The sequence below is a fragment of the Faecalibacterium sp. BIOML-A1 genome (assembly GCF_009679715.1).
Lineage (GTDB): Bacteria > Bacillota > Clostridia > Oscillospirales > Ruminococcaceae > Faecalibacterium > Faecalibacterium taiwanense.
In genome coordinates, this window is record NZ_WKZJ01000012.1 from 56,478 (window position 1) to 106,004 (window position 49,527).

Genomic DNA, 49,527 nt, shown 5'->3' on the forward strand with positions numbered 1-49,527 from the left:
CCATCAGCCAGTTCCAGAGCATGTGCACGGCGCTGGCGGGCACCATCGGCACCGGCAACATCGTGGGTGTGGCAACGGCCATCGTTTCCGGTGGGCCGGGAGCCATCTTCTGGATGTGGGTCATGGCATTGCTTGGCATGATGACCAGCTTTTCGGAGAATGTGCTGGGCGTGTACTACCGCCGCAAAAACGAAAAAGGCGAGTGGTCGGGCGGTGCCATGTACTACCTCACCGATGGTCTTGGCGCAAAGAAGGGCTGCAAACAGCTGGGCAAGGTGCTGGCAGTGCTGTTTGCCTGTTTCTGCATTCTGGCTTCCTTCGGCATTGGCAACATGAGCCAGATCAATTCCATCGCGGGCAACATGAACGCTGCTTTTGGCGTACCGACCCTCGTCACCGGCCTGTGCCTGATGGTGGTCACGGCCCTTATCGTCATTGGCGGTTTGAAGCGCGTTGCCGCTGTTACCGAAAAGCTGGTGCCGCTCATGGCCCTGTTCTACATTGCAGGCGCGCTCATCATCGTAGTGCTGCACGCGGGCAACATCCCAGCGGCATTTGCGGCTATTTTCAAGGGTGCGTTCAACCTGAACGCGGCAGGCGGCGGTGCGCTGGGCTACGGCATCAGCCAGACCATCACCTGGGGCTTCAAGCGCGGTGCCTTCTCCAACGAAGCCGGTCTCGGCTCTGCCGTCATGGTCAACTCCGCTTCCAACGTCAAGGAGCCGGTGCATCAGGGCATGTGGGGCGTGTTTGAGGTGTTTGCCGATACCATCGTGGTCTGCACGCTCACTGCTCTGGTCATCCTGACCACCGGCGTGGTGGACCTGCAGAGCGGCGCTGTACTGGCCGGTGTGCAGGACAACGCATTGGTGGGTCAGGCCTTCACCGCCGCATTTGGCAGCTTTGGCCCCAAGTTCATTGCTGTTTCCATTCTGCTGTTTGCCTACTCCACCACGCTGGGCTGGAGCCACTACGGAACCAAGGCCGTGGAGTATCTCTTCGGCACCACCGGCAGCCGCATCTACAAGGTGGTCTTTGTGTGCATGACCGTGGTGGGTGCCACCATGAAGCTGGGCCTTGCGTGGGATCTTTCCGACACTTTCAACGGTCTGATGATGATCCCGAACCTGATCGGCGTGCTGGTGCTGTCCGGCACTGTGGTGGACATCACCCGCAACTACTTCGACCGCCGGGTGAAGGGCAAGGACATCGAACCCATGTGGTCGGCTTTCCTGGAGTACCAGAAGCAGGAGGAGGCCGAAGCCGCCGCAGAGGAAGCGGAGCTGGAAAAGGCCGCAAACGAATAAAATACCCAAAAGCAAGGGCTGTCTGTGAATGAGGACAGCCCTTGCTTTTGTCTGCTGCCCTGCCTTATAATAAATTAAAAAACAGGGGAGGGAACAACCATGAGCGAATTTTCCCATCTGAAAAACAAACTCCTTGCCGAACAGGTGGAGGACGAAATTTACCACTATATTCTGGATACCCCGCTGGAGCCGGGAGCCAAGCTGCCCAATGAATTTGAACTGGGCGAAAAATTCGGTGTGGGCCGCAGCACGGTGCGCGAAGCCGTGAAGCTGCTTTCCAGCAAGGGCATCGTGGAGGTGCGGCGGGGCTCCGGCACCTATGTGGTCACGACTGCCAAGGGCCTTTCGGACCCGCTGAACCTGCGCAGCGTGCAGGACAAGAACGCGCTGGCACTGGATCTTGTCAATGTGCGCCTGCTGCTGGAACCGGGCATGGCCGAGATGGCAGCGCTGAACGCTTCCGACGAGGACATCGAGCGCATCCAGCGCCTGTGCGACCGGGTGGAGAGCAAGATCCACAGCGGTGATCTGTACATTGAGGACGACATCGCATTCCATACCTGCATCGCAGAGAGCAGCAAGAACATGGTGGTGGAGCAGCTCATCCCTATTATTGATACGGCGGTCATGATGTTCGTGAATGTCACCCACAAAAAGCTGACGGAGGAGACCATCCTGACCCACCGCATGATCACCGAAGCCATTGCCCGGCATGACCCCATTGGCGCCCGGTCTGCCATGGTGATGCACCTGAACTTCAACCGCAACTGCATCCGAAAGCTTTACGACGGCGAATGGGAAACCTGACGCCGCTGCATTTTACGTCCCCGCACAGTGCAAGGTCTGTGCGGGGACTTTTTATGCCTGAAGTTGTCTGATGACTTTTTAAGACGAATGACACAGAAAAGTCGGAAAACTGGTTAGATTATATGATGTATCCAAGATTTCAGAGCAATGTGCACGAAAAACTGGGCTGGTTATTGTTATAAAGTGGGTTCTGACTGCGACAACTTGCAAACAAGGCGGGATTCGATTAAAATGAATATGTAAGATGTCCGACAGTCAAAAAGGACGATTTGCAAAGCAGAAAAAAGAGTATTTTGGAGGTACGATCATGGAACTGCGTTCTCAGGCAGTGCGTAAACTGGCACCGGAAAACGATCCGCTGAAGATCGGCATGGGCTGGAAGGTGGACGACCTTGCAAAGCCCCAGATCATGGTGGAGAGCACCTTTGGCGACAGCCACCCCGGCAGCGCCCATCTGGATCAGTTCGTGAAGGAGGCTGTACAGGCAGTCAACACCCACGGCGGCAAGGCTGCACGCTATTTTGCAACCGATATGTGCGACGGTATCGCACAGGGCCACGACGGCATCAACTACTCGCTGCCCCACCGTGACGCCATCGTGAATCTGGTGGAAGCTCAGGCCAACGCCACCGTGTACGACGGCGGCGTGTTCATCGCCAGCTGCGACAAGTCCATGCCCGCCATGCTGATGAGCATTGGCCGCCTGAAGGATATGAGCGCCATCGTGGTCACCGGCGGCGTGATGGAAGCCCACACCCTGCCCAAGAAGTACGTGGTCAACGACCCCGCCTGCGCCATCAACGACCTGCTGACGCTGGAACAGATTGGCAAGTTCGACGCATGGGAAAAGACGGGCGTCATCCCCAACGAGCAGCTGGACTACTACAAGCACAACGCCTGCCCCAGCTGCGGTGCCTGCTCCTTTATGGGCACCGCTTCTACCATGCAGATTATGGCCGAGGCATTGGGCCTGATGCTGCCGGGCACCGCCCTGATGCCGGCCACCGCCCCGGAGCTGAAGCAGGCTGCCTATGATGCCGGCGTTCAGGTGATGAAGCTGGTGGCCGAGGGCATCAAGGCCAAGGACATCGTTACCATGAAGAGCTTTGAAAACGCCATCATGGTGCACGCCGCCATCTCCGGCTCCACCAATGCCACCATGCATCTGCCCGCCATTGCACACGAGTTCGGCTTTGAGATCGATGCCGACACCTTTGACCGGATGCACCGCGGCGCACACTATCTGCTGAACATCCGTCCCTCCGGCGACTGGCCCGCACAGTACTTCTACTATGCAGGCGGCGTGCCCCGCGTGATGGAAGAGATCAAGTCCATGCTGCATCTGGACGTGATGACTGTCACCGGCAAGACGCTGGGCGAAAACCTGGAAGACCTGAAGAAGAACGGCTTCTACGAGCACTGCGACGAGATCCTGCAGGAAAAGACCAAGGGTCTGGGCATCAAAGTCACCCGCGAGGACATCATCCACAGCTTTGACAACGCCAAGGGCACCGACGGCAGCATCGCTATCCTGAAGGGCAATCTGGCCCCGGAGGGCAGTGTCATCAAGCACACCGCCTGCCCCAAGAACATGTTCCACGCCACCCTGCGCGCAAAGCCCTTTGACAGCGAGGAAGAGTGCATCAGCGCCGTTCTGAACAAGCAGGTCCAGCCCGGAGATGCCATCTTCATCCGTTACGAAGGCCCCCGCGGCAGCGGCATGCCCGAGATGTTCTACACCGGCGAGGCCATCTGCGCCGACCCGAAGCTGGCTTCCAGCGTGGCGCTCATCACCGACGGCCGCTTCTCCGGCGCAAGCCGCGGCCCGGTCATCGGCCATGTCAGCCCGGAGGCCGCTGTGGGCGGCCCCATCGCTCTGGTGGAAGAGGGCGATCTCATCCGCATCGATGTGCCGAACCGCCAGCTTGCCATCGTGGGCGTGAACGGTGAGGAAAAGACCCCCGAAGAGATGGAGGCCATCCTTGCCCAGCGCCGTGCCAACTGGAAGCCCAAGGCTCCCAAGTACACCAAGGGCCTGCTGAAGCTCTACTCTCAGCACGCCGTCAGCCCCATGAAGGGTGCATATATGGAGTAAAAACGCTTCGTTTACGATAAAAACCAAAAACAAAAATCAACTGTTCAGCGTTGTTTTGCTGAACGGTCTGGATAAAGCTACGCCAAAAACAAAAAAGCGGATATTGCTTCGTCTATAAAAACCATCGAAATCCGGTGTCCGTCTGCGGGGACGGCGCTGAAATAAGACCCAAAGCACACAAAACATCAAAAAATGGAGGAAACGTTTATGACAGCTGTTGCAACCCCGGACGCCGCACGGCTCGTGTTCGCCGCGGTGGCGGGCCTGATCCTTTTGCTCATCCTTATCATCAAGTTCAAAGTCCACGCCATGATCTCCATCCTGATCGGTGCGGTGGGCATCGGCCTGATGGCCGGTATGCCCCTGTCTGACATCATCGGCTCGGTCAACGAAGGTATCGGCAACACCTTAAAGGGCATCGCTCTTCTGGTGGGCCTTGGCTCCATGTTCGGTGCCATTCTGGAAGAATCCGGCGGCGCACAGACGCTGGCCGTGACCATGGTGCGCAGGTTCGGCGACGAAAAAGCCGCATGGGCGCTGGGTATCACAGGTCTGGTGGTGGCCATGCCGGTGTTCTTTGATGCCGGTCTGATCATCCTGATCCCGCTGGCCTTCTCTCTGGCAAAGCGCACCAAGCGCTCGGTCCTGTACTATGTCATCCCTCTGCTGGCCGGTCTGGCTGTCGGCCACGCCTTCATCCCTCCCACGCCGGGCCCCGTTCTGGTGGCCAGCATGCTGGGCGTTGATCTGGGCTGGGTCATCCTCATCGGCATCTTCTGCGGCATCTTCGCCATGATCGCTGCCGGTCCCATCTGGGGCTCCATCTGCGGCAAGAAGTATATGATCGAGGTGCCCGAGCACGTTGCACAGCAGGCAGACATCGACGAGAGCAAGCTGCCCAAGTTCGGCACCATTGTGGGCATCATCCTGATCCCGCTGGTCCTCATCATTGCAAACTCTGTGGCAAAAGTGGTGCCCGCTCTGGCTGGCATCCAGCCCGTTCTGGCCTTCCTCGGTGAGCCCTTCATGGCTCTGCTGCTGGCTACCATCGCTGCTATGTATCTGCTGGGCACCCGTCACGGCTATAACAATGCCCAGCTGGAAAAGATCATGACCAAGTCCCTTGAGCCCACCGGCATGATCCTGCTGGTCACTGCCTGCGGCGGCGTGCTGCGCTACATGCTGCAGAACTCCGGTCTGGGCGACGTCATCGGCAACGCCGTGGCAAACGCCAGCCTGCCGCTGGTTCTGGTGGCCTTCATCGTGGCTGCTCTGGTGCGCATCTCCGTTGGTTCCTCTACCGTGGCTATGACCATGGCAGCAGGCATCATCTCCGCCATGCCCGGCATCAGCGAACTCAGCCCGCTGTATCTGGCCTGCGTCACCGCTGCCATCGCCGGCGGCTCCACCGTGTGCTCCCACTTTAACGACTCCGGCTTCTGGCTGGTGAAGAGCCTTGTGGGCATGGACGAAAAGACCACCCTCAAGACCTGGACCATCATGGAAACTCTGGTTGGCGGTGTGGGCTTCCTGGTAGCACTCATCATCTCCTTCTTTGCTTAATCATCCTCATCTGCGGGGCTGTGCCTGTACACAGTCTGCGCAATGCTTTGCAAATTCCTGCAATCTCCTCAGCACAGCAGACCCCCGGGCGGTTTACCGTCCGGGGGTCTGCTGCTTTCTGCTGCACCTTACAAAAGAGGTAGGTCCGGCCCGGAGGCCAGCTGGATGAAGGCGTCCATTTCCCGGGTGCAGCATTTATCCTTGTGGTAGAACATCTGGCGGTACATGGTCAGCCGGAAGTCTGACACCTCCAGAATGCGCAGATCTCCTCTGGACGCAGGCTCGGCCACAGCGAAGCGCGGCAGCAGGGAAATGCCGGAGGAGCGCTCCAGCATCTTGATGATAAAGGAGGTATCGCTGATCTCAAGGCTGGGGATCAGCTCGATCTGGCGGGAAGCCAGAAACCGGTCAAAGGTGCGGCGGTAGTTGGCGTTGCGTTCGGTGAGGAAGAAGGGCTTGTCCAGAAGCTCTGCTACCCGGTACGGGCCGGGGTGGCCGAGGTCGATGTCCGGGGAAGCCACGAACACCACCTCCTCCGGGATCTCGTTGCATTTGTGCCAGCTGTTGGAGTAGCGGGGCTCGTCCAGAATGCAGATGAGGTCCACCTCGCCGCGCTCCATCTTTTCGATCAGCTCTTCCGGGGAGCCGGTAGTGACCCGAAGGCTGACTTTGGGGTGTTCCACCCGGAACTGATGCATCAGGCCGGGCAGACGGAAAAAGCAGAGGGATTCCAGCGTGCCGATGTGCAGGCAGCCCTCCAGCTCGGCATCCTCGCTCAGGGCGCGGCGGGCGTTGTGGATGGTATCCAGAATGCTGTTGGCGTATTCCAGAAAGCACTGACCCTGTGCGGTCAGGATCACCCGCTTGCCCATGCGGTCGAACAGGCGCACACCCAGCTCTTCTTCCAGCGCTTTGATCTGCACGGTAACGGCAGACTGGGAATAGCCCAGACTTTCCGCTGCCTTGGAAAAGCTCTGGAACTGGGCGGCACGGATCAGGGTGTTCAGCTGGCGCACTTCCATGGCGAAGCTCCTTTGCTATTAAGATTTTTAAACCATAACTTTAGTTTTATGAATTTGAATCATGCATATGTCTATGTTAAACTAAATGTGTCAACACGTCAAGTGAAAATTTGACGTTTCGTGAAAGGCTGGCCGTGCGGGCTGCGGCGGAGAGAGCGCTGTCAGGTGCCGCACAAAGGTCAGAATAGGAAAAGGAGGATTTTATTCTTATGGAAAAGAAAAAATTCAAGCTCGGACTGCTGCCGAAGCTGCTCATCGCCATCGTGCTGGGCATCATCATCGGCCAGTTCTTCCCGGTGTGGTTCTGCCGGGTCGTCGTCACGGCATCCAGCATCTTCAGCTCGTTCCTGAAGTTCATCATCCCGCTGATGATCGTGGCCTACGTCACCATGGGCATTGCCGACCTGAAGAGCGGCGCAGGCAAGCTGCTGCTCATCACGGTGGCTCTGGCCTACGGCTCCACCCTGATCGCAGGCTCGGCATCCTATCTGGTGTCTGCAAGCCTGTTCCCCAGCTTCATGAGCGAAGGCGCTCTGGAACAGATCGCCGCCACGGCTGACAACTCTCTGGCCAGCTACATCTCCATCTCCATCCCTCCGCTGCTGGACACCCTGTCTGCCGTGGTGCTGGCCTTCGTGCTGGGCCTGTGCCTGTCCACCTTGCGCGGCAAGACCATCGGTGATACACTTTATAATGGCATGAAGGACTTCTCCGGCATCATCGATCAGGTGCTGCACAGCGTCATCATCCCGCTGCTGCCCCTGTACGTCTGCGGTACCTTCATCGACATGACCAAGTCCGGCAAGACCTACGCCATTCTGGGCATCCTGTGGAAGGTGTTCCTGGTGGTCATCATCATGCATCTGGTCTGCATCTTCCTGCAGTTCTGCGTTGCAGGCGCTGTGAGCCACAAGAGCCCCTTCAAGATGATCCGCAACCAGATCCCCGGCTACACCACCGCTCTGGGCACTCAGTCCTCTGCAGCCACCATCCCGGTCAACCTGCAGTGCGCTGCGGCTGATGGCGTGAGCGAGCAGATCCGCAACTTCGTGGTGCCTCTGTGCGCCAACATCCACATGGCAGGCTCCATGATCACCATTACCGCCTGCGCAACTGCCGTCTGCCTGATGAACCAGCTGCCCATCAGCCTTGCTACCGTGGTGCCCTTCATCATGACGCTGGGCGTTGCCATGGTGGCTTCTCCCGGTGCTCCCGGCGGCTCCATCATGACCGCTCTGCCCTTCCTGTACATGATCTTTGGCGCTGAGGCCGGTGACCCCAATGGCCCCATCTGCGCCATCATGGTGGCTCTGTACATCACTCAGGATTCCTTCGGCACTGCCTGCAACGTCTCCGGCGACAACGCCATCGGCGTGATCGTGGAGACCATCTACCAGAAGTTCATCAACAAGAGCAGCGCAAGCGTCTGATGCGCGGCGCGGTTCTTGACCTGACAGGAGTGACACCCCATGGCATTTATCAGTGTTTTTGATGTTCTGGGCCCGAACATGATCGGCCCCTCCAGCTCCCACACCGCAGGCGCGGAGATCATCGCCTTTCTGGCACAGAAGATGATCGCCCCGCCGCTGAAGCGGGCGGACTTTACCCTCTACGGCTCCTTTGCCAAGACCTACCACGGCCACGGTACCGACCGTGCCCTGCTGGGCGGCATCATGGGCTTTTCGGCCGATGATACCCGCATCCGGGATTCCTTTGCCATTGCCACCGACCGCGGCCTTGGCTACAGCTTCACCCCCAATGAGGTGGAGACCGACATCCACCCCAACACGGTGGATATCCGCATGGAGAATGCGGCCGGTCAGGTGATGACCGTGCGCGGTGAATCGCTTGGCGGCGGCAAGGTGCGCATTGTGCGGATCAACGGCGTGGAGGTGGACTTTACCGGCGAGTACAATGCTCTCATCGTGGTGCAGAAGGACAAGCCCGGCGTGGTGGCCCACATCACCAAGATCCTCAGCGACCGCAGCGTGAACATCGCGTTCATGCGTCTGTTCCGCGAGGAAAAGGGGCACACGGCTTACACCATCGTGGAGTCGGATGAGCGCCTGCCCGAGGGTGTGGATCAGCTGCTGCTGGCAAACCCGAACATCAACGATGTAATGGTCGTGCAGCCGTAAGGAGGGACGAGCGATGAACATGGATTTCAAGTCCGCCAAGGATCTGCTGGACCTGTGTGAGGAAAACCAACTGCCCATTTCGGAAGTGATGCGCCAGCGGGAATGCCTGCTGGGCGAAACGCCCCGGGATGCTGTGGATCACCGCATGGCAAAGGCATGGGAGATCATGCACGCTTCTGCCACCCAGCCGCTGAAAAAGCCCATCAAATCCATGGGCGGCCTGATCGGCGGCGAGGCCAAAAAGCTGGAGACACATTATAATAAGAAGAAAAACATCTGCGGCGATGTGCTGCAGAAGGCCATGACCTACGCCATGGCCGTGCTGGAAGTGAACGCTTCCATGGGCCTGATCGTGGCTGCACCCACTGCAGGCTCTGCAGGCGTGGTGCCGGGCATGATGCTGGCCCTGCAGGAGTGCTACCGCATCTCCGACCAGCGCATCGTGGATGCCCTGTTCAACGCCGGTGCCGTGGGCTATCTTGCCATGCGCAACGCCACCGTGGCCGGTGCCGTGGGCGGCTGTCAGGCCGAGGTGGGCATTGCGTCTGCCATGGCTGCTTCTGCCGCCGTGGAGCTGATGGGCGGCAACCCGCAGCAGTGTCTGGATGCAGCTTCCACCGTGCTGATGAACATGCTGGGCCTTGTGTGCGACCCCGTAGGCGGGCTGGTGGAGTACCCCTGCCAGAACCGCAACGCTGCCGGTGTGGCCAACGCCCTCATTGCAGCAGAACTGTCCCTGAGCGGCATCCGCCAGCTGATCCCCTTCGACCAGATGCTGGACGCCATGTACGCCGTGGGCAAGCGCCTGCCCGCCGAGCTGCGCGAGACCGCCCTTGGCGGCTGTGCCGCCACCCCCGCCGCCTGTGCCGCCTGCGGCCTGTGCAGCGGGAACTGATCTTTCAACATGCAGCGCCGCCGGTGTGGAAACGCTCGGCGGCGTTTTTGCGCGTTCGTGACCGGAAATGCCGGCCCAAACGGCGGGGCTTTGCATCTTTTTGTGCAAACACACCGAAAAGATGGCCGGGATGACTGGCGCTTGTCTGCGAAATGTGATAAACTAAACGCAGAAGTACTCTGCGCAGCCCGTGCAGAGCGGCAAAAAAGATGATAAGTGAGGTCGTTTGTAATGAAGATCATTCGTGCAAAAGATTATGCGGATATGTCCCGCAAGGCAGCCAATATCATTTCGGCACAGGTCATTATGAAGCCCAACTGCGTGCTGGGTCTGGCGACCGGCGGCACCCCCGTGGGCGCGTATGCACAGCTGGTGGACTGGTACAACAAGGGCGACATCGATTTTTCTGAGGTGACCACCGTCAATCTGGACGAGTACCGCGGCCTGCCCAAGGAGCACCCGGAAAGCTACTGGAGCTTCATGCACCGCAACCTGTTCGACAAGGTGAACATCGACCCTGCAAAGATCAACCTGCCGGACGGCACCAACCCCGATGCAGAGGATGCCTGCGCAAAGTACAACCAGATCATCCACGCTGTGGGTGGTATCGACCTGCAGCTGCTGGGCATCGGCCACGACGGCCACATCGGCTTCAATGAGCCGGGCGAAGCCTTTGAGCTGGAGACCCACTGTGTGAACCTGACCGCCGAGACCATTGAGGCAAACAAGCGCTTCTTTGACGGCAATGTGGATCTGGTGCCCAAGCAGGCTTATACCATGGGCATCAAGACTATCATGCAGGCACGCAAGGTGCTCATGGTGGCAAACGGCGCAGGCAAGGCCGAGATCGTCAAGAAGGCATTCTTCGGTCCCGTCACTCCGGAGGTGCCCGCAAGCATCCTGCAGATGCATCCGGACTTCACGCTGGTGGGCGACGAGGAAGCTCTGAGCCTGATCTGATCGTTCCACGCTCTGACTGCCGCACGGTGCAATGCCGTGCGGCAGTTTTTTGCTGCCAACGGCTTTACAATCGCGTAAAAAGGCGGTATTCTTTATACGATACTTTTCTCAGGGAGGAAACCATGGATATCCGCCAGCTGCACTACTTTCTGGTATTGTGCGATGAAATGAATTACAGCCGCGCGGCACAGCGGCTGTTTTTGTCACGGCAGGCACTGCGGCAGAGCATCTCTGCACTGGAAGCCGAGCTGTGCGGGCCGCTGTTCCTCAGCGCCCACCACAAGCTCACCCTTACCGACCGCGGCATGAGCCTGCAGCGCCATGCCGCGCCGGTAGTGGAGCAGTTCCAGCAGATGCAGGCATCCCTGCGGGCCGAGATCCAGTCGGCGCAGCCGGTGCGCATCGGCATCAGCGTGTCGCTGGTGCCGGACTACCTGCCCGGATTGGAGACCCAGCTAGACAAGTTCCGCCAGCAGTATCCCCATGTGGAGATGCGCTTCCGCATGATGGACAACGATGCGGTGGCGGACGATGTGGAGCAGGGGGAGCTGGACGCGGGTCTGGTCATCGATCTGGGCTGCGCTGCGCCGGTACTGGCCCGCACCACCCTGCGGGCAGACCCTGCCTGCCTGCTGGTGCCTCGGGGGCACGCGTTCTGGGATAAGGAGAGCATCCCGCTGGCAGAGCTGCGCGGTCAGCGGGTGCTGCTGCCCAGCTTGCGGCAGGATCTGTTCAGCCCGCTGTGGTCGGCCTGCGCCCGGTTGGGCTTTGCGCCGAATGCGGAGATCGGCCCCAGCTTTTATCAGGCCTATTATCTTGTGCAGGAGCAGCTTTGCACCTGTCTGACCCGCTATGAACCGGGAGCCAGACGGGAACTGGACCGTGTGCGGGATGTGCTGCTGGAAGATCTGCCCCCGCTGTGCGTCTCACTGGTGCAGCGGCGGGATCATTCCTCTGCCTACATCGACCTGCTGCGCAGCTACCTGATGGAGGTGCTGGGCGGTTCGGCCAGCCTGCCGCCCCGCCGCGGACGGCCCGCAAAGCCGTTCTACAATTTCCCGGTGCTGTCCAGCGCTGCGGCAAAGGCTGCACCGGCCCACCCGGTGCCCGGCACCCAGCTGGATTTTGCCGGCGGCACCAACTTCCGGGAGCTGGGCGGTTACGAAGCCGACGAGGGCAAGCATATCAAGTGGGGCCAGATCTGGCGCGGCATCCCTACCTGCAAGCTCACCGGTGAAGCCGACCGCGCGAAGCTGGACGCGCTGGGCCTGCGCCTGATTCTTGATCTGCGCAGCAGCGGGGAAGTGCAGAAAGAACCGGACTACGTACCGGACGGTGCACGTCTGGTGCAGATCTGCGGCCTGTGCGCCGAGGACGGCCACGAGATCTCCTTTGCGCCGGATGATATCGCCACCCTGATGAAGGGCTATGAAGAAAGCGCCGACGGCAGCACCTTCGTGCAGGCTATGTACGAGCGGATGCTGTTTGGCAACAAGGCGTTCAAGGAGCTGTTCCGTGCGCTGGAAGCAGGCGAGACCCCCATCCTGTTCCACTGCTCGGCCGGCAAGGACCGCACCGGCGTGGCGGCCATGCTCATTCTGCTGGCACTGGGCGCTTCGGATGAGACGATCTGTGCGGACTATGAGCGCACGAACCTCTGCCGCAAGGCTGAGATCGACGCAGTGCTGGCGGAGCACGCCGAAGAGATCGCGGCAAACCCGGCCTGCCGGATGCGCTATTACCGCAAGGCGGGCGTGGACCCGGCAGCCGCACCCTTTGTGCTGCGCACCATCCGCGCAAAATACGGCAGCGCCGAGAACTATCTGGAAGCCGAATACGGCCTGACCCCTGCGCGCCTGATGCGGCTGCGCAGGATGTATCTGGAATAAACGGGAACGGGGACGGCATCCGGTGCGGATACTGTCCCTGTTTTCTGCACAAAATGTTCTGCGGGGCAGGGTTTTCCTCTTGACAAGCGGGCAATTGTTTCGTACTATAATTAGTAGTATGGAATAAAAGACGCTGTGTGCAGGTCGTTCCCGTGACCCGTGTCCCTTACAGGCAGAGCCTGCCTGTTTTTATATAAGATAGAACTGTAGATAGAAAAGCTTGCAGCCTGTTCGTGCGGCATTGGCCGTGCGTGTGGTCTTGTTGCCACTTTTTGCATTGAAAGCTCACTTATAAAAAATGTTTGCAGCCTACACCTGCCCTACAGCGTCTCCTGCTTATGATTCAGAATTTTGAATTTTAACAAAGGAGAGTGAAATGCGATGTCCACGATCATCTGGATCGTGATCTTGATCGTCGCGCTTGCTGCGGGCATCGGTGCAGGCTATTTTATTGGTTACAACAACCGTAAAAAGACCGCCGAAGCTCAGATCGGCAGCGCGGAAGCCGAGGCCACCCGTCTGGTGAACGAAGCGATCAAGACCGCAGAACAGAAACGCAAGGAAGCGGTTCTGGAAGCAAAGGACGAGGCCTTCAAGCTGAAGGCCGAGGTGGATGCCCAGAAGGCAGAAGCCGATAAGGAGATCAAACAGCGCCGTGCGGAGATCAGCCGTCAGGAGAACCGCATCGACCAGAAGGAAACCGCCCTCGACCGCAAGACCGAGGTACTGGAAAAGAAGGAAGAGGAGCTGAAAAAGCGCGCCGCTGAGGCCGAGGAGCGTCTGGCCGAGATCGAGGCCCTGCGCGCCAAGGAGATGGAGCGTCTGGAAACGCTGGCCGGTCTGAGTCAGGAGGACGCCCGCGAAGTGCTGCTGCACAAGGTGGACGAGGAGCTGACCCACGAAAAGGCCGTGCGCGTTGCCGCCTACGAGACCGACCTGAAGGAAAACTGCGACAACATCGCACGCAACCTGATCGGTCAGGCCGTCAGCCGCTGCGCTGCCGACCACTGCAGCGAGACCACCGTCAGCGTGGTGCCGCTGCCCAGCGACGAAATGAAGGGCCGCATCATCGGCCGCGAGGGCCGCAACATCCGCGCTCTGGAGACCGCGACCGGCGTGGACCTGATCATCGACGATACCCCGGAGGCCATCACCCTGTCCTCCTTCGACCAGACCCGCCGCGAGGTGGCCCGCATGACGCTGGAACGCCTGATCGGTGATGGCCGCATCCACCCCGCCCGCATCGAGGAGACGGTGGAAAAGTGCCGCCACGAGCTGGAGCTGCAGATGAAGCGCGAGGGCGAGCGTGCCGTGATGGAGCTGGGCATCCATGGCCTGCACCCGGACCTGATCAAGCTGATCGGCCGGTTGAAGTACCGCACCAGCTTTGGCCAGAACGCCCTGACCCACAGCATGGAGGTGGCATGGGTGGCCGGCCTGCTGGCAGGCGAGATGGGTGTGAACGTGACCATGGCACGCCGTGCCGGTCTGCTGCATGATATCGGCAAGGCACTGGACCACGAGATCGAGGGCAGCCATGTGCAGATCGGTGTGGATATCTGCCGCAAGTACAAGGAAAACACCCAGATCATCCATGCCATTGAGGCTCACCACGGCGATGTGGAGCCCAAGACACCGCTGGCCTTCATCATTCAGGCTGCCGATGCCATCAGCGCTGCACGCCCGGGTGCCCGCCGCGAGAACGTGGAAAGCTACGTCAAGCGTCTGGAAAATCTGGAGGAGATCTCTTCCAGCTTTGAGGGTGTGGAGCAGGCCTTTGCCGTGCAGGCAGGCCGCGAAGTGCGCATCATGGTCAAGCCCGATGTCATCAGCGACGATCAGGTGATCCTGCTGGCACGCTCCATTGCCAAGAAGATCGAGGACACGCTGGATTACCCCGGCCAGATCAAGGTCAATGTGATCCGCGAGAGCCGCGCTGTGGAGTACGCAAAATAAAGTTTTGCCCAAAAAGCTGCCGTGCAGATGCACAGCAGCTTTTTTTCTGCTTGTAATCCGGCGGCAAAAAAGGTATCATGGAGAAAAACAGACCGAAAGGGGAGAACCACTATATGAAACATGCAAGAAAATGGCTGGCTTGCCTGCTGGCGGGTGCACTGGCACTGGCGGTGCTGACCGGATGCAGTGCACTGATGGGCGGCACGGTGCAGAAGGATACAGAACAGGCCAAGGCCCTGATGAAAGAGGTAGACCCCAGCCTGACCTATAATACCGATCTGGAAGATGCAGCCAGCCGTCTGGCAGACTGGCTGGTGGAGGACTCTACCCAGCTGACCACCCAGTCCGGCCTGCTGACACGCAAGGTGCCCATGACCACCGGCTCCGGTGCCATGCTGGATACGAATGTGTACGATTTTATCGATCATTCCACCAGCTTTCTGTTCCTGCCCAGAGGCGTGGTGATCGGCCTTGCAATGAACAACGAATGGGGCTTTACCGGCTACCTGTATGCTCCGCCGCTGAGCGAGGCGGGCAGCGCACTGCGCAGCTATGCGGCAGGCTGCAAACAGATGGGCGCGGTGTTCATTGAATACGGCGGCGAGACTTACGTAGTGGCTATGTTTGCCTAAAAACCGAAAAAACGGTGTTTCCCTGCTGAGAACGGTGCGTTTTCAGCAGGGATTTTTTGTGTCTGGTATGTGCACAAAAAACAGGCTGAAAGTACGACTTATGCACAAAAAATGAAAATACGCAGGTGAAATCTCTTCATCTGTTTCCCCGAAAAACACAAAAAACTCATGTTTTCGCGAAACTGTATTTCGAGCAACTACAGTATATCTTCAAAACTGCACAAAAACAAAAACAAAATTTTTGCTGACCATTGGTCAAAGCACAGAAAAACAGCCGGAAGCCTTTCCTTTTCAGGCGGAACAGCGTATAATGCGGATATCGCACAAAGGTGTGCAGCGCTCCAGAGAAGGAGCAAAAAGCCTTTGTGCATTTTTCACCATTCAATGCTTTACCTCAATAAAGCATTGAGGTAAGAGAGAGGGAAAAAATATGAAATTCGATCGTCGTATTTCTCGCCGCAGCTTCCTGGCTGCTGCAGGCGTATCGGCTGCTGCACTGGCTCTGACTGCCTGCGGCGGCTCTTCCAGCACCGCTGCTTCCGGCTCCACCGCTGCTTCTGGTGCAGCCGCCTCTGCTGAGGGCGGTGTGCTGAACGTCATGCTGGAGACCGAAGTCCAGTCTCTGGACCCCCAGCTGGCTACCGACGGCACCTCCTTTGAGGTCATCGCCAACTACACCGACGGCCTGATGCAGATGGATGCGAACGGTGCAGCCGTGGAGGCTCTGGCAGAGAGCTATGAGCTGAGCGAGGACGGCAAGACCTACACCTTCCACCTGAAGGATGCAAAGTGGTCCAATGGCGATGCCGTTACCGCAGCAGACTTCGTGTTTGGCTGGCAGCGTGCTGTTGACCCCGCAAACGCTTCCGAGTATGCCTACATGCTGAGCGATATCGGTCAGGTGGTCAACGCCGCCGAGATCATTGCAGGCAGCAAGCCCGTCACCGATCTGGGCATCACCGCAGTGGACGACAAGACCCTGAAGGTGGAGCTGAACGTTCCGGTCAGCTACTTCCTGAGCCTGATGTACTTCCCCACCTTCTACCCCATGAACCAGAAGTTCTTTGAGAGCTGCGGCGATACCTACGGCACCAGCGCAGACACCGTGCTGTCCAACGGTGCATTCGTGATGACCAGCTATGAGCCGGCCGCCACCGCTTTTGAGCTGGTGAAGAACGCCGACTATTACGATGCTGACCGCATTGCTCTGGACGGCCTGAACTATCAGGTCATCAAGGACAGCCAGCAGGCTCTGATGAGCTATCAGAACGGCGATCTGGATATCACCCTGCTGAACGGCGAGCAGGTCGAGCAGGTCAAGGACGACCCCGAGTTCACCAGCGTGGGTGCTGGCTACCTGTGGTACATCAGCCCCAACATGGACGCTGTGCCGGAGCTGGCAAACCTGAACCTGCGCCGTGCCATCACCTTTGCACTGGATCGTGATTCCATCACCAATGACGTGCTGAAGGACGGCTCTTCTCCCGCCTACACCGCAGTGCCCGCACAGTTCGCCACCGGCCCGGATGGCAGCGATTTCAGCGCCGACCAGACCAAGTTTGCAGAGTTCTGCGCATACGATCCCGACAAGGCTGCAGAGTACTACGAGCAGGCCAAGGCTGAGCTGGGCAAGGATTCCTTCTCCTTCACCATGGTCGTCGATGCCGACGATGCTCCTCAGAAGGTCGCTCAGGTCGTTCAGGAGCAGCTGCAGACCACTCTGCCCGGCTTTACTCTGGAGCTGAAGGTAGAGCCCAAGAAGCAGCGCGTGCAGGATATGCAGGACGGCAACTTTGAGATCGGCCTGACCCGCTGGGGCCCCGACTACGCCGATCCCATGACCTATCTGGGCATGTGGGTCACCGGCAACTCCAACAACTACGGTCTGTGGAGCGATGCTGACTACGATGCCATCATCGCAGAGTGCACCACCGGTGATCTGTGCACCGATCCCGAGGGCCGCTGGGAAGCCATGTATGACGCTGAGTCCATCGTGCTGGAGCAGGCCGCCATCTTCCCGCTGTATGGTCAGTGCAACGCCGAGATGATCTCTTCTGCCGTGACCGGCGTGGACTTCCACCCGGTTGCTCTGAACCGCGTCTACAAGGACGCAAAGAAGAGCGTCTGATCCTGATCGAGAACTGAAATGCCGCACAGTGGCAGCGAAAATGCCGCTGTGCGACTTTTTGGCTTTTGCACTGTCCGCGTGCAGCGCACGGCTGACCGCGGCAGGCGGGAGCAGTTCTGCCCCGTGCGGGGCGGAGAAGAAACTTTAAGGGGGTCTACCCAACGTGAAAAAATACACGCTCAAGCGTATCATTACTTCGTTGTTTACGCTGCTGGCCATCCTGCTGGTGTTGTTCATCCTCATGCAGCTGATGCCCGGTTCGCCCTTCAACGATGAAAAGCTGACGCCGGAAATGCGCGCATCCCTGTACGCAAAGTACGGTCTGGATCAGCCCATCTATGTACAGTTCTTCCGCTATGTGACCAACATGCTGCGCGGTGACTTCGGCGTAAGCTACAATATCTCCAAGAACACGCCCATCTCCCAGCTGATCCAGTCCCGTCTGCCCATTTCCATCCGTGTGGGCGGCATGGCTGTCACACTGGGTGCCATCGTGGGCCTTGTGCTCGGCATCATTGCAGCCCTCAAGCGGGACACCATCTTCGACACTCTGGCCACCATTATCTCGGTCATCGGCGTGTCGGTGCCGTCTTACGTGATCGCACTGGCCCTGAGCTATACCTTTGGCTTCAAGCTCAAGTGGTTCCCCATGCTGTTCTCCGCAAAGGATGTGTTCGGCTCCAGTGTGCTGCCCAGCATCTCGCTGTCCATGTTCACCATGGCTTCCATTGCCCGCTTTACCCGCAGTGAAATGATCGAAGTTCTGGACTCCGATTATATGCTGCTGGCCGAGAGCAAGGGCATTTCCGGCCCGGCGCTGATCTTCCGCCACGCGCTGCGCAACGCGCTGATCCCCATTATCACCGTGCTGGCCCCGCTGATCGTGGACCTGATGACCGGCTCGCTGGTGGTGGAGAAGATCTTCGCCATTCCCGGTGTGGGCAGCCTGCTGGTGACGGCCATCCAGTCCAACGACTACAATGTGGTCATCAGCCTGAGCTTCATCTACAGTGCCATGTACATTGGCATCATGCTGGTCGTTGACCTGCTGTACGGCATCATCGACCCGCGCATCCGCTTGGCAAAGGGGGACGACTGATATGGCAGAAAAAGCGATTCACCTGGGCGGCGAAGCCACGGCTGATGCCATTGTCAGCGCTGTGGATACCATGTATTCCGAGCATACCTTCAACGAGAAGGACTTTGCGCTCAAGCATAACGACGCAGAGATCGCAATGGACTCGAACTTTGCCGCACAGAGCTTCTGGAAGGATGTGCGGGTGCGCTTCTTCCGCAAAAAGAGCGCGGTGCTCGGCCTGATCCTCGTTGTCTTTATCGTGCTGCTGGCGGCATTTGGCCCCGGCATGAACGAGTATACCTACTCCGGTCAGGAGCTGAGCCAGAAAAACTTTGCGCCCCGCGTGCAGGTGCTGGAGAACTTCGGCATCTTCAACGGTGACGAGAAAATGAGCACCACCACCGGTTCCAAGACAGTGAATGCCTATGTGGAAAAGGGCAAGGAGGATGTCTACTACTGGTTCGGCAGCGACACCTATGGCCGCGATATCTGGACCCGTACCTGGGAGGGTGCCCGCGTGTCCCTGATCATCGCGGTTGCCGCCGCCATCATCGATATGGTCATCGGCATGAGCTACGGCCTGATCTCCGGCTACTTTGGCGGCAAGGTGGATATGATGATGCAGCGTTTCCTGGAAGTTGCCAACGGCATCCCCCGTCTGGTGATCGTCACGCTGCTTCTGCTGGTGCTCAAGCCCGGCATGATCACCATTATCTTTGCTCTGATGCTCACCGAGTGGGTGGGCATGAGCCGCATTGCCCGCGCTGAGATGCTCAAGCTGAAGGATCAGGAGTTCGTGCTGGCTTCCCGCACGCTGGGCGCAGGCAGCTTCTTCATCATCTTCAAGGAAGTGCTGCCCAACATCATCGGACCCATCATCACGCAGGTCATGTTCAGCATCCCCACCGCCATCTTCACCGAGGCATTCCTGTCCTTTGTGGGTCTGGGCATCCCGGTGCCGCAGTGCTCGCTGGGTTCTCTGATCAGCGAGCTGTACAACAGCTTCACCACCCATCCTTATCAGATCATCCCGCCGATGGTGGTCATGAGCCTGCTGATGATGAGCTTCAACCTCGTGGCCGACGGCCTGCGCGAGGCGCTGGACCCCAAGATGAAGAGTATGTAAGGAGGAACACCCCATGCCTGAAAAGAAAAAAGAACAGGTCTTGTCGGTGCGAGACCTTGATATCACCTTTAAGACCACCGCAGGCCCGGTGCACGCCATCCGCGGCGTGAACATCGACCTGTACAAGGGCGAAACGGTGGCGCTGGTGGGCGAATCTGGCTCCGGCAAGTCCGTTACCATGAAGGCCGCCATGGGCATTCTGGCACAGAACGCCATTGTGAACAGCGGTTCCATCCAGTTCAGCTACCATCACGCCGACGGCAGCCCCGAGACGGTGGATCTGCTGCAGAAGGACAAAAAGTGGATCCGCCGCCACATCAACGGCAAGCGCATCGCCATGGTGTTCCAGGACCCCATGACAAGCCTTGACCCCACCATGCCCATCGGCAAGCAGATCATGGAGGGCATGCTGTGGCACTACAAGATGCCCAAGGATGCCGCCTACAAAAAGGCTGTGCAGCTGCTGGAAGAGGTGGGCATCACCGATGCCGAAAAGCGCATGAAGAGCTACCCGCACCAGCTGTCCGGCGGTATGCGCCAGCGCGTGGTCATTGCCATTGCACTGGCCTGCGACCCCGACCTGCTGATCTGTGACGAGCCCACCACGGCACTGGATGTGACCATTCAGGCCAAGATCCTGGAGCTGATCCGCAGCATCCAGCGTGAGCGCGGCATCTCGGTCATTTACATCACCCATGATCTGGGCGTTGTGGCAAAGGTGGCCGATTATGTGGACGTGATGTACGCAGGCAAGATCGTGGAGACCGGCACCATCGACGAGATCTTCTACGAGCCGCGCCACCCCTACACGTGGGGCCTGCTTTCCGCCATGCCCGATCTGGACACCGCAGACGACCGTCTGTACACCATTCCGGGTTCGCCGCCGAACCTGCTGCATGAGAAGCAGGGCGATGCCTTTGCGCCGCGCAACCACTTTGCCCTGAACATCGACGACGAAGTGGACCCGCCCATGTTCAAGATCAGCGACACCCACTATGCAGCTACATGGCTGCTGGACCCCCGCGCACCCAAGGTGGACATGCCGCCTGAGCTTGCTCAGCGCATTGCCCGCATGCGTGCCGAGGCAGAAAAGATCAAGGAGGCGGAATAAATGGCAGGACAGAATGCTGCTCCGCTGCTGAAGGTCGAGGGCCTGAAGCAGTATTTCCGCGTGAGCAAGAGCTATACCGTCAAGGCTGTGGACAATGTCAGCTTTGAGATCTATCCCGGCGAGACCTATGGTCTGGTGGGCGAGTCCGGTTCCGGCAAGTCCACCATCGGCCGCAGCGTCATCCGCCTGTATGACCCCACTGCCGGCAAGATCACCTTTGATGGGCATGATATCAGCGGCAGGCTGAGCCGCGTGCAGAACGATACGCTGCGCACCCAGATGCAGATGATCTTTCAGGACCCCATGGCGTCCCTGAACCCCCGCAAGAAGGTGGAGGATATCATCGGCGAGGGTCTGGACATCCACCACATGTACAAGACCCGCGAAGAGCGCCGCGAAAAGGTGGAGAAAATTCTGGCCAAGGTGGGCCTTGCGCCCGAACATGCCGAGCGCTATCCCCACCAGTTCTCTGGCGGCCAGCGCCAGCGCGTGGGCATTGCCCGCGCCCTCATTATGAACCCCAAGCTCATCATCGCAGATGAGTGCATCTCGGCGCTGGACGTGTCCATTCAGGCGCAGGTGGTCAACCTGATGAAGGATATCCAGCAGGAGACCGGCACGGCCTACCTGTTCATTGCGCATGACCTTTCCATGGTCAAGTACATCTCGGACCGCATCGGAGTGCTGCATCTGGGCCACCTGCTGGAGACGGGTACGACCGAAGAGATCTTCGAGAATCCCATCCACCCCTACACCCGCAGCCTGCTGTCGGCCATCCCGCTGCCGAACCCGGTGGTGGAAAAACGCCGCGTGGCTGAGACCTACGACTACGCCACTTCCGGCATCGATTACAACAAGGGCACCGATCACCATGTGAGCGGCAGCCACTATGTCAAGTGCACCGACGAAGAGTTTGCAAAATGGTGTAAATGATAGTAAACAAAGAAGGAGCGTTCCCGCGTGGAAACGCTCCTTCTTTGTTTTATTATAATTACGCAGAAAGGAATGGAATGCAGGAGATTCAGCAGTTATCGTAGCGGGCAAGGTTGCGGTTGCGGCGTTCGATAAAGTAGTACAGGGCTTTGCTCCGGCTGAAAAAGGCAAAGCGCATTTTATTGTAGAAGGACAAAATGGAACGGCTCTTTTGGTAGGCATGGCGGATGAGCTGATCCGATTCAGGGTCTAAGGCAGAACGATAGAGGATCGGGTAATCATTCAGGGCCATATCCACAAAATAGGCATCGTTTTCCAGCATGTCGGGGTACCGCTTTTCAAGAAACAGATAACGCTCTGTGACCATCGCAAGCCTGTCCTGAAAGAACTTTATACAGTCTGTATGGAGAGTGCTGCCATCGCGCTGATAATAGTAATACAGGGGTTCGTCCGAGTACACGATCTGCCCTGCGTCGAACAGGATCTTGTATGCAATGCCAAGATCTTCCATAACGCGACCGACCGGAAACCGGATGGTGTCAAACAGTTCCCGTTTGCATAATTTATTCCATGCATAACATGCGTAGGTATCCTCCGTAAAAAGCTCCCGGATGGCATCAGCACCTTGAAAGAGCGTAACGTTTCGGGAAGAAAGCGGAGCAGGGACCTCCGGCGCGTCAGCATAGACGAGTTTCCAATGGACGGCAGAAATATCAGTGTGGTACTCATGGAGCAGATCATAAAGGGTCTCGATGAAATTTTCTGCAATGTAATCATCGCTGTCAACAAAGGAGATGTACGCACCGGATGCCGCATCCAGTCCCACATTCCGGGCATCGGATAGGCCACCGTTTTTCTTATGGATGACCCTGATGCGTGCGTCCCGCTGTGCCCATGCATCACAGAGTGCAGGGCAGTTATCGGGAGAACCATCATCGACCAGGATCACCTCAAGGTTCGGATATGTCTGGGCCAGAATGCTGGCGACACACCGGTCCAAATAGGGCTCTACTTTATATACCGGAACAATGACGGACACGAGTTCGTTATTTGTATTCTGCATGATATCCTCCTCCAAGCTGGTTTAATCATATCATGGGAGCAGGGATTCCGCAATGAGAACTTTATAAGTTTTGAGTTCAAGTCCTGGCTGGCCCTCAGAACGGCATCCGACACCATTTGACATTCCTATGCGCTGGGACCCGCAGGCTAAGTAAAGCCCCACCGGGGCTTTACTTGCGTCGCTTCGCGTCGCCGCCTTGTTCAAGTCCTGACTGGCAACAAAAAAGAGCACCCCGATGGGTGCTCTTTTTTGTTATGGGCCAGCCAGGACTTGAACCCGGGACCAAGCGGTTATGAGAACGTCGCTAATTTTGAAATCCCGTTTTTCTTGTGAAATTTTATGGCTATTTGATAATTCCATAAAAGTGCCTTTGTGTACTTTGACGTAACTTTTGGTATCTTTTTGTCTCTAAAACGGCTCTTTGTAGGTGAAAATTTTCACCTACGAAACTCGACACTTACTGTTACCATTTTGGCTTTACATGGCTCACTTTCTAAAATTGAAGGTGAGCTTTTTCTTTTGCAGAAATCGGGAAGGAGGTTTTCTACTCCTCTGCTGCGGACCCCCTCTATCTGTCCGCAGCAGAACAACAAAATGCAAAAAGCCCAGAGCGATACCGCTCCAGGCTCCGTTGTCTGTATGTACACATCATCTTATAATGTCCGGGGCGGATATTGTCAAGGGAAGTGAACGGGGTTCATCTCTAGGTGCCCACCGATTCATCTTGTTTGGTGTTTTGCATCCACCGCACCAGCGCTTCGGCGTCCTGTTTGCCTTTGGCGTACATTTTTTCAAGGCAGGCGCGGTTCTTGGTCAGGGTGGACATTCCCTCGGTGCTGTCCGGGGCGATGATGCAGACAAGGCCCTGTCGCTCCAGCTCCCGCGCCCGCTGGACAGCCGTGTTGTACCGCCATGCCCGGCGGCGCAGCCCCTCGGCTGCAGCGGGGTAATGCGACTGCAGCAGGTGTGCCAGATGCTTGTCCCGGGCATCACTACTCACCAGCCCGATGGGCTTGGTCAGGATGAGAGCCACCCGGTCGCAGCCGTGGGCAAAGGCCCATTCCAGCGGGACGGGGTCGGCCAGGCCGCCATCAAAATAAGGCACGCCGTCGATGACGCAGGGCTGGTCGATGACCGGGATGCAGCAGGACGCCATGAGGACGCGGTAGTCGTCCGGGTGGAGGTCTGCCTTGGTGAAATACTGCGCCTCGCCGTTCTGTGCATTAGCGGCCACCACGCAGAGCTCTGCCGGGCTGCGGGCAAGCGCCGCGTAATCCAGCGGATTCTCGCCGCCTGCATTGCTGAGGGTGCCGTAGACATAGCCCAGATCGAGATAGGAGTGCTTGCGGATGAGGTTGTGCACGCTCATGTACTCCCTGCGGAAGGAGTATTCATCGTAAAAGGGCTTGTTCCGCCCATGCTGGCCTGCCAGATAGGACGTCATATTGGCGCTGCCCGCCGAAACGCCGATGCAGAGATCGAAGCGGAGGTCCTCCTCCAGGCAGCGGTCCAGCACGCCAGCGCCGTAAATGCCCCGCAGGCCGCCACCCACATCGATGACACCGTATTTCATGATCTGTTCCTCCATCGTTTAATTCCATTTCCCTCCCAGTATAACGGGACGGCGGGAAATACTCATTGAGCAAACGGCGGGATCTGATGCAATTTGCGGCAGAAAGCAGGATCTGCCGCAATGGGGGCAAACAAAAACGGCCAGCGTATCATGTGCTCTGTGATATGTACCCCTAATCGAAAAAATCCATCCGCATATGTTCCGGCACGCCTTCGTCAGCATTCTGTTGTCTAATCCCAATATCGGTGTGGCAACGGTGGCCGCAGAAGCCGGACGCGCTCAGCCCAGCACGACCCTTGCAATCTACACGCAGGTCTACGACAGACGACGTGATGAGATTCGGAAACAGATGAGCAAAGAATTGTACAAGTAAAGCGCCTATTCATGCAAAAAGAAAAGCACGAGAGCAAAATCTCGTGCTTTTTTGGTGGGCCAGCCAGGACTTGAACCCGGGACCAAGCGGTTATGAGAACGTCGCTAATTTTGAAATCCCGTTTTTCTTGTGAAATCTTGTGACTATCTGATAATTCTATGAAAGTGCCTTTGTGTACTTTGACGTAACTTTTGGTGTCTTTTAGTCTCTAAAACGGCTCTTTGTACCCAGAACCGTACCCAAGAATTTTTGGGTACGAAACTCGACACTTACTGTTACCGTTTTGCTTTTACATAGCTCACTTTCAAAATTGAAGGTGAGCTTTTTCTTTTGCAGAAATCAGGGAGGAGGTTTTCCACATGAACAAGCACTCACAGTTGAAAATCCGAGGACACACCAAATGACGCTGGACTACTTCTATGGTCAGTCGGGCGAGTTGTTCTCCTACTTCCGCATCCCCAAGGCACTGTTCCAAGACCACCGCTTCCGGCAGCTCTCCACCGATGCCCGGACGCTGTACGGCATTCTGCTGGACCGCATGAGCCTGTCCGCAAAGAACGGCTGGCTGGACGAGCGGGGGCGAGTGTATATCATTTACACCGTCCGGGAAGTGCAGGAATCTCTCTGCTGCGCCGAACACAAGGCGGTCAAGCTGTTCCGGGAACTGGAGGACTTCGACCTCATCGAGCGCAAACGCCGTGGTCTGGGCAGACCCAGCCTGATCTACGTCAAGGACTTTTCCTCCGGCTTGCCAAAAGCGCAAGTACAGAATTGCCCAAACGGCAATTCAGGCGCTGCCGAAAGCGCAACTCTGGAACAGCCAAAACCGCAAGCAAATAAGACTGATAAGAATAAAACAGAGTGGAACGATCCTGACCCTATCTGTTCCGGGGGCATCCGGGAGCAGCTTGAGGATTATTTTTATCAGGCATTGGAGGTAGACCTCCTGCTTCGGCTCTGCCCGGATGATGAGGATACTATCTACCAGATCGTAGACCTGCTTGTGGATACCTGTTCCACCAAACGCAAGATGTTGCGGATCGCCGGAGATGACAAACCTGCCGAGGTGGTACGCAGTCGGCTGAAAAAGCTGAACGCTGACCACATCCGTTTTGTGCTGGATTCTCTGGCAGAAAACACCGCCCCGGTGCGGAACATGAAGCAGTATCTGCTGGCGATGCTCTACAATGCGCCCACCACCATGAACCTCTACTATCAGAACAAAACGAACCACGACTTTGCGCGCGGTTCACCGAAAGCGGGGTGATGTTATCGCAAAGAAAGCTACGATTATCGCAGTCACCAATCAAAAAGGTGGTGTGGGGAAAAGCACCACCTGCGAGAACTTAGGCGTCGGGCTGGCAATGGAGGGCAAAAAAGTCCTGTTGGTGGACACTGACCCACAGGGGTCTTTGACCATCAGCATGGGCTGGAAACAGCCGGACGAACTGCCCACCACTCTTTCCACCCTGATGGCAAAAGCCATGAACGACCAGCCCATCCATCCCGGAGAGGGCGTTCTGCACCATGCAGAGGGCGTTGATCTGATTCCGGCAAACATTGAACTGGCTGGACTGGAAGTTGCCCTTGTGAACAGCATGAACCGGGAAAAGATGCTGAAACAGGTGCTGGACAGTGCCAAGCGAGAGTACGATTTTATTCTGCTGGACTGTATGCCCTCGCTGGGGATGCTGACGATCAACGCACTAGCGGCGGCAGACGCTGCCCTGATTCCGGTGCAGGCGCAGTATCTTTCGGCTAAAGGTCTGGAACAGCTTTTGCAGACGGTGCAGAAAGTCCGGCGGCAAATCAACCCGAAGCTGAAAATCGAGGGCATCTTGCTGACCATGACCGACAGCCGCACCAATTATGGAAAGCAGATCAGCAATCTGATCCGGCAGGCATACGGAAAGCACCTGAAGGTGTTTGAACAGACCATCCCTCGCTCCGTCCGTGCAGCAGAAACCAGTGCGGCAGGCAAGAGCATTTTCCAGCATGACCCCAAAGGCAAGGTGGCAGAAGCCTACCAATCTCTTGCAAAGGAGGTGCTGGCAGATGCCGATCGACAGCGGAAACTTAGCTCTGAAAGGGCTAGATGACCTGTTTTCCACCGAGGAAAACCGACAGGAGGAACAACGGGAGCAGGTGCAGCAGATTCCCATCGACGAGCTGCACCCCTTCACCAACCACCCCTTCAAGGTGCTGGACGATGAAGCCATGACCCGGACGGTGGAAAGCATCGCACAGTACGGGGTGCTGGCTCCGCTGATCGCCCGCCCCCGCCCGGACGGTAACGGCTACGAGATCATCTCCGGGCACCGCCGTCAGTATGCAGCTAAACTTGCCGGGCTGGATACCCTGCCGGTCATTGTGCGGCAGATGTCGGACGATGCTGCTGTGATATTGATGGTGGATTCCAACCTTCAGCGTGAACACATCCTGCCCAGTGAACGGGCCTTGGCGTACAAGATGAAACTGGATGCCATGCGAAGAACTAGCGGTAGACCGTCAAAAGAAAATGTGTCCCAAATTGGGACACAAAAACGTTCCGACCAAATCATGGCCGAAGAACTTGGTGAAAGCCGCAATCAAATCCAGCGTTTCATCCGCCTGACAAACCTTGTTCCCGAACTGCTGGACATGGTAGACGAAAAGAAAATTTCCTTTAATCCCGCTGTGGAGCTGTCCTATCTGGACGAAAGCCAACAGCGGGATTTTTTAGAAGCCATGGAGGACACCCAGAATGCACCGTCCCTTTCCCAAGCGCAGCAACTGAAAAAAATGGCACAGCAGGGAGAGTTCAGCTACGAAAAAGCCTTCGATGTGATGGGGCAGGAGAAAAAGAGCGAGAAAGACACCGTGACCATCAAAAACGAGACCCTGCGGAAGTATTTCCCCCGCAGCTACACCCCAAAGCAAATGGAGGAGAAGATCATCCAGCTTTTGGATGCGTGGCAGAAAAAACAGCAGCGCCGCAACGAGCGCTGACCGTAAAGTAAGACCCCATGGGGTCTTTTTTGTTTGCAAAAACTTGGAGACTAACTATTAAAAGTCAAGCCCCAAAATGAAAAAATCCGTCTGCCGACCGCTGCCCCTGACAAACAGCATTCAAATGCCATAATCAATGCAGCGAGGGCGACGGAGAGAATAGCAAAGCAAGCCCGGCCAACCCTCGCAGAAACAGAATAGCATTTGAATGCTTCGGTTTGTCAAGGGTTCGCTGCGCCAGCTAAGTTGTTCTTGGATTTGGCTCAGGCTCTGGAGAGAATCAGGCAGCTACAAGATATGCTTTGCCAGATTTCTGCAAGGCATAGATTAGCCGCACAAGTTTCTTCGTGGCATGGGATAAGGCAACATTGTAGTGCTTTCCTTCAGCACGTTTCTTGGCAAGATATTCAGCAAAGACGGGATTCCAGTGGCAGACGTACTTGGTTGCGTTGTAGAGGGCATATCGCAAATAACGAGAACCACGCTTCTCCATGTGAGCGTAACAGTTTGTAAGTTTTCCGGACTGGTATGTAGATGGAGAGCAGCCAGCGTAAGCAAGGATTTTGTCAGGAGATTCAAAGTTGGAAAAATCACCGATTTCAGCAAGAATCATGGCTGCTGACTGGATACCGACACCGGGAATAGAAAGAATCGGTGGATTCAGTTCATCCATGATTTTCTGAATAGAAACTTCAATTTCATCAATCTCGGAGGTGAGTTCCCGAATGAGTTTAATGGTATGCTTCAGTTCCAGAAATTTAGCAGGCATAACGGAACCAATGGAAGTTCTGGCAGCATCTCGAATCTGGATAGCCTTATCTTTGCCATAACGACCCTTGGATGCTGTCGCAAGAAGGTTTGTCAGCTTGGTGAGATGAATTTCTGAAATCTGTTTTGCACCGGGATATTCACTGAGGAGCGCATAAACCGAAGCAATATGGAGAGAGGGAACGAGCTTCTCCAGTTCTGGAAACAGAATCGTGACCAGTCTGGACACTGACTGCTTCAGCTTGGCTCTTTCACGAACCTTATCGAATCGGTATCTTGTTAGTGACTTTAACTCTTCGTTATGGTATGCTGTATCCGTGTAGGACTTGAGGTCTACATCGGACAATAGCATAGTTGCAATCGTTCTTGCATCCACACGATCGGTTTTGGTTTTGCGAAGGCTGAGACTTTTTCGGTACAGGTTGGTGTGCAAAGGATTCATGACATAGACGGCCAGGTCATTGTCAAGAAGAAATCCAAGAATGTTGTAGCTGTAATGTCCGGTAGCCTCAAGTCCTACTTTTATTTTGTCTGACTTTTTGGTACAGTCTCGAATCGTCTGAAGCAGCTGCTTGAAGCCATCCATGTTATTGGGGATGGTAATGCAGTCGGCACGAATCGTTCCGTCCGAGTCGAGAATACAGCAGTCGTGCTTATCCTTGGCAACGTCAATTCCAACACAAACCATTTTGATACCTCCGGCGTATTTATTTCGATGCTGTTCAGGACCACAGACTTCTTTGCTCTTGTAACCTCGTTCTAAATAAACCGTCTGGCGGTATCTAACTGATTAACATTTCAACAAAGAAGCTGTGGTTGGAGCCTCCCAAAAACCGTCTTTGCGGTAGTAACGCCTCACCAATCCACAGCACCCTGAAACTATTGTAGCATTCCGCTGGAGAGCGGTCTATAAATACTACTATTTTATTATACGAGGTAACGCCTATGAACAATACGATTCCTTTTCACTCCGCACCCCATGCTCCGCAGATCACGGTGGATGTGAACATCCTGACCATGCTGAAGCAGGCGGCATCCTGTTTGACCGAGGCAGCAGGCAGGGATGTGTACCTTGCCGCTATCGGCCCGGACATGGAGCTGACCATTATCATGGAGGAGGATGCCCCTTCCGTTCTGCCTTGTTTTGACGAGGACGATGCTCTGATCACCGTGAAGGGCGCGCCGCTGTTTATCAGCTACAATCCGGCGCAGGTCCTCAAGCTGGCAGGCAAGCGGTACCTGACCGGTCCGGTCATCTTCTACCGCACCGATGGGCACAGCACCATCGTATCCCTGACGGTGGAGGATATTTACCGCTTTCAGACCTATCTGGAAAGCCACAGCACCACCCTGATGGCAGATGGGCAGAAGCTGACCTGCATCTGCATCGACTGAGGTGTGAATGGAACAGAATGAAAACACCCTGTCGGTGCTGAAAATTGCGCCGGGACAGCGTCCGCAGCAGGTCGAGATCGATAACGACCTGAAAGCCTTGCAGCAGGCAGTGGGCGGCTCGATTGATGCTGTTTACCCCTTTGCAGACCCGGTGGCTATCATCTGCAATGACGAGGGCAAACTCATGGGTCTGCCGTTGAACCGTGCCCTGCGGGACGAGGACGGGCAGATGTACGACGCCGTTGCCGGAACCTTTCTGGTGGTGGGGCTGGGCGAGGAGGATTTTGCATCCCTGACCCCGGAACTGGCGCAGAAGTACGAGCAGCTATTCCATCAGCCGGAAGCCTTTCTGAAATTGGGCAACCGTCTGCTGGTACTGCCGGTGCCCGATGAACCTTCGGCAGAAAAGCCCCGCACCAAGCCCCCGGCAGAGCGTGACCGCTAAAATCACCCTGCTGCATTGGAGGTGATGGCAGTGCAGGAAGAAATCGAACAGAAATCCTTCAACCTGATGATCTCCACCACGAAATTGTCTGCCCGGACGGTCCTCCGGGCGGTAAAGGCGGCGTATCGGCTGTACCAGTCCAAGGCATCCCAAGGCAAGCAGAGCGTCCGCACCCTGTTGCGGCAGAATCGGGGCGTGTCCAGTGTGGAAATCAGCAAAACGGGCATCCGTGGGCTGGAACGCTATGCCAAAAAGTACGGCATCGACTACGCCATCCGCAAGGACACCTCCGAGGTGCCACCCCGGTATCTGGTCTTTTTCAAAGCCCCGGACGCAGAAGCCTTCAACTCGGCGTTCAAAGAGTATTCGGCATCTCTACTCAACAAGGACAAACGCCCCTCGGTGCTGGCAAAACTGCATGAACTGGTGCAGGCGGCGGCAGAACTCCCCGGCAAAGTCCGGAATAAGGAACAGGAGCGTGGACTGTGACCACGAAAAAACTGACAAAGCTGCTGGCGCTGTATCTGCCCTATATTTTGCTGGGACTGGCGGCAACGAACTTCGGTGAAGCGTGGCGGCTTGCGGAGGGCAAGGAACTGGGCGATAAGATCATGTCCATGATTGGCACCGTTCCGCTGGCGTTTGCAAACCCTCTGCCCAGCCTGCATCCGCTTGATATTCTGGTGGGTTTGTGCTGCGGTGCAGGGTTACGGCTGGCGGTCTATTTGCGTGGAAAAAACGCCAAGAAGTACCGCCACGGCATGGAGTACGGCTCTGCCCGGTGGGGCACCGCCAAGGATATTGAGCCGTTCATGGCTCCCAAGTTTGCCGACAACATTATCCTGACCAAAACGGAACGGCTGATGATGTCCAACCGCCCACCGGACCCCAAAAATGCCCGGAACAAAAATGTGCTGGTGGTGGGCGGCTCCGGCAGCGGCAAGACCCGGTTTTGGCTCAAGCCCAACCTTTTACAATGTCACAGTTCCTATGTAGTCACTGACCCGAAAGGAACTATCGTGCTTGAATGTGGCAACGCGATGTTGAAGAACGGTTACAAGGTCAGGATTCTGAACACCATCAACTTCAAAAAGTCGATGCACTACAACCCGTTCGCCTATGTCCACAGCGAAAAGGACATTCTGAAACTGGTCACGACCCTGATGACCAACACCAAGGGCGAAGGGTCCGGTGGCGATCCATTTTGGGAGAAAAGCGAGCGTCTTTTGCTCACCGCCCTGATCGCTTATCTGCATTATGAAGCCCCGGTGGAGGAGCAGAATTTTGCAACACTGTTAGAAATGCTCAACACCATGCAGGTGCTGGAGGACGACGAGGAATACCAGAACCCGGTGGATCTGCTGTTTGAAGAACTGGCAAAAAAGAAGCCCAACTCCTTTGCCGTGCGGCAGTACAAACTTTACAAGCTGGCCGCAGGAAAGACCGCAAAATCCATCCTCATTTCCTGTGGTGCCCGGCTTGCGCCCTTCGACATCCAAGAGCTGCGGGACCTCACCATGTACGATGAGCTGGCGCTGGACACGCTGGGCGATAAGAAGACGGCGTTGTTCCTCATCATGTCGGACACGGATTCAACCTTTAACTTCCTCATCAGCATGGTCTACACCCAGCTTTTCAATCTGCTGTGCGATAAAGCAGATGATGTGTACGGCGGCAAGCTGCCCGTCCATGTGCGGTGCCTGATCGACGAGTGTGCCAACATCGGGCAGATTCCCAATCTGGAAAAGCTGGTGGCCACCATCCGCAGCCGTGAGATCTCCGCCTGTCTTGTTTTGCAGGCGAAAAGCCAGCTAAAGGCTATCTACAAGGACAATGCGGATACCATCATTGGCAACATGGACAGTCAGATTTTTCTCGGCGGCTCGGAACCCGGTACACTGAAAGACCTGTCCGAAATTCTGGGAAAAGAAACGATTGATTCTTTTAACACTTCGGACACGCGCGGTAATTCGCCATCCTACGGAACATCGTTCCAAAAACTTGGTCACGAATTATTGAGCCGGGACGAGCTGGCGGTGTTGGACGGCGGCAAGTGTATTTTGCAGCTGCGTGGTGTCAGACCGTTTCTTTCTGACAAGTACGACCTGACCCAGCACCCTAACTACAGGCTGACCTCGGATTACGACCCCAAAAACACCTTCGATATTGAAAAATATCTGAACCGAAAAGAAAAAATCAATCCCAATGATGAATTTGTTGTGATTGACGCTGATTCGCTCCCGTCTGCCTGACCCGGTAGGCGGTTTTATTTTATCCAGACCAGAGAGGTACACCGGCAAGCTCACTCTCGCCGTAGTTTGCGGCTTTAATATGTAGCTTCAGGTGTGTACGGACGGTCTACAACTTTCATTTATAAAGGAGAAACGACTATGGAATTCTTTAACTCTGCTATCGAAGTCCTCCAGACCCTCGTTGTTGCCCTCGGTGCCGGTCTCGGCGTGTGGGGTGCTATCAATCTGCTGGAGGGCTATGGTAACGACAACCCCGGCTCCAAGTCTCAGGGCATGAAGCAGCTCATGGCTGGCGGCGGTGTCGCTCTGGTGGGCATCACCCTCATTCCTCTGCTGTCTGGTCTGTTCGGCTAAGAGCCGCAGGCGGGTTTTCCCGCCTGTACATACGCAATCGCTCTATCTTTGCTGTGGATAACAGCCCTTTATCATAAGGAGCACATTGCGGTACGAATCTCCACCCATCAATGAAAGGCGGTGTCTTATGCAGTTTTTGACCCACATTATTTTTCTCCTGAACCTTCTCAAGACCCTCATCAACCACTTCAGCTAAGGACGGTGACTGAATGGAAACCGTTCTCAAAGCCATTGCCGACTGGATCAAAAGCATCCTGACGGCAGGCATTATGTCAAACCTTTCCGGGTTGTTCGATGATGTGAACACGCAGGTGGGAAACATCGCACAGCAGGTGGGCACTAAGCCCTCCAGCTTTGAACCGAGAGTGTTCGCCATGATCGAAGCCCTCTCCCGGAATGTGGTGCTGCCCATTGCAGGCGTGATTTTGACCTTCATTGCTTGCTATGAATTGATTCAAATGATTACTGAACACAACAATATGGCACAGTTTGAACCGGCACTCATCATGCGCTGGATTTTTAAGACCGCTGTTTCGGTGTGGCTCATCAGCAATACTTTTGATATTGTGATGGCAGTCTTTGACCTTACGCAGAAAGTTGTGTCCGATTCCAGCGGCATCATTGCCGGAAACACCCGTGTCAACGACATTGGCTTGTCGATGTTGGAAGCCAGCCTGATGCAGATAGATGTAGGACCTCTGTTCGGGCTGTTCCTGCAAAGTTTCTTCATCGGCATCACCATGCGGATCTTGAGCATCATCATTTTTGTCATCGTCTACGGGCGTATGATCGAAATTTACTGCATGGTGAGCCTTGCGCCCATCCCCATGGCGACCTTCGGCAACCACGAGCAGAGCCACATGGGGCAGAACTACCTGAAATGCCTGTTCGCACTGGGCTTTCAGGGCTTTCTCATCCTCATCTGCGTGGCAATTTATGCCGTGCTGATCCAGAGCGTGGCAATTTCCGGGGACGCCATCAACTCCATTTGGAGCATTGTAGGCTACACTGTTCTGCTCTGTTTCAGCCTGTTCAAGACCAGTTCCGTGACAAAATCCGTTCTCGGAGCGCATTAAAGGAGGTGCTTTATTGGCTGCGTATATTTCCGTTCCCCGTGACCTGACGAAAGTAAAATCGAAGGTCGCATTCAACCTGACGAAACGGCAACTGCTTTGTTTCGGCACAGCGGCTCTCATTGGAGTGCCGCTGTTTTTTGTTCTCCGGGACTCCGGCGGCAACACTGCCGCCACCCTCGGCATGATGGCGGTGATGCTGCCAGCGTTCTTCCTTGGAATGTACGAAAAGAACGGTCAGCCCATGGAAAAGCTGCTGTCGTACTATGTGCAGTCCCGGTTTGTCCGCCCGAAGATTCGCCCCTACAAGACCAACAACTACTATGCGATTTTGATGAAGGGAGGCATGACCTATGATTCCGTTTTGGAAAAAGACCGGTAAGCACAGCAAGCCGCAGTCTACGCAGAAGCGTAGGCAGAAAGCAAAGCCTGCTGTGCCCCGGACCGCCCAGCAGTCCATCCCCATGCAGCGGATGTTTGAGGACGGCACCTGCCGTGTCCGTCCCGGCTACTACACCCGCACCATCCAGTATCAGGACATCAATTACCAGCTCGCCCAGCAGGAGGACAAGACCGCCATTTTCGAGGAATGGTGTTCCTTCCTCAACTTTTTCGACAGCTCCATCAAATTTGAACTGTCCTTTGTGAACATGGCAACCGACAGCACCGAGTTTGAGAAAAGCATCCGCATTCCGTTCCAGAAGGACGGCTTTGACGATGTTCGTGCCGAGTATTCCCAGATGCTGCGCCAGCAGCTTGCCAAGGGCAATAATGGTCTGACCAAGACCAAATTCATCACCTTTGGGGTGGAGGGCGAAAGCATGGCACAGGTCAAGCCCCGGCTCGACCACATCCAGAACGATCTGCTGAACAACTTCCACCGGCTGGGTGTGCAGGCAAAACCCCTGAATGGTGCCCAGCGGCTGAAACTCATGCACGATATGTTCAACATGGACGGCGTATCCAAGTTTCACTTTGACTGGAAAGACCTTGTGAAAAGCGGGCTGTCCGTGAAGGATGCCATTGCGCCCACCGCCTTTGCTTTCAAGAACAGCCGTACCTTCCAGATGGGCGGCATCTATTGCGCCGCCAGCTTTCTGAGCATCACGGCCTCCGACATCAGCGACCAGCTTTTGAAGGATTTTCTGGATATGGATTCGTCCCAGATCGTCACCATGCACATTCAGAGTGTCGATCAGAACCGTGCCATCAAGACCGTCAAGCGCACCATCACGGAACTGGATCGCAGCAAGATCGAGGAACAGAAGAAGGCAATCCGTGCCGGATATGATATTGACATCATTCCGTCGGATTTGGCGACCTACGGCAGAGATGCCAAGGCTCTTTTGAAGGAATTGCAGAGCCAGAACGAGCGGATGTTCCTTGTCACCTTTCTGGTGCTGAACACGGGCAGGACTGAGCAGGAACTGGAAAACAATGTTTTTCAGGCCAGCTCCATTGCCCAGAAACACAACTGCAACCTGTGCCGACTGGATTTCCAGCAGGAGCAGGGGCTGATGAGCAGCCTGCCGCTGGCAGACTGTCAGATCGAAATTCAGCGAGGGCTGACCACCAGCAGCACCGCCATCTTCATCCCGTTCACCACGCAGGAACTGTATCAGTCCGGTAAGGAAAGCCTGTATTACGGCCTGAACGCCCTGTCCAACAACCTTATCATGGTGGACCGGAAAAAGCTGAAAAATCCCAATGGGCTTATCCTCGGCACTCCCGGCTCTGGCAAAAGTTTCTCGGCAAAGCGAGAGATCACCAACGCTTTTCTGGTGACGGATGATGATATTATCATCTGCGACCCGGAAGCAGAATACGCTCCGCTGGTGGAGCGTCTGCATGGGCAGGTTATTCACATCGGTCCCGCCAGCACCCAGTATATCAACCCCATGGACATCAACAGCAATTACAGCGAGGAGGACAATCCGCTGGCATTGAAAGCTGACTTTATTCTTTCTCTGTGTGAGCTGGTGGTGGGCGGAAAAGAGGGCTTGCAGCCGGTAGAAAAGACGGTCATTGACCGCTGTGTTCATGTGGTCTACCGCAAGTATTTCGAGAATCCGACCCCGGAAAATATGCCGCTGCTGGAAGATCTGTACAACGCCCTGCTGACGCAGGACGAACCGGAAGCGCGCCATGTGGCGGCAGCATTGGAGATCTACGTCAAAGGTTCTTTGAACATCTTCAATCACCACACCAACGTGGACATCCACAACCGCATCGTCTGCTTCGACATCAAGCAGCTGGGCAAGCAGCTCAAAAAGCTGGGTATGCTCATCGTGCAGGATGCCGTGTGGGGGCGCGTGACCGCCAACCGCAGTGCCGGAAAATCCACCCGGTACTATGCAGACGAATTCCACCTTTTGCTGAAAGAAGAGCAGACTGCGGCGTATTCCGTGGAGATCTGGAAGCGTTTCCGCAAGTGGGGCGGCATCCCGACAGCCCTAACGCAGAACGTCAAAGATCTGCTGGCAAGTCCCGAAGTATCGAATATTTTTGAGAACTCGGACTTTGTGTATATGCTCAATCAGGCGAACGGTGATAGGCAGATCCTCGCAAAGCAGCTCAACATCTCTCCCCATCAGCTTTCTTATGTGACCCACTCCGGCGAAGGCGAGGGACTGCTGTTTTTCGGCAACGTGATCCTGCCCTTTGTTGACCACTTCCCGAAAGACCTTGAACTCTACCGCATCCTCACGACCAAACTCAACGAGATCTCGGAGGGCACACAGAAATGAGCAATCCGAAGCTGAACATCAAGGAGGAAACCTCAACCAAAAAGACCCGTTCTCCCCCGAAGAAAACGAGGGTGGAGCAGTCGGTGCCCAAAAAGAAAAAGCTGAAAACCGATGCAGATAAAGCTGCGGAAAAGGCACAGCATCTGCGGTTTGGCAAGGCGGAACTGACCCCGGACGAGTTGAGCCGTTTGAGCAAGGCACAGAAGCGGGAAATGTACGCCGCCCATGCCGCCCGGTCTGCGGTGCACCGGGAGGTTGACCAGTACGAGGATGACAATGTGGGCACGCAGGCTTTGAGCGAGGGCGAAAAGGCGGCTGGAAGTGTCCGGGATATTTCCAAGAGCCGTTACGCCAAAAAGCTGAAAAAGAAAGCCAAGATGCAGGGCAAGAAAGGCACCAAAACCGCAAAATCTTCTGCACAGGAGCCAACTGCGGCACAAGATACAGGCGCATCCGGCACCGGCAAGGGTGGCTCCAACTGGCTTTCACGCTGGAAACAGCGGCAAGAAATCCACAAAAGCTACTATGCCGCCGCCCGGTCCGGCACAGCGGCGCAGACCGCAGGCGGTAAGGCTGCATCCAATGGCGCATCTGCTGCCCGATCCGGCGTGGAACAGGCGGTGGAGAAAGGCAAAACTGCCGTCAGCACCGCTGTAAAGGGGCTGATGAATGCCGCCAAGAGCAACGCACACGTTCTGGTGATCGTGGGCGTTTTTCTTTTGCTCATCCTCATGGTGATGTCGGGCTTTTCCTCCTGCGGAATCCTCTTTTCCGGCGGTACGCAGGTGTCCGGGCAGACCATGTACTCTGCCGAGGACCGGGACATCCGGGGCGCAGAACAGGACTACAAGAAGCTGGAAAAGGAGCTGGATAAAAAGATCAAGCGCACTCCCACCGACCACCCCGGCTACAACGAGTACCAGTACCATCTTGACCCCATCGAGCATGACCCATGGCAGCTCACTTCGTTCCTGACCACCTTGTATGATGACTACACCCGCAGCGAGGTACAGGGAAAACTGAAGGAGACCTTCAAAAAGCAGTACAAACTGACCACATGGGTGGAGGTACAGATACGGTACAAGACCGTTTGGGTCATCAGCCCGGCAGGAATCCCGGTTCCCACGCAGGTGCCCTATGAGTACCGCATCTTCCACACCAAGCTGGTCAATCGTGGCTTGGAGGTGGTCATCCGGGAAGAATTGGATGCTGACCAATGGAAACGGTACGAGATCTTTCAGGATACGCTGGGCGGCAGACCTTATCTTTTTAATGGAGGCTTGCCGCCCGGTGGCTCGGATGGCTCCGGCACACCGGGCATCGACTATCAGATTCCGGCAGAAGCCCTGACGGATGAGGAGTTCGCCGCCATCTACAAGGAAGCTCAAAAGTATGTTGGTACGCCCTATGTGTGGGGTGGTTCTACCCCGGAAACAGGGTTTGATTGCAGCGGTTATGTCTGCTGGGTCTACAACCAGAACGGCTACGATGTGGGGCGCACCACCGCCAACGGCTTGTGGAACAAAAGCCAGCATATTTCCGAAGCCGAAGCAAAGCCCGGAGATTTGGTCTTTTTCAAAGGCACCTACGACACCCCCGGCATGAGCCATACCGGGATCTATCTGGGCAATGGCATGATGGTCAGTGCCGGAGACCCTATCAAGTACGCAAACATTCACTCGTCCTACTGGGAGAAGCATCTCGCCGGATTCGGACGGCTTTCAAAATGATTGGAGGAGTTACTATGAGCGAAAAATCGGATAAGCTGCGGGCAATGCTGGAAAAAGAGAAGGAGCGCCGCATCAAGCTGAACAACCGCATCGAGATTTTGGAGCGGCGCATTCAGGAGGAGGATTCCGCCGAGGTCAACGAGATGGTGCGGACTGCAAAGGTCACGCCGGAACAGCTCGCCGCCCTGCTGCGGCAGTCGGCTGCCACCACCCCGAACCCGGCTGCGCTGTCTGCTGTGGGTGCAACTTTTGAGAAGGAGGTCGATGCAGATGAAGATTAAGAAACTGGGTGCGCTGCTGGTATCGGCGGCACTGTGCGCTGGCATGGCGGCTCCTGCCTTTGCCTTCGAGGGCGAAGCCGCCCCCGTGGAGCAGCCTATCCTGCCGGAGGTGGTGGAAAATGTAGTCACCGTCACGGACGAAACCTCTGGTGCCCTGACCCCGGAGGGCAATCTGACATTGGTGGACGATTACCACACCAATTATTCGGACGGCTCCGGGCAGCAGTTCATTACGCTGGTCAGCAAATCCGGCAACACGTTCTATCTGGTCATCGACCGCAACGCCAAGGGGCAGCAGACCGTCCACTTTATGAATCTGGTGGACGAAGCCGACCTGCTGACACTGATGGAGGAGGAAGAAGCGGACGCTTATACCGCCGAAAAAGAAGCGGCGGCGCAGGCGGAACAGGATCGGATGAAAGCCGAGGAGGAAGCCAAGAAAGCTGCGGAAGAAGCGGCGGCATCCGGCACGGAACAGCCCAAGGAAAACAAGGTCACAAAAATCGCATCCGGCTTTCTGGGCGTGGTGGTGCTGATTGCGCTGGCGGCAGGCGGCATTTTCTATGCTTTCACAAAGCAGAAGCAGAAAAAGCAGGCCGAAAAAGAAGCCCTTGACCCCGATGCAAACTACACCGAGGACAAGGGCGATTTTGAGATTCCGACCGATGTGCCGGACGAGGACGAAACCCCGGACGAGCAGGACACCGAACCCATCTGATTTTAAGGCGGCGTTTGCCGCCGTACATATTGCAATCAGAAACAGATTGGAGGGATTTTTATCGCAAAATTAGTCGTGGCGGAAAAGCCATCCGTCGCTATGTCCTATGCAAAAGTCCTCGGTGCCACCAACCGTCAGGATGGCTACCTTGAGGGAAACGGCTATCTGGTAAGCTGGTGCGTGGGACACTTGGTGGAGCTGGCACCGCCCAATGTTTATGATGCCAAGTACGTTAAGTGGAGCATCGCAGACTTGCCCATCCTGCCGCAAAAGTGGCAGTATCTGGTGTCTGCGTCCACCAAAAAGCAGTTTGGCATTTTGCAAAAGCTCATGCACCGCCCGGATGTGGAGAGCATTGTGAACAGTTGCGACGCAGGGCGCGAGGGAGAACTGATCTTCCGCTTGGTGTACCAGCAGGCTGGGTGCAAAAAGCCCTTTTCCCGTCTGTGGCTGTCCAGCATGGAGGAATCTGCCATCCGGGAAGGCTTTGCCCACCTCAAACCGTCAACTGAATACGATGCGCTGTACAACGCAGCACTCTGCCGGGAACGCGCCGACTGGATGGTCGGCATCAATGCGTCCCGGCTTTTTTCGTGCCTGTACGGTCAACCGCTGGCGGTAGGGCGTGTTATGACCCCGGTGCTTGCCATGACGGTAGTGCGGGAAGCTGCTATTGCCGCCTTTGTGCCGGAGAAATTCTACACGGTAGATCTGGAACTGACCAGCGGCTGCACGGCATCCAGCCGCCGCATTCCTGAAAAAGCCGTTGCTGAAAAGCTGATGGAAGCCTGCCGAAAGGAGATGGTGGCAACGATCCAGCGCATCACTCGCAAGGAAAAGTCCGAAAATCCGCCGCCGCTGTACGACCTAACCACCCTTCAACGAGATGCCAACCGCTTGCTGGGGTACAGCGCACAGCAGACGCTGGACTATGTGCAGAGCCTGTATGAGAAGAAACTTACCACTTATCCCCGAACTGATAGCTGCTATATCACCGACGATGACGAGGAAATGCTGGAAGAACTGACCGAGGCACTGGAGGTTTTTCTCGACATTACCCCGGAAGATGTGGATGAAGCTGTGCCCCGGACACGGCGCACCGTCAACCGGGAAAAAGTCACCGACCACCACGCTATCCTGCCCACTCGCAGTATGCTGCAAGCCGATCTGGACGCATTGCCCAAGGGGGAGCAGAATGTCCTGAAGCTCATCATCGCCCGGACGCTGATGGCGGTGAGCAAGCCCTTCCGGTATCTGGAAACCCTGCTGACCACCGAATGTGCCGGGGAGGAATTTACCGCCAAGGGAAAGGAGATTTTGGAAGAAGGCTGGAAAGCGGTGGAGCGCAAGGTGCTGGCAGACATCCTGAACCGGAAGCAAGAACTCACCGCCCTGCCCAATGCAGCGGAAAACGAGTGCGGCATCCTCAACGCCGAACTGAAAGAGGGGCAAACGTCCCCGCCGAAGCATTTCACCGAGGACCTTCTACTTCATGCGATGGAAACCGCCAGTGCAGACAGTATGCCGGAGGGTGTGGAACGTCAGGGCATCGGCACCCCGGCCACCCGCGCCGCAACTATTGAAAAGCTGGTGCAGAAGGGCTTTCTGGAACGGAAGGGCAGCAAAAAGACCAAGGTGCTGCTGCCCACCGACAAGGGCAAAGCCCTCATCACCGTGATGCCCGAAGAAATCCAATCGCCGGAAATGACCGCCGATTGGGAAACAAAACTGCTGCGAATCGAACGTGGCGAAATGGAGCCGAGCGAATTTATGACCGAGATCAATACGATGATTACCGAACTGGTAAAGAACACGGAAATGAAAAAAGGAGTGAATGCGCTTATGAAAAACAAGATTATTGGTATCTGCCCGAACTGCGGTGCAAATGTTGTGGAGCGTGAAAAGGGCTGGTTCTGCGAGAACCGGGAGTGCCGTTTCGTGCTGTGGAAGGACAATGCTTTTCTGAAACGGCTCGGCAAACGCATGGACGCTCATGTGGCGGACAAGCTGCTGCGGGATGGTCGGGTCCGCCTGAAGGACTGCAAGAGCGCCAAGGGCAAGACCTACAACGCCACCGTGCTGCTGTCCTGTGAAGCGGATGGCCGCAGCAAGTTCAGTCTGGAATTTGAGAATGGGGGCTGCTGATGGAGCAGAAAAAAGAAGCCGTCTACCTGATTAACGATGAACGCTATCTCCACCTCCGGGAAAACGGTGCAGGGGTCGGCTTTGCGACCTACAACAAGGTGACCGGTGAGCCGCTGGAAAGCGGGCAAATTTCGGAAAAGAACCTGCCGCCCGATGGACGAAACACTATCCCTGCCGCCCGGAACTGGTATCTGTTTGAACTTTCGGACGATGACCGCAAGGCCATCCAACAGGAAAGCGTAAAGATCCTCGAAAACATCCCGCAGGCGGGCATTGGCAGGCGGCGTATCTGGGAGCCTGAAACGCTGCCGAAGGATATTCGGCTCATCAACAGCCACTATGATGACCTCTATCGCATTCCAGATGGCGGCGTGATTCAGGTGGATTACCCGGATGGGCGCAGTTTTACGGCACGGGTGGAGCATCTGGATGATTATCACTTTGACATGGGCGGTCTAGGCAATGTGTTCCACATCTGCCAGTTTGCCGAAGTCATGGAACGAAACCATGCAGACTTCTACCCTGAAATTCAGACACAGGACGAGCAGGCCGCATGGGAACTGGGGGGCAAAGGTTATCTTGCCATCCAGTCCTGTGAGGATGGATGGGACTACACCATTTACCACAGCGATTTTTCCGTGATGGACGGCGGGCAGTTGGATGCCCCGGAACTGACCATTCAGGAAGCCCGTGAGCAGATTCTGGAAGCGCACCACATGGAAAAGGGGCGGCGGCTGTTGCAGGACTACGATGCCGTCATGAATAAAGTTGCGGAAGCCGAGGAACTGAGTGCAGACCATCGCCCTTCCACACTGGAAAAGCTGGCAGAACTGGCAAGTGATACGTCTGCGCCAAAATCGTCTGCACGGTCTGCGCCAGAACTGTGAGGTGGACAATGCAGCAAAAATGGAACCAGAGTTTTGACGGCGAACCCATGACGGACATCCCGCAGAAATTTCTGAACGCAGGATGCGATGTTTATATGGTGATGCAGCTGCGGCATGACGAAAAAATCCTTGATGAAAGATTTGCTTCTATGCGGGAGTTGAATCGTCGAGGCAAAACGCCCGACCCGGAGCATTACGAGGTCACCTACTATGCTGATCTGCCCGCCATGTGGCAGGATGTGCCGAACAACGAGGTTTTGGAAGAACTGTTTCAGGTGTTCAACCTCTCCCGTCCGCAGGATTTTGAGGGACACAGCCTGTCGGTCGGCGATGTGATTGCACTTAAACGCAATGGCGAGGTGTCTGTGCATTATGTGGACAGCATCGGCTTCAAAGATTTACAGGGGTTTCTGGACAAGCAGCCGGAACGCCCTTCGGTGCTGATGAATCTCAAGGAAAAGTGCGATGCCCCGGAGTGCAATCCCACCGTCTGCCGGAAAGCGAGGGCTGACCATGAACTTTAACCATGAAGAACTGATGCTGATGATGCTCTACAACACTGGCACCCGACTGGGGCTGGTGCAGGAGTTGCGACTGATGCAGTGCTACCTGATGCCCGACGAAACCGCCCTGCGAGAACTGTCTGAAAATGTGATTGATAAATTGAAGCTCCTGACCGATGAGCAGTTTGCAGAGATCGAATTTCCTATGGACTGATTTTTGCCGCCTACGGGCGGCGTACATATCCTCTCTTGCTCCGAAAATTTTTCATAACCCGCAAGAATGTGGTCTTGATAGTACACTTCAATTCATGCTATACTAAAATCAGTTTTATTGTACGGACAAAAATAGAAAGCGAGGCTTGCCAATGGACACCACAAAACGCTCTCCCCTTGACCGCCTGCTCTTTGCCACTTTTCTGAAAGGCCGCACTTCTTCTCGTGATATATGGGAAGAAAAGGGTGATATGACCCCCGAAGATAACCAGAAGATCATCGAGGAGACCAACGAGATCATCACTGATGATTCCACCTATCCTTATCTCAGTTATCTGACCAACCTGCTTGCGAAATCCAAACCCTCCGGTGATGCTGTCAAAAAACTACATGAACACATTGACACTATCGCAAAAGGATTGTATGAGGACAGCACCGACGTGTTCCGTGCGCTCCTTGCAAAACTGATCGAGCAACCGGAAGAAACGCAGACCTTTGAACGTCTGCTGGAGATGGCAGAAAAGTTTGCCGCACGATACGAATAAAACGCCATAGATTCCATAAGCGAGTGACCTGAAAAGGCCGCTCGCTTTTTTGTTTACAACGAGATTGAAGGGAGGAACGCTATGCCAAGCAAAACCGAAGAATACCTTGCCCTTGCCCAGCGCACGGCAAACGGTCTGACCCGGTATTGGGAACACTGGACGGATTATTTGACTACGGCATCCCGGTTGTATAAGTACAGCTTTGCCGACCAGCTGATGATCTACGCCCAGCGTCCTGATGCGACTGCCTGTGCGAGTTTTGACATCTGGAACAACCGTATGAACCGCTATGTGCGCAGAGGGTCTAAGGGTATCGCCCTGCTCGACCAGTCCAGCAGTGTACCCCGGTTGCACTATGTCTTTGATGTGAGCGATACCGGGGTGCGGCGCAATTCCCGTGACCCGGAGGTGTGGCAACTTAACGATGACCTGTTCCAGCCGGTATCGGAAATGCTGGCGCGGGAATACGGTATTCACCACGAACGGCTCAGTCAGCAGATTGCGGACATTGCCGGAAAGCTGGCAGAATCCTACTGGGATAACAACAGCTCCGACATTCTCGGCATCGTTGACGGTTCGTTCCTGATGGATTATGATGAAGCCGGACAGGAACTCCAGTTCAAGAGTGCCGCCGCAATCAGCATCATGTACACCATCTTGGAACGGTGCGGTTTTGAACCGGAGGGTTATTTTGACCGGGATGATTTTCAGGCAATTTATGATTTCTCGACCCCGGATGCAGTCTATGCACTGGGTGCGGCAGTCAGCGATTGCAGCCGGGATGTGCTACGGAATATCGAGCGCACTGTCAAAACGACCATCCGCCGCCGCAATGTAGAAAGGAGCCAGCATGAATATGATGAACAGGAACGTGACCTACTCGACCGTCGGGGATTACCAGCTCCCGAACCTGACCTTGAACCAGCCGCAGAAGCCGCTGGGCCGGTACGGACGGATGCGCCGGATGTACCTGATGGAGAATCGCCCGGTGCTGTACAACTCGATGCTGCTGACCGGGAAGCTGCATCCGCACCTGCTGGAAGTGGAGCAGGCAGCGGAGAACCAGAAGCAGCAGATGATGAACGAACTGCTGAAGCAGAACCCAGCCCCGGACAAAGCGAAGAACCAACTGATGTGGGTGCAACACATGAACAGCCTGAAAGCACAGGTGGAAGAAGTGATCCTGATGGAACTGATTTACAACTGAGTTTTTTCAATCTCAGCATCCCTACCGAAGCCCAGCAAATTGAAGCAATCGACCGAGCGGAGAACGAGAAATCGTCCTCCGCTTTTTCCTTGTCACAGGCAGAGATCGAACATGAACTGCGCAAACACGGCTCCGGCTTTCAGGATGGCAAGCAGCGAATTATTGAGCTGTACCAGACCCAGCCTGACAAAAAGCTCCGTGCCAAGGCACTGGCAAAGGAGTACGGCATCGGCGGTCATTCCCACGATTATCTGGATGGCAGTAGCGGATTTGTGAATTACGATGGAAAAGGCTTGGAATTTGTCCACTACCCGGATTATCAGAAAATCCCGTTGAGCTGGATACAGGTGGAAAAGTATATCGACCTGATGATTCAGTCTGATCGTTATCTGACGGATGCGGAAAAAGAGCAGCGTACTGTCAGACAGGAGGCTGAGCGTCAGCTCCCGATGCTGGACGGCACGGTTGCCGCAGAGTACACTGCCCTGAAAGAGCAGTATCCTAATACTCTTGTGGGCTTTGAACTGAACGGCAACTATCTGTTCTATGACAAAGATGCCGTTGCTGTGGAGCAGATTCTGCATACCAATCTTCTGTCACAGGAAAATACGCTCGGCAAGGTCAAGGTAACTGGCTTTCCGAGTGAGCAGTGGGTAGCAAAATCCAAAAAGCTGTGGGCAGAGGGCAATAACGTCTATCTGGCTGGCTTGAACGAAGATGGCTCCCACCACCAGACAAAATATCTCCGGGAATCGGATTATTTACCGATTGGCAGCATCGTCAAGCTGGATGACCGGGATTTTCGGGTGGAACACGTTAATTTTATGTTCAAATCCGTCAGCTTGCAGGACATGGAGCTGACGAAAAACAGACTGCCCATTTTCCGCAACGAGCATCTGCCGCACATCCGGGAACTGTACGAAGAACAGCAGGACGCAGCCATTGAGCTGGTTCCCGAAAAAGAGGTCAGCTATAAGGTCGGGGACGAAGTTGTAGTAGACCTTCCCACCAGAACAATTGAAGGAACCATCGGCTATGTTGGTGAAACCGATGTGCGCATCGACACCAGTGCGCACGGTCATTCTTGGGATAACGAGGTCATCAACCGGCAGCAGTTTGAGGAGGGACTGCGGCAGAAGGAGCCGGATGAGCCTGAACTGACCGATGAGGAACTGGATGAACTGCCGATCTCTGCGGTGATTGATGGCGAAGTTCAGACTTTCCCGAATGCCGCAGCCTTGGATGAAGCCCTCCACGCAGAACCTGTGCCTGAACCCGCTGGGAATTTTCACATTACTGATGAGCATCTGGGCGAGGGCGGTGCAAAGCAGAAGTACGCCCGGAACATCGAGGCCATCAAAACGCTGTTCCGTCTGGAAGAAGAACACCGTGGTGCTTCTGCCGAGGAGCAGGAAGTGTTGGCGCAGTATGTCGGCTGGGGCGGTCTGGCAGATGCCTTTGACCCCAACAAAGACAACTGGGCAAAGGAGTACACCGAACTGAAAGGAATGCTTTCGGAGGACGAGTACGCCGCCGCCCGTGGGTCGGTGCTGAATGCACACTATACCAGCCCCACCGTTATCCGTGCCATCTATGATGCAGTAGAAAAAATGGGATTCCGTAGCGGCAATATTCTGGAACCCAGCATGGGTGTCGGCAACTTTTTCGGGATGCTGCCGGACACCATGCAGGACAGCCGCCTGTATGGTGTGGAACTGGACAGCATCACCGGACGCATTGCGCAAAAGCTGTACCCGCAAGCTGACATCACGGTAGCAGGTTTTGAAACCACCGACCGCCGGGATTTCTATGACCTTGCAGTGGGCAACGTCCCGTTTGGCAATTATAAAGTTGCAGACAAGGCATATAACAAATTGGGCTTCAGCATCCACAACTATTTCTTTGCGAAAGCCATCGACCAAGTGCGTCCGGGCGGCATCGTGGCGTTTGTGACTTCTCGCTATACCATGGACAGCAAGGACAGCACCGCCCGCAAGCACATGGCAGAGCGTGCCGACCTGCTGGGGGCCATCCGTCTGCCCAACAATGCGTTCAAGGCGAATGCCGGAACCGAAGTGGTTTCGGACATTATCTTTTTGCAGAAGCGTGACCGCCCCATCGACCATGAGCCAGACTGGGTGCAGCTTGGCAAAACGGAAGATGGCTTTGCCATCAACCAGTATTTTGTAGACCACCCGGAGATGGTGCTGGGGCAGCTCACGATGGAAAGCACCCAATATGGTCACGACCTGACCGTTGCACCCATCGAGGGCACCAGCCTTGCAGACCAGCTTGCCGAGGCGGTACAGCACATCGAGGGTAATTACACTGCGGTGGAGATTGCTGCCCCGGACGTCGCAGATGCGGAAGCACAGCGCAAAACGCTGCCCGCAGACCCGACTGTGAAGAATTTTAGCTATACGGTCGTTGATGGCGAGATCTACTACCGAGAGAACTCTATCATGACGCAGATCGAACTGTCCGACAACGCCAAAGGCCGTGTAGCTGGTATGGTGGAGTTGCGGCAGATCGTCAACGAACTGATTGACCAGCAGTTGAACGACTTCCCGGACGAGGACATTAAGGCATCGCAAGCAAAATTGAACGCCGCCTACGATGCCTTTACGGCAAAATACGGGCTGATCAACGACAAGAAAAATGCCCGCCTGTTCGATGATGACAGTTCCTACTATCTGCTCTGCTCACTGGAGAATCTGGACGAGAATAAAAATCTCAAGTCCAAGGCAGATATGTTCACCAAGCGGACGATTCGGCCAGAGCGTGTTGTCACCAGCGTGGATACCCCCAGCGAAGCGTTGGCGGTGTCCATCGGGGAGCATGGCAAGGTTGATCTGCCTTATATGGCAGAACTGCTGGGCACACCCGGTAACTGTGAGCGCATCACCACCGAATTGTCCGGCGTGATTTTCAAAGACCCAGCTGCGGATGCTGACGACCCGGAAGCGGGCTGGCAAACAGCGGACGAATACCTTTCGGGTAATGTACGCGATAAGCTGCGGATGGCACAGCTTGCTGCGGAAAGTCACCCGGAATTCAAGGTCAATGTGGACGCACTGACCAAGGCGCAGCCCAAAGATTTGGAAGCATCTGAAATTGATGTACGTTTGGGTGCCACTTGGCTTGCCCCCTCCATCGTGCAGCAGTTTATGATGGAAACTTTTCAGCCGCCCTATCGTATCCGCTACAACAATGCCATCACCGTTCGCTACTCCCCTTACACTTCCGAATGGCGAATCAGCAATAAATCTGCTACTGGCTTCGGGGACATTATGGCCACCGAAACCTACGGTACACGCCGAGCCAACGCTTACAAGATTTTGGAGGATACCTTGAATTTGCGTGATAGCCGCGTTTATGATACCATCGAGGAGGATGGGAAAGAAAAGCGTGTGCTGAATCAAAACGAAACCACCCTCGCCCAGCAGAAACAGCAGGCCATCAAGGATGCTTTCGCTGGCTGGGTCTGGAAAGACCCTCAGCGGCGTGCCTTATTGGTGAAGAAGTACAACGAGCTTTTTAACAGCACCCGCCCCCGTGAATACGATGGTTCCCACATTCATTTTGTGGGCATGAACCCGGAGATCAATTTGCGAGAGCATCAGCGCAATGCGGTTGCCCATGTGCTGTATGGGTACAACACCCTTTTGGCGCACGAAGTCGGTGCCGGCAAGAGTTTTGAGATGGCGGCTTCCGCTATGGAACTGAAACGTCTGGGCTTGTGCCAGAAAAGTCTTTTTGTCGTGCCAAACCATTTGACGGAACAATGGGCCAGCGAGTTTTTACGTCTGTACCCCCATGCGAAGCTGCTGGTTACCAGCAAGAAAGATTTTGAACCCGGTAATCGAAAAAAATTCTGTGCGAGAATTGCGACCGGTGATTATGATGCAGTTATCATCGGACACAGCCAGTTTGAAAAGATACCCTTGTCCGCAGAACGACAGGAGCGTCTGATTCAGGAACAGATGGATGAAATCGAGGAGGCCATCGAAGAAGCGAAAGCACAGGTTGGCGAGCATTTCACAGTAAAGCAGCTGGAAAAGTTGCGCAAGTCTCTGAAACAGAAACTGAAAAAGCTGCAAGGCGCAGACCGTAAAGATGATGTGGTTACGTTTGAACAATTGGGCGTAGACAGGTTGTTTGTGGATGAAAGCCAAAACTATAAGAACTTGTTCTTATATACGAAGATGCGGAATGTGGCCGGACTGAGCACATCTGAAGCGCAAAAATCCTCCGATATGTTTGGAAAATGCCGCTACCTCGATGAGATCACCGGAGGGCGCGGTGTTATTTTTGCGACAGGCACCCCTATCAGCAACAGCATGACCGAGATGTATACCCTGATGCGCTACCTCCAGTACAACACCTTGCAGCAGAAAGGGTTGACCCATTTTGATGCGTGGGCATCCACCTTCGGTGAGACGACCACGGCCATTGAACTTGCGCCCGAAGGCACCGGCTACCGGGCAAGAACAAGATTCGCTAAGTTCTTCAATCTTCCTGAACTGATGGCGATGTTCAAAGAAGCGGCTGATATCAAGACCAGCGATCAGCTTCATCTCCCGGTGCCTGATGCAAAATTTGAGACGGTGGTGGTCAAACCTTCGGA

At 55.6% G+C, this 49,527-nt stretch carries 42 protein-coding genes (1 of these 42 cut by a window edge); 38 read left to right on the forward strand and 4 right to left on the reverse strand.

Annotation, left to right across the window (positions count from 1 at the left end):
* The 4 genes from GKG36_RS12120 to GKG36_RS12135 all read left to right on the forward strand — a co-directional run.
* Positions 1-1,307, forward strand: partial view of a sodium:alanine symporter family protein gene (locus GKG36_RS12120; RefSeq protein WP_097774156.1) — the 3' portion only. Its footprint begins 211 nt before the window's first position; 1,307 of the gene's 1,518 nt are visible here — the last part of the coding sequence; its start codon lies beyond the left edge, outside the window; it ends in the stop codon at positions 1,305-1,307.
* A gap of 99 nt (positions 1,308-1,406) precedes the next feature.
* Positions 1,407-2,114, forward strand: coding sequence for a FadR/GntR family transcriptional regulator (locus tag GKG36_RS12125; RefSeq protein ID WP_097780994.1), 708 nt, complete (start codon positions 1,407-1,409; stop codon positions 2,112-2,114).
* 307 nt (positions 2,115-2,421) lie between these two features.
* Positions 2,422-4,209, forward strand: a complete 1,788-nt coding sequence (gene ilvD / locus GKG36_RS12130; protein WP_005939089.1) for a dihydroxy-acid dehydratase — start codon at positions 2,422-2,424, stop codon at positions 4,207-4,209.
* Between the two features lie 207 nt (positions 4,210-4,416).
* A complete protein-coding gene (locus GKG36_RS12135; protein WP_120120980.1) occupies positions 4,417-5,772 on the forward strand; it encodes a gluconate:H+ symporter in 1,356 nt (451 codons plus the stop codon).
* Positions 5,773-5,900: 128 nt separating this feature from the next.
* Here the strand turns inward: GKG36_RS12135 and GKG36_RS12140 are convergent, their stop codons facing one another.
* Positions 5,901-6,794: a LysR family transcriptional regulator gene (locus GKG36_RS12140; RefSeq protein ID WP_154260956.1), complete on the reverse strand. Its 894-nt coding sequence runs from the start codon at positions 6,792-6,794 to the stop codon at positions 5,901-5,903.
* A 209-nt stretch (positions 6,795-7,003) separates the two neighbouring features.
* Here GKG36_RS12140 and GKG36_RS12145 point away from each other — a divergent pair, with 209 nt between their 5' ends.
* From GKG36_RS12145 to GKG36_RS12200, 12 genes are all read left to right on the forward strand, one after another.
* Positions 7,004-8,224: a dicarboxylate/amino acid:cation symporter gene (locus GKG36_RS12145; RefSeq protein ID WP_154260958.1), complete on the forward strand. Its 1,221-nt coding sequence runs from the start codon at positions 7,004-7,006 to the stop codon at positions 8,222-8,224.
* Between the two features lie 39 nt (positions 8,225-8,263).
* Positions 8,264-8,932 (forward strand): L-serine ammonia-lyase, iron-sulfur-dependent subunit beta, encoded by a 669-nt coding sequence (gene sdaAB, locus GKG36_RS12150; protein WP_005936832.1) that lies wholly within the window; start codon positions 8,264-8,266, stop codon positions 8,930-8,932.
* Positions 8,933-8,951: 19 nt separating this feature from the next.
* Positions 8,952-9,827 (forward strand): L-serine ammonia-lyase, iron-sulfur-dependent, subunit alpha, encoded by an 876-nt coding sequence (sdaAA, locus tag GKG36_RS12155; protein ID WP_154260993.1) that lies wholly within the window; start codon positions 8,952-8,954, stop codon positions 9,825-9,827.
* A 231-nt stretch (positions 9,828-10,058) separates the two neighbouring features.
* On the forward strand, positions 10,059-10,787 hold the full coding sequence (nagB, locus tag GKG36_RS12160) for a glucosamine-6-phosphate deaminase (RefSeq protein WP_005936840.1): 729 nt from the start codon (positions 10,059-10,061) through the stop codon (positions 10,785-10,787).
* Between the two features lie 122 nt (positions 10,788-10,909).
* Entirely contained in the window at positions 10,910-12,676 is a 1,767-nt protein-coding gene (locus tag GKG36_RS12165; protein WP_154260960.1) for a tyrosine-protein phosphatase, read from the forward strand.
* A 381-nt stretch (positions 12,677-13,057) separates the two neighbouring features.
* Positions 13,058-14,632 carry a ribonuclease Y gene (gene rny, locus GKG36_RS12170; RefSeq protein ID WP_097774149.1) on the forward strand — a complete coding sequence of 525 codons (1,575 nt, stop codon included), beginning with the start codon at positions 13,058-13,060 and terminating at the stop codon, positions 14,630-14,632.
* A gap of 113 nt (positions 14,633-14,745) precedes the next feature.
* Positions 14,746-15,264 (forward strand): hypothetical protein, encoded by a 519-nt coding sequence (locus GKG36_RS12175; RefSeq protein WP_154260963.1) that lies wholly within the window; start codon positions 14,746-14,748, stop codon positions 15,262-15,264.
* Between the two features lie 430 nt (positions 15,265-15,694).
* Positions 15,695-17,392 (forward strand): peptide ABC transporter substrate-binding protein, encoded by a 1,698-nt coding sequence (locus GKG36_RS12180; RefSeq protein WP_154260966.1) that lies wholly within the window; start codon positions 15,695-15,697, stop codon positions 17,390-17,392.
* A 163-nt stretch (positions 17,393-17,555) separates the two neighbouring features.
* Positions 17,556-18,491, forward strand: coding sequence for an ABC transporter permease (locus tag GKG36_RS12185; RefSeq protein WP_005936865.1), 936 nt, complete (start codon positions 17,556-17,558; stop codon positions 18,489-18,491).
* A 1-nt stretch (position 18,492) separates the two neighbouring features.
* Positions 18,493-19,596 carry an ABC transporter permease gene (locus GKG36_RS12190; RefSeq protein ID WP_097780984.1) on the forward strand — a complete coding sequence of 368 codons (1,104 nt, stop codon included), beginning with the start codon at positions 18,493-18,495 and terminating at the stop codon, positions 19,594-19,596.
* Positions 19,597-19,609: 13 nt separating this feature from the next.
* Complete coding sequence (locus GKG36_RS12195; protein ID WP_005936870.1) at positions 19,610-20,707, forward strand: ABC transporter ATP-binding protein; 1,098 nt, start codon at positions 19,610-19,612, stop codon at positions 20,705-20,707.
* Positions 20,708-21,640, forward strand: a complete 933-nt coding sequence (locus GKG36_RS12200; RefSeq protein WP_005936872.1) for an ATP-binding cassette domain-containing protein — start codon at positions 20,708-20,710, stop codon at positions 21,638-21,640.
* An 88-nt stretch (positions 21,641-21,728) separates the two neighbouring features.
* On the opposite strand, the gene GKG36_RS12205 is transcribed toward GKG36_RS12200, so the two are convergent.
* Positions 21,729-22,703, reverse strand: a complete 975-nt coding sequence (locus GKG36_RS12205) for a glycosyltransferase (RefSeq protein ID WP_154256387.1) — start codon at positions 22,701-22,703, stop codon at positions 21,729-21,731.
* A 703-nt stretch (positions 22,704-23,406) separates the two neighbouring features.
* Entirely contained in the window at positions 23,407-24,276 is an 870-nt protein-coding gene (locus GKG36_RS12210; RefSeq protein ID WP_242960011.1) for a patatin family protein, read from the reverse strand.
* A gap of 226 nt (positions 24,277-24,502) precedes the next feature.
* Here GKG36_RS12210 and GKG36_RS12215 point away from each other — a divergent pair, with 226 nt between their 5' ends.
* From GKG36_RS12215 to GKG36_RS12230, 4 genes are all read left to right on the forward strand, one after another.
* Positions 24,503-24,649 carry a hypothetical protein gene (locus GKG36_RS12215; protein WP_242702980.1) on the forward strand — a complete coding sequence of 49 codons (147 nt, stop codon included), beginning with the start codon at positions 24,503-24,505 and terminating at the stop codon, positions 24,647-24,649.
* 400 nt (positions 24,650-25,049) lie between these two features.
* Positions 25,050-25,916, forward strand: coding sequence for a DUF6017 domain-containing protein (locus GKG36_RS12220; RefSeq protein WP_154260969.1), 867 nt, complete (start codon positions 25,050-25,052; stop codon positions 25,914-25,916).
* Positions 25,917-25,920: 4 nt separating this feature from the next.
* Positions 25,921-26,748 carry a ParA family protein gene (locus tag GKG36_RS12225; protein WP_173012972.1) on the forward strand — a complete coding sequence of 276 codons (828 nt, stop codon included), beginning with the start codon at positions 25,921-25,923 and terminating at the stop codon, positions 26,746-26,748.
* Complete coding sequence (locus GKG36_RS12230) at positions 26,705-27,637, forward strand: ParB/RepB/Spo0J family partition protein (protein WP_154252773.1); 933 nt, start codon at positions 26,705-26,707, stop codon at positions 27,635-27,637. The genes GKG36_RS12225 and GKG36_RS12230 overlap by 44 nt, the downstream gene beginning before the upstream one ends.
* Positions 27,638-27,917: 280 nt before the next feature.
* Here GKG36_RS12230 and GKG36_RS12235 read toward each other — a convergent pair whose 3' ends face one another.
* Positions 27,918-29,093, reverse strand: a complete 1,176-nt coding sequence (locus GKG36_RS12235; protein WP_005936957.1) for an IS110 family transposase — start codon at positions 29,091-29,093, stop codon at positions 27,918-27,920.
* A gap of 257 nt (positions 29,094-29,350) precedes the next feature.
* Here GKG36_RS12235 and GKG36_RS12240 point away from each other — a divergent pair, with 257 nt between their 5' ends.
* The 18 genes from GKG36_RS12240 to GKG36_RS12325 form a co-directional block, all read left to right on the forward strand.
* Positions 29,351-29,800 (forward strand): hypothetical protein, encoded by a 450-nt coding sequence (locus GKG36_RS12240; protein WP_154260973.1) that lies wholly within the window; start codon positions 29,351-29,353, stop codon positions 29,798-29,800.
* Positions 29,801-29,807: 7 nt separating this feature from the next.
* Entirely contained in the window at positions 29,808-30,245 is a 438-nt protein-coding gene (locus GKG36_RS12245) for a DUF3846 domain-containing protein (protein ID WP_154260975.1), read from the forward strand.
* Positions 30,246-30,269: 24 nt separating this feature from the next.
* Complete coding sequence (locus tag GKG36_RS12250; RefSeq protein ID WP_154260977.1) at positions 30,270-30,734, forward strand: PcfB family protein; 465 nt, start codon at positions 30,270-30,272, stop codon at positions 30,732-30,734.
* On the forward strand, positions 30,731-32,497 hold the full coding sequence (locus GKG36_RS12255; RefSeq protein ID WP_173012971.1) for a VirD4-like conjugal transfer protein, CD1115 family: 1,767 nt from the start codon (positions 30,731-30,733) through the stop codon (positions 32,495-32,497). The genes GKG36_RS12250 and GKG36_RS12255 overlap by 4 nt, the downstream gene beginning before the upstream one ends.
* A 138-nt stretch (positions 32,498-32,635) precedes the next feature.
* Positions 32,636-32,851 (forward strand): Maff2 family mobile element protein, encoded by a 216-nt coding sequence (locus GKG36_RS12260; RefSeq protein WP_055186938.1) that lies wholly within the window; start codon positions 32,636-32,638, stop codon positions 32,849-32,851.
* Positions 32,852-33,060: 209 nt separating this feature from the next.
* Positions 33,061-33,927 carry a VirB6/TrbL-like conjugal transfer protein, CD1112 family gene (locus GKG36_RS12265; RefSeq protein ID WP_154260979.1) on the forward strand — a complete coding sequence of 289 codons (867 nt, stop codon included), beginning with the start codon at positions 33,061-33,063 and terminating at the stop codon, positions 33,925-33,927.
* 13 nt (positions 33,928-33,940) lie between these two features.
* The gene (locus GKG36_RS12270) at positions 33,941-34,306 is read left to right on the forward strand and encodes a PrgI family protein (protein WP_154260981.1); all 366 of its coding nucleotides are present in this window, start codon (positions 33,941-33,943) and stop codon (positions 34,304-34,306) included.
* On the forward strand, positions 34,278-36,671 hold the full coding sequence (locus GKG36_RS12275) for a VirB4-like conjugal transfer ATPase, CD1110 family (protein ID WP_154260983.1): 2,394 nt from the start codon (positions 34,278-34,280) through the stop codon (positions 36,669-36,671). The genes GKG36_RS12270 and GKG36_RS12275 overlap by 29 nt, the downstream gene beginning before the upstream one ends.
* Entirely contained in the window at positions 36,668-38,401 is a 1,734-nt protein-coding gene (locus GKG36_RS12280; protein WP_154260985.1) for a CD1108 family mobile element protein, read from the forward strand. The genes GKG36_RS12275 and GKG36_RS12280 overlap by 4 nt, the downstream gene beginning before the upstream one ends.
* Positions 38,402-38,415: 14 nt before the next feature.
* A complete protein-coding gene (locus tag GKG36_RS12285) occupies positions 38,416-38,682 on the forward strand; it encodes a DUF4315 family protein (protein WP_154252809.1) in 267 nt (88 codons plus the stop codon).
* Positions 38,666-39,400, forward strand: a complete 735-nt coding sequence (locus GKG36_RS12290; protein ID WP_154252808.1) for a DUF4366 domain-containing protein — start codon at positions 38,666-38,668, stop codon at positions 39,398-39,400. Before GKG36_RS12285 ends, GKG36_RS12290 begins: the two co-directional genes overlap by 17 nt.
* Before the next feature lie 60 nt (positions 39,401-39,460).
* The gene (locus tag GKG36_RS12295) at positions 39,461-41,545 is read left to right on the forward strand and encodes a DNA topoisomerase 3 (RefSeq protein WP_173012973.1); all 2,085 of its coding nucleotides are present in this window, start codon (positions 39,461-39,463) and stop codon (positions 41,543-41,545) included.
* Positions 41,545-42,432: an LPD16 domain-containing protein gene (locus GKG36_RS12300; RefSeq protein ID WP_154260989.1), complete on the forward strand. Its 888-nt coding sequence runs from the start codon at positions 41,545-41,547 to the stop codon at positions 42,430-42,432. The genes GKG36_RS12295 and GKG36_RS12300 overlap by 1 nt, the downstream gene beginning before the upstream one ends.
* Positions 42,433-42,440: 8 nt before the next feature.
* The gene (locus GKG36_RS12305; protein WP_055186017.1) at positions 42,441-42,956 is read left to right on the forward strand and encodes a YodL domain-containing protein; all 516 of its coding nucleotides are present in this window, start codon (positions 42,441-42,443) and stop codon (positions 42,954-42,956) included.
* On the forward strand, positions 42,946-43,149 hold the full coding sequence (locus tag GKG36_RS12310) for a transposon-transfer assisting family protein (protein WP_055186016.1): 204 nt from the start codon (positions 42,946-42,948) through the stop codon (positions 43,147-43,149). The genes GKG36_RS12305 and GKG36_RS12310 overlap by 11 nt, the downstream gene beginning before the upstream one ends.
* A 151-nt stretch (positions 43,150-43,300) precedes the next feature.
* Positions 43,301-43,693: a hypothetical protein gene (locus GKG36_RS12315; protein ID WP_055186015.1), complete on the forward strand. Its 393-nt coding sequence runs from the start codon at positions 43,301-43,303 to the stop codon at positions 43,691-43,693.
* An 850-nt stretch (positions 43,694-44,543) separates the two neighbouring features.
* Positions 44,544-44,900 (forward strand): TnpV protein, encoded by a 357-nt coding sequence (locus GKG36_RS12320; protein ID WP_154260991.1) that lies wholly within the window; start codon positions 44,544-44,546, stop codon positions 44,898-44,900.
* Positions 44,901-45,268: 368 nt separating this feature from the next.
* Positions 45,269-49,527: DEAD/DEAH box helicase family protein (locus tag GKG36_RS12325; protein ID WP_173012974.1), on the forward strand; the 4,259-nt coding region annotated here is incomplete at its 3' end.

Bases quoted from the DNA above. Each gene is read 5' to 3' on its own strand.
- GKG36_RS12245 (WP_154260975.1), top strand. From the start codon at position 29,808: ATGGAACAGAATGAAAACACCCTGTCGGTGCTGAAAATTGCGCCGGGA.
- sdaAA (WP_154260993.1), top strand. From the start codon at position 8,952: ATGGATTTCAAGTCCGCCAAGGATCTGCTGGACCTGTGTGAGGAAAAC.
- GKG36_RS12230 (WP_154252773.1), top strand. From the start codon at position 26,705: ATGCCGATCGACAGCGGAAACTTAGCTCTGAAAGGGCTAGATGACCTG.
- GKG36_RS12200 (WP_005936872.1), top strand. From the start codon at position 20,708: ATGGCAGGACAGAATGCTGCTCCGCTGCTGAAGGTCGAGGGCCTGAAG.
- GKG36_RS12175 (WP_154260963.1), top strand. From the start codon at position 14,746: ATGAAACATGCAAGAAAATGGCTGGCTTGCCTGCTGGCGGGTGCACTG.
- GKG36_RS12305 (WP_055186017.1), top strand. From the start codon at position 42,441: ATGCAGCAAAAATGGAACCAGAGTTTTGACGGCGAACCCATGACGGAC.
- GKG36_RS12220 (WP_154260969.1), top strand. From the start codon at position 25,050: ATGACGCTGGACTACTTCTATGGTCAGTCGGGCGAGTTGTTCTCCTAC.
- ilvD (WP_005939089.1), top strand. From the start codon at position 2,422: ATGGAACTGCGTTCTCAGGCAGTGCGTAAACTGGCACCGGAAAACGAT.
- GKG36_RS12240 (WP_154260973.1), top strand. From the start codon at position 29,351: ATGAACAATACGATTCCTTTTCACTCCGCACCCCATGCTCCGCAGATC.
- GKG36_RS12180 (WP_154260966.1), top strand. From the start codon at position 15,695: ATGAAATTCGATCGTCGTATTTCTCGCCGCAGCTTCCTGGCTGCTGCA.
- GKG36_RS12260 (WP_055186938.1), top strand. From the start codon at position 32,636: ATGGAATTCTTTAACTCTGCTATCGAAGTCCTCCAGACCCTCGTTGTT.
- GKG36_RS12195 (WP_005936870.1), top strand. From the start codon at position 19,610: ATGCCTGAAAAGAAAAAAGAACAGGTCTTGTCGGTGCGAGACCTTGAT.
- GKG36_RS12190 (WP_097780984.1), top strand. From the start codon at position 18,493: ATGGCAGAAAAAGCGATTCACCTGGGCGGCGAAGCCACGGCTGATGCC.
- GKG36_RS12235 (WP_005936957.1), bottom strand. From the start codon at position 29,093: ATGGTTTGTGTTGGAATTGACGTTGCCAAGGATAAGCACGACTGCTGT.
- GKG36_RS12300 (WP_154260989.1), top strand. From the start codon at position 41,545: ATGGAGCAGAAAAAAGAAGCCGTCTACCTGATTAACGATGAACGCTAT.
- nagB (WP_005936840.1), top strand. From the start codon at position 10,059: ATGAAGATCATTCGTGCAAAAGATTATGCGGATATGTCCCGCAAGGCA.
- GKG36_RS12210 (WP_242960011.1), bottom strand. From the start codon at position 24,276: ATGAAATACGGTGTCATCGATGTGGGTGGCGGCCTGCGGGGCATTTAC.
- sdaAB (WP_005936832.1), top strand. From the start codon at position 8,264: ATGGCATTTATCAGTGTTTTTGATGTTCTGGGCCCGAACATGATCGGC.
- GKG36_RS12265 (WP_154260979.1), top strand. From the start codon at position 33,061: ATGGAAACCGTTCTCAAAGCCATTGCCGACTGGATCAAAAGCATCCTG.
- GKG36_RS12205 (WP_154256387.1), bottom strand. From the start codon at position 22,703: ATGCAGAATACAAATAACGAACTCGTGTCCGTCATTGTTCCGGTATAT.
- GKG36_RS12290 (WP_154252808.1), top strand. From the start codon at position 38,666: ATGCAGATGAAGATTAAGAAACTGGGTGCGCTGCTGGTATCGGCGGCA.
- GKG36_RS12315 (WP_055186015.1), top strand. From the start codon at position 43,301: ATGGACACCACAAAACGCTCTCCCCTTGACCGCCTGCTCTTTGCCACT.
- GKG36_RS12280 (WP_154260985.1), top strand. From the start codon at position 36,668: ATGAGCAATCCGAAGCTGAACATCAAGGAGGAAACCTCAACCAAAAAG.
- GKG36_RS12140 (WP_154260956.1), bottom strand. From the start codon at position 6,794: ATGGAAGTGCGCCAGCTGAACACCCTGATCCGTGCCGCCCAGTTCCAG.
- GKG36_RS12310 (WP_055186016.1), top strand. From the start codon at position 42,946: ATGAACTTTAACCATGAAGAACTGATGCTGATGATGCTCTACAACACT.
- GKG36_RS12165 (WP_154260960.1), top strand. From the start codon at position 10,910: ATGGATATCCGCCAGCTGCACTACTTTCTGGTATTGTGCGATGAAATG.
- GKG36_RS12320 (WP_154260991.1), top strand. From the start codon at position 44,544: ATGAATATGATGAACAGGAACGTGACCTACTCGACCGTCGGGGATTAC.
- rny (WP_097774149.1), top strand. From the start codon at position 13,058: ATGTCCACGATCATCTGGATCGTGATCTTGATCGTCGCGCTTGCTGCG.
- GKG36_RS12275 (WP_154260983.1), top strand. From the start codon at position 34,278: ATGATTCCGTTTTGGAAAAAGACCGGTAAGCACAGCAAGCCGCAGTCT.
- GKG36_RS12285 (WP_154252809.1), top strand. From the start codon at position 38,416: ATGAGCGAAAAATCGGATAAGCTGCGGGCAATGCTGGAAAAAGAGAAG.
- GKG36_RS12250 (WP_154260977.1), top strand. From the start codon at position 30,270: ATGGCAGTGCAGGAAGAAATCGAACAGAAATCCTTCAACCTGATGATC.
- GKG36_RS12135 (WP_120120980.1), top strand. From the start codon at position 4,417: ATGACAGCTGTTGCAACCCCGGACGCCGCACGGCTCGTGTTCGCCGCG.
- GKG36_RS12145 (WP_154260958.1), top strand. From the start codon at position 7,004: ATGGAAAAGAAAAAATTCAAGCTCGGACTGCTGCCGAAGCTGCTCATC.
- GKG36_RS12125 (WP_097780994.1), top strand. From the start codon at position 1,407: ATGAGCGAATTTTCCCATCTGAAAAACAAACTCCTTGCCGAACAGGTG.